55 protein-coding genes, 3 pseudogenes, 1 riboswitch and 1 other annotated feature (1 of these 60 only partly in view) are annotated in these 57,671 nt (G+C 31.9%); of the genes and pseudogenes, 6 read left to right on the forward strand and 52 right to left on the reverse strand.

Annotated features, from left to right (window positions below; translation table 11 throughout):
* From cbiQ to aroD, 17 genes are all read right to left on the reverse strand, one after another.
* Window positions 1-84, reverse strand: partial view of a cobalt ECF transporter T component CbiQ gene (cbiQ, locus tag CLAU_RS04030; RefSeq protein WP_023161997.1) — the start only. 696 nt of this gene lie to the left of the window's left edge; the window shows 84 of its 780 coding nt (coding positions 1-84); its start codon is at window positions 82-84; its stop codon lies off the left edge, out of view.
* Window positions 85-331: 247 nt separating this feature from the next.
* Window positions 332-506, reverse strand: a riboswitch (cobalamin riboswitch).
* Window positions 507-683: 177 nt separating this feature from the next.
* Window positions 684-2,195, reverse strand: coding sequence for a cell wall-binding repeat-containing protein (locus CLAU_RS19915; RefSeq protein WP_013239499.1), 1,512 nt, complete (start codon window positions 2,193-2,195; stop codon window positions 684-686).
* Between the two features lie 115 nt (window positions 2,196-2,310).
* Window positions 2,311-2,601, reverse strand: coding sequence for a DUF503 domain-containing protein (locus CLAU_RS04040; RefSeq protein WP_013239500.1), 291 nt, complete (start codon window positions 2,599-2,601; stop codon window positions 2,311-2,313).
* Window positions 2,602-2,732: 131 nt separating this feature from the next.
* Window positions 2,733-2,999 (reverse strand): hypothetical protein, encoded by a 267-nt coding sequence (locus CLAU_RS04045; RefSeq protein ID WP_013239501.1) that lies wholly within the window; start codon window positions 2,997-2,999, stop codon window positions 2,733-2,735.
* Window positions 3,000-3,034: 35 nt separating this feature from the next.
* A complete protein-coding gene (locus CLAU_RS04050; protein ID WP_013239502.1) occupies window positions 3,035-3,448 on the reverse strand; it encodes a cytochrome b5 domain-containing protein in 414 nt (137 codons plus the stop codon).
* Window positions 3,449-3,913: a hydrogenase maturation protease gene (locus tag CLAU_RS04055; RefSeq protein ID WP_013239503.1), complete on the reverse strand. Its 465-nt coding sequence runs from the start codon at window positions 3,911-3,913 to the stop codon at window positions 3,449-3,451.
* On the reverse strand, window positions 3,910-5,295 hold the full coding sequence (locus CLAU_RS04060; protein WP_013239504.1) for a nickel-dependent hydrogenase large subunit: 1,386 nt from the start codon (window positions 5,293-5,295) through the stop codon (window positions 3,910-3,912). The genes CLAU_RS04055 and CLAU_RS04060 overlap by 4 nt, the downstream gene beginning before the upstream one ends.
* A 13-nt stretch (window positions 5,296-5,308) precedes the next feature.
* A complete protein-coding gene (locus tag CLAU_RS04065; RefSeq protein WP_013239505.1) occupies window positions 5,309-6,190 on the reverse strand; it encodes a hydrogenase small subunit in 882 nt (293 codons plus the stop codon).
* Window positions 6,191-6,350: 160 nt separating this feature from the next.
* Window positions 6,351-7,268 carry an alpha/beta hydrolase gene (locus CLAU_RS04070; protein ID WP_013239506.1) on the reverse strand — a complete coding sequence of 306 codons (918 nt, stop codon included), beginning with the start codon at window positions 7,266-7,268 and terminating at the stop codon, window positions 6,351-6,353.
* A gap of 169 nt (window positions 7,269-7,437) precedes the next feature.
* The gene (locus CLAU_RS04075; RefSeq protein ID WP_013239507.1) at window positions 7,438-8,409 is read right to left on the reverse strand and encodes an alpha/beta hydrolase; all 972 of its coding nucleotides are present in this window, start codon (window positions 8,407-8,409) and stop codon (window positions 7,438-7,440) included.
* 315 nt (window positions 8,410-8,724) lie between these two features.
* Window positions 8,725-10,035 (reverse strand): MFS transporter, encoded by a 1,311-nt coding sequence (locus CLAU_RS04080; protein WP_013239508.1) that lies wholly within the window; start codon window positions 10,033-10,035, stop codon window positions 8,725-8,727.
* A 341-nt stretch (window positions 10,036-10,376) separates the two neighbouring features.
* Entirely contained in the window at window positions 10,377-11,576 is a 1,200-nt protein-coding gene (locus CLAU_RS04085; protein WP_013239509.1) for an MFS transporter, read from the reverse strand.
* A 244-nt stretch (window positions 11,577-11,820) separates the two neighbouring features.
* A complete protein-coding gene (locus CLAU_RS04090; RefSeq protein WP_013239510.1) occupies window positions 11,821-13,743 on the reverse strand; it encodes an oxidoreductase in 1,923 nt (640 codons plus the stop codon).
* A gap of 42 nt (window positions 13,744-13,785) precedes the next feature.
* A complete protein-coding gene (locus CLAU_RS04095; RefSeq protein ID WP_013239511.1) occupies window positions 13,786-14,658 on the reverse strand; it encodes a sugar phosphate isomerase/epimerase family protein in 873 nt (290 codons plus the stop codon).
* A 61-nt stretch (window positions 14,659-14,719) separates the two neighbouring features.
* Window positions 14,720-16,717, reverse strand: a complete 1,998-nt coding sequence (locus tag CLAU_RS04100) for an oxidoreductase (protein WP_013239512.1) — start codon at window positions 16,715-16,717, stop codon at window positions 14,720-14,722.
* 217 nt (window positions 16,718-16,934) lie between these two features.
* Entirely contained in the window at window positions 16,935-17,810 is an 876-nt protein-coding gene (locus CLAU_RS04105) for a shikimate dehydrogenase (protein ID WP_013239513.1), read from the reverse strand.
* 46 nt (window positions 17,811-17,856) lie between these two features.
* Window positions 17,857-18,624, reverse strand: coding sequence for a type I 3-dehydroquinate dehydratase (aroD, locus tag CLAU_RS04110; RefSeq protein WP_013239514.1), 768 nt, complete (start codon window positions 18,622-18,624; stop codon window positions 17,857-17,859).
* A gap of 288 nt (window positions 18,625-18,912) precedes the next feature.
* Here aroD and CLAU_RS04115 point away from each other — a divergent pair, with 288 nt between their 5' ends.
* Window positions 18,913-19,824 carry a LysR family transcriptional regulator gene (locus CLAU_RS04115; protein WP_013239515.1) on the forward strand — a complete coding sequence of 304 codons (912 nt, stop codon included), beginning with the start codon at window positions 18,913-18,915 and terminating at the stop codon, window positions 19,822-19,824.
* 15 nt (window positions 19,825-19,839) lie between these two features.
* Here CLAU_RS04115 and CLAU_RS04120 read toward each other — a convergent pair whose 3' ends face one another.
* From CLAU_RS04120 to CLAU_RS04175, 12 genes are all read right to left on the reverse strand, one after another.
* Window positions 19,840-20,187, reverse strand: a complete 348-nt coding sequence (locus CLAU_RS04120; protein ID WP_029169982.1) for a DUF192 domain-containing protein — start codon at window positions 20,185-20,187, stop codon at window positions 19,840-19,842.
* A 4-nt stretch (window positions 20,188-20,191) separates the two neighbouring features.
* The gene (locus CLAU_RS04125; RefSeq protein WP_013239517.1) at window positions 20,192-21,112 is read right to left on the reverse strand and encodes a type II secretion system F family protein; all 921 of its coding nucleotides are present in this window, start codon (window positions 21,110-21,112) and stop codon (window positions 20,192-20,194) included.
* A 16-nt stretch (window positions 21,113-21,128) separates the two neighbouring features.
* Window positions 21,129-22,091 (reverse strand): type II secretion system F family protein, encoded by a 963-nt coding sequence (locus CLAU_RS04130; protein ID WP_013239518.1) that lies wholly within the window; start codon window positions 22,089-22,091, stop codon window positions 21,129-21,131.
* Between the two features lie 49 nt (window positions 22,092-22,140).
* Entirely contained in the window at window positions 22,141-23,469 is a 1,329-nt protein-coding gene (locus CLAU_RS04135) for a TadA family conjugal transfer-associated ATPase (protein WP_013239519.1), read from the reverse strand.
* Between the two features lie 73 nt (window positions 23,470-23,542).
* Entirely contained in the window at window positions 23,543-24,700 is a 1,158-nt protein-coding gene (locus tag CLAU_RS04140) for a CpaE/TadZ family protein (RefSeq protein WP_013239520.1), read from the reverse strand.
* Window positions 24,701-24,712: 12 nt separating this feature from the next.
* Window positions 24,713-25,678 (reverse strand): Flp pilus assembly protein CpaB, encoded by a 966-nt coding sequence (gene cpaB / locus CLAU_RS04145; protein WP_013239521.1) that lies wholly within the window; start codon window positions 25,676-25,678, stop codon window positions 24,713-24,715.
* Between the two features lie 35 nt (window positions 25,679-25,713).
* Window positions 25,714-26,607: a pilus assembly protein TadG-related protein gene (locus CLAU_RS04150; RefSeq protein WP_013239522.1), complete on the reverse strand. Its 894-nt coding sequence runs from the start codon at window positions 26,605-26,607 to the stop codon at window positions 25,714-25,716.
* A gap of 12 nt (window positions 26,608-26,619) precedes the next feature.
* The gene (locus CLAU_RS04155; RefSeq protein WP_013239523.1) at window positions 26,620-27,039 is read right to left on the reverse strand and encodes a TadE/TadG family type IV pilus assembly protein; all 420 of its coding nucleotides are present in this window, start codon (window positions 27,037-27,039) and stop codon (window positions 26,620-26,622) included.
* A gap of 65 nt (window positions 27,040-27,104) precedes the next feature.
* Window positions 27,105-27,281, reverse strand: coding sequence for a Flp family type IVb pilin (locus CLAU_RS04160; protein ID WP_013239524.1), 177 nt, complete (start codon window positions 27,279-27,281; stop codon window positions 27,105-27,107).
* 141 nt (window positions 27,282-27,422) lie between these two features.
* Window positions 27,423-28,097, reverse strand: coding sequence for a response regulator (locus CLAU_RS04165; RefSeq protein WP_013239525.1), 675 nt, complete (start codon window positions 28,095-28,097; stop codon window positions 27,423-27,425).
* Complete coding sequence (locus CLAU_RS04170; RefSeq protein ID WP_242825680.1) at window positions 28,078-29,262, reverse strand: sensor histidine kinase; 1,185 nt, start codon at window positions 29,260-29,262, stop codon at window positions 28,078-28,080. The genes CLAU_RS04165 and CLAU_RS04170 overlap by 20 nt, the downstream gene beginning before the upstream one ends.
* 40 nt (window positions 29,263-29,302) lie before the next feature.
* Complete coding sequence (locus tag CLAU_RS04175) at window positions 29,303-29,899, reverse strand: prepilin peptidase (RefSeq protein ID WP_013239527.1); 597 nt, start codon at window positions 29,897-29,899, stop codon at window positions 29,303-29,305.
* Between the two features lie 164 nt (window positions 29,900-30,063).
* On the opposite strand from CLAU_RS04175, the gene CLAU_RS04180 reads away from it, so the two are divergent.
* The 3 genes and pseudogenes from CLAU_RS04180 to CLAU_RS04190 all read left to right on the forward strand — a co-directional run.
* Window positions 30,064-30,516, forward strand: coding sequence for a hypothetical protein (locus CLAU_RS04180; protein ID WP_013239528.1), 453 nt, complete (start codon window positions 30,064-30,066; stop codon window positions 30,514-30,516).
* 27 nt (window positions 30,517-30,543) lie between these two features.
* Window positions 30,544-30,972 carry a ferritin family protein gene (locus tag CLAU_RS04185; RefSeq protein ID WP_013239529.1) on the forward strand — a complete coding sequence of 143 codons (429 nt, stop codon included), beginning with the start codon at window positions 30,544-30,546 and terminating at the stop codon, window positions 30,970-30,972.
* 382 nt (window positions 30,973-31,354) lie between these two features.
* Window positions 31,355-31,759 (forward strand): annotated as a pseudogene (locus tag CLAU_RS04190) (transposase); the annotation flags it as partial.
* A 255-nt stretch (window positions 31,760-32,014) separates the two neighbouring features.
* Here the strand turns inward: CLAU_RS04190 and CLAU_RS21065 are convergent.
* From CLAU_RS21065 to CLAU_RS04210, 4 genes and pseudogenes are all read right to left on the reverse strand, one after another.
* Window positions 32,015-32,332: pseudogene (locus CLAU_RS21065) on the reverse strand (DUF1847 domain-containing protein).
* Window positions 32,333-32,599: 267 nt separating this feature from the next.
* Window positions 32,600-33,334: an amino acid ABC transporter ATP-binding protein gene (locus CLAU_RS04200; protein WP_013239532.1), complete on the reverse strand. Its 735-nt coding sequence runs from the start codon at window positions 33,332-33,334 to the stop codon at window positions 32,600-32,602.
* Between the two features lie 25 nt (window positions 33,335-33,359).
* Entirely contained in the window at window positions 33,360-34,025 is a 666-nt protein-coding gene (locus CLAU_RS04205; RefSeq protein ID WP_013239533.1) for an amino acid ABC transporter permease, read from the reverse strand.
* 71 nt (window positions 34,026-34,096) lie between these two features.
* A complete protein-coding gene (locus tag CLAU_RS04210; protein ID WP_013239534.1) occupies window positions 34,097-34,963 on the reverse strand; it encodes a transporter substrate-binding domain-containing protein in 867 nt (288 codons plus the stop codon).
* A gap of 523 nt (window positions 34,964-35,486) precedes the next feature.
* Here CLAU_RS04210 and CLAU_RS04215 point away from each other — a divergent pair.
* Window positions 35,487-35,648 carry a hypothetical protein gene (locus CLAU_RS04215; protein WP_156496164.1) on the forward strand — a complete coding sequence of 54 codons (162 nt, stop codon included), beginning with the start codon at window positions 35,487-35,489 and terminating at the stop codon, window positions 35,646-35,648.
* 150 nt (window positions 35,649-35,798) lie between these two features.
* Here CLAU_RS04215 and CLAU_RS21070 read toward each other — a convergent pair.
* From CLAU_RS21070 to CLAU_RS04240, 5 genes and pseudogenes are all read right to left on the reverse strand, one after another.
* Window positions 35,799-35,979 (reverse strand): annotated as a pseudogene (locus CLAU_RS21070) (IS1380 family transposase); the annotation flags it as partial.
* Window positions 35,980-36,470: 491 nt separating this feature from the next.
* Window positions 36,471-36,986 (reverse strand): tryptophan transporter, encoded by a 516-nt coding sequence (locus CLAU_RS04225; protein WP_013239538.1) that lies wholly within the window; start codon window positions 36,984-36,986, stop codon window positions 36,471-36,473.
* A 197-nt stretch (window positions 36,987-37,183) separates the two neighbouring features.
* Window positions 37,184-37,427, reverse strand: a binding site (T-box leader).
* A gap of 59 nt (window positions 37,428-37,486) precedes the next feature.
* Window positions 37,487-37,921: a CBS domain-containing protein gene (locus CLAU_RS04230; RefSeq protein WP_013239539.1), complete on the reverse strand. Its 435-nt coding sequence runs from the start codon at window positions 37,919-37,921 to the stop codon at window positions 37,487-37,489.
* 136 nt (window positions 37,922-38,057) lie between these two features.
* Window positions 38,058-38,237: a hypothetical protein gene (locus CLAU_RS04235; protein ID WP_013239540.1), complete on the reverse strand. Its 180-nt coding sequence runs from the start codon at window positions 38,235-38,237 to the stop codon at window positions 38,058-38,060.
* Between the two features lie 221 nt (window positions 38,238-38,458).
* Window positions 38,459-38,854 (reverse strand): HNH endonuclease, encoded by a 396-nt coding sequence (locus CLAU_RS04240; protein WP_013239541.1) that lies wholly within the window; start codon window positions 38,852-38,854, stop codon window positions 38,459-38,461.
* A 209-nt stretch (window positions 38,855-39,063) separates the two neighbouring features.
* Between CLAU_RS04240 and cls the strand changes: the two genes are divergently transcribed.
* Window positions 39,064-40,494: a cardiolipin synthase gene (gene cls / locus CLAU_RS04245; RefSeq protein WP_013239542.1), complete on the forward strand. Its 1,431-nt coding sequence runs from the start codon at window positions 39,064-39,066 to the stop codon at window positions 40,492-40,494.
* An 81-nt stretch (window positions 40,495-40,575) separates the two neighbouring features.
* Here cls and CLAU_RS04250 read toward each other — a convergent pair whose 3' ends face one another.
* The 14 genes from CLAU_RS04250 to aroF form a co-directional block, all read right to left on the reverse strand.
* Window positions 40,576-42,576 carry a fructose-bisphosphatase class III gene (locus CLAU_RS04250; RefSeq protein WP_013239543.1) on the reverse strand — a complete coding sequence of 667 codons (2,001 nt, stop codon included), beginning with the start codon at window positions 42,574-42,576 and terminating at the stop codon, window positions 40,576-40,578.
* A 144-nt stretch (window positions 42,577-42,720) separates the two neighbouring features.
* A complete protein-coding gene (locus tag CLAU_RS04255) occupies window positions 42,721-44,235 on the reverse strand; it encodes a phosphohexomutase domain-containing protein (RefSeq protein ID WP_013239544.1) in 1,515 nt (504 codons plus the stop codon).
* 722 nt (window positions 44,236-44,957) lie between these two features.
* Entirely contained in the window at window positions 44,958-47,123 is a 2,166-nt protein-coding gene (locus CLAU_RS04260; protein WP_013239545.1) for a heavy metal translocating P-type ATPase, read from the reverse strand.
* A gap of 209 nt (window positions 47,124-47,332) precedes the next feature.
* Window positions 47,333-48,091 carry a YncE family protein gene (locus tag CLAU_RS04265; protein WP_013239546.1) on the reverse strand — a complete coding sequence of 253 codons (759 nt, stop codon included), beginning with the start codon at window positions 48,089-48,091 and terminating at the stop codon, window positions 47,333-47,335.
* Window positions 48,092-48,395: 304 nt separating this feature from the next.
* On the reverse strand, window positions 48,396-49,058 hold the full coding sequence (locus CLAU_RS04270; RefSeq protein ID WP_013239547.1) for a L,D-transpeptidase family protein: 663 nt from the start codon (window positions 49,056-49,058) through the stop codon (window positions 48,396-48,398).
* Between the two features lie 50 nt (window positions 49,059-49,108).
* Entirely contained in the window at window positions 49,109-49,558 is a 450-nt protein-coding gene (locus CLAU_RS04275; protein WP_023162005.1) for a hypothetical protein, read from the reverse strand.
* A 182-nt stretch (window positions 49,559-49,740) separates the two neighbouring features.
* Entirely contained in the window at window positions 49,741-50,250 is a 510-nt protein-coding gene (locus tag CLAU_RS04280; RefSeq protein ID WP_013239549.1) for a shikimate kinase, read from the reverse strand.
* 14 nt (window positions 50,251-50,264) lie between these two features.
* Window positions 50,265-51,080 (reverse strand): shikimate dehydrogenase, encoded by an 816-nt coding sequence (aroE, locus tag CLAU_RS04285; protein WP_013239550.1) that lies wholly within the window; start codon window positions 51,078-51,080, stop codon window positions 50,265-50,267.
* 27 nt (window positions 51,081-51,107) lie between these two features.
* Window positions 51,108-52,244, reverse strand: coding sequence for a prephenate dehydratase (gene pheA, locus CLAU_RS04290; RefSeq protein WP_013239551.1), 1,137 nt, complete (start codon window positions 52,242-52,244; stop codon window positions 51,108-51,110).
* Between the two features lie 21 nt (window positions 52,245-52,265).
* Entirely contained in the window at window positions 52,266-53,348 is a 1,083-nt protein-coding gene (aroC, locus tag CLAU_RS04295) for a chorismate synthase (protein WP_013239552.1), read from the reverse strand.
* A complete protein-coding gene (aroA, locus tag CLAU_RS04300) occupies window positions 53,326-54,606 on the reverse strand; it encodes a 3-phosphoshikimate 1-carboxyvinyltransferase (RefSeq protein ID WP_013239553.1) in 1,281 nt (426 codons plus the stop codon). The genes aroC and aroA overlap by 23 nt, the downstream gene beginning before the upstream one ends.
* A gap of 18 nt (window positions 54,607-54,624) precedes the next feature.
* The gene (gene aroB / locus CLAU_RS04305; RefSeq protein ID WP_013239554.1) at window positions 54,625-55,716 is read right to left on the reverse strand and encodes a 3-dehydroquinate synthase; all 1,092 of its coding nucleotides are present in this window, start codon (window positions 55,714-55,716) and stop codon (window positions 54,625-54,627) included.
* Between the two features lie 14 nt (window positions 55,717-55,730).
* The gene (locus tag CLAU_RS04310) at window positions 55,731-56,597 is read right to left on the reverse strand and encodes a prephenate dehydrogenase (protein WP_013239555.1); all 867 of its coding nucleotides are present in this window, start codon (window positions 56,595-56,597) and stop codon (window positions 55,731-55,733) included.
* A gap of 26 nt (window positions 56,598-56,623) precedes the next feature.
* Window positions 56,624-57,658, reverse strand: a complete 1,035-nt coding sequence (gene aroF / locus CLAU_RS04315; protein ID WP_023162006.1) for a 3-deoxy-7-phosphoheptulonate synthase — start codon at window positions 57,656-57,658, stop codon at window positions 56,624-56,626.
* Window positions 57,659-57,671: the final 13 nt, after the last annotated feature.

Below are 57,671 nucleotides of genomic sequence, written 5' to 3' on the forward strand. Positions count from 1 at the left end.
AAACAAAACCGTTTTGACTCTCCCATCTAAACAATGTAAAAAACTATTTTTATCATACATTTTTCTAAATGAAGCTAGTTCCATAATTTTATTCTTCCCCTTTGATTTTAATTTGCTGAACATCTTTCCCCAGTAATATCCAACTATCAATTCTGCACAAAATTAGTCACAAAAGCACCTACTTATTCATCACCTTACATGACGTCCAATTTTTAATAATCTTTTCGTAAACGATTTTACCCTTCCTAGAAACCTAGGAAGGGTAAATTATAATAACTGAAATAATATACTATAACAAAGGTCACCCCCCTATCACTCGTAGAGTTTAATGGTTCCTAAAACAACATAGGCAGGTCTTCTGACTTAAGATCATCATCCCTATAGCCTTCCCAGTTTCCCAGTGACATATAATAAGGACTCCTCTTTTCACAGCGGCGGGACCGTGCAGACTTTCCATCTGGCTTCCCTTTTCAGCATAATAATGCACCTATATCTTTTTTATATTTTTTTGTCAATAGTTGCTTTTCTAATTATGATATATAACTATTTAAGGCAATTTTCTCACAATATTTCTTTCATGTCAAGCATGCGACTTAATTAGTTGCAATTGGTGATTTGGAAATTAATTATTGTAAAAACTATCCGAAGTATAAGTCGATTTTTTACTTAGAAACACCATGAACCTAGTTTTCATACATAAAATAAGCAATAGCATCTTTTAATGATGTAGCAAAATCTACATTTCTCTTATGATAAGCATTTCCTCCATACTCATTTCCTTGATTATCACATATATAAGCATAATCATAACTTTTTGGATCACACCACTTCATAAAAGTATAGGTATGGCTTGGACCATTCGTTGTAAAACATATATCTCCAGGTCGAAGTTGTGCTAAATCCTCGCACTTAGTCCACCCTCTTTGTAAAAGTTGTGATGTAAATTGTACAGTATTACATACCCACTCTGGCAAATCAGTAAGCCCTGATCTTCTCAAAGCTTCACTTTGAAAATATACACAGTTATTGCTTGTGTCACCACCGTGAAGTTCAATAGCTCTACTTAAAACTGATTGTCTATGATCTTCATCACTAAGATAATTATAAAGATTTTTCTGCAATTCAGAATGGGAAGCAGAAGTATCTGTTGGTGTAGTTGGCTCAGATGATGGGTCAGCTGGTGCTGGCTGCGGCTGCGGTTGTGGCTCAGGTGATGGTTGAGGCTTATCTGACGTTTTGCCATTTGTCAAAGTTGCCACTATGTCTCCAGTTATCCCAGCTTCACCACCAAATACATATAACTTACTAAAGCTTTTATTTTCTATAAAACATTGTGTTACAGGAGCTGTACTGCTTCCTACCAAAACTATTGGATTTGAATTTAATGCAGCAAAAGCTGATCCGCTTAGTGCATCTGCAAAGTCTTCTGAATAAGCCAGACAAATCGAACTAAAATCAAATTTATCAGAAAAAGCATTTATTATATTTATATTTCTTTCATATTTATCGCTGCCAGAAATCCTCTTAACATTTGGGAACTTAGATGACACAGCATCACTTATTATGTCTTGTCCACCTAATACATAAGTTACCGGTATATTTTTATTTTCTACCAATTGACTTACTGAATCTGGTACTGAATCCTTTGGTACTAATATAATTGGCATTTGCAATTTTGCAGCTATAGAAGCTATAGAAAGTGCATCAGTATAATCACTATCTGTAGTTAAGATTATTCCATTAGATGTCCCTATTTGATTTGCCACTGATACGGAGGTCTCAGTTCTGTTAAGTCCAGAAAATCTTTCAGTTGATATATTCATCCCATGAAGCTCATCCTCAACTTCATTGCTTATAACTCCAGTACCTCCTACAATAAAAACTTGTTTAACACTTAATCTCTTTATTTGCTCAATTGTAGTATTCTCTAATCTATCACTGCCATTTAAAAGTATTGGTGCATTATATTTTTTAGCTAAAGTTGCCGCACTTAAGGCATCTGGAAAGTTATATCCATTCACAATAACTGCATAGTTGGAACTCTTCCAACCCTGATTTACTATTTGTGAACAGGTTCCATATCTATCTTGTCCACCTAATCTTATAGATTCCGGTGAAGCAGCACTAGCTCTCACTCCAAAAAATATAAATACAAACATAAAAACAGAAAGTAAACTAATTAATTTTTTTCTCATATGTACACCCCTTATTATTTAAGTAATTGACTTTCACACCTATTTTATCCTGTAGCTGTATCTTAAAGTTATCACAATTGTAAAATAGTTGTAACTTTTTTATTTAAACACTGCTTTACATACCTTCAACATCTTCTTTTTGAATATCTATTATTTCCGCGTCAGTATTGTTTTCTACAAAAGTTATGATATTTTCCATTGTCGAATCTACTTGTGCAGAAGTTCCACATATTCCTGCAGCTCCTATAACTATCATTTGATGAACATCCTGTTCATCAACTTCTGCCACAGATACGTTAAACTTATTTTTTAACTTTTGAACTATGCTTTTTACTACCATTCTTTTTTCTTTCAATGAATGAACCCAGGACGCTCTCAAGGTAATTTTCATAAGCAATATTTTCATATGTTTCACCATCTTTTCATTATAAGTATAATTTGCTTTATGTTTTCCTGTCAACTTTTGATTATAAAAATAGTTTTACGGTAGCACAAATAACCTCTTCAATTATGCCATCCAAATTGCTAATATCATTTCTACTTTTCATCTTCATATTGGTAACCTTCTATATTTTTAATTATTGCCATTTGATTAGGCAAATTTTCAATTTCAATTTTAACTTCTGTTGATTCATCAGTTATGTCTTCATTATAGTTTCTCAAATAATCATAAAGATTATTTTCATTAACATGACTGTAACTATTTACAGCTATAACTACTTTACCTATCTTTAAAATCTTATTTGAACTGCAGCATTCACTTAAAGTCCTAGATATTTTACTCAATAAAATCATATCATGCATTTATTATTTACCCCTTTTTCAAAACTAATTTGTTATTAAATTTTTAACTCTCCCACTTTAGGTAGACCATTTAATATCTTTGTTTCTCCACTGTGACATGCCTTAAATTGTAAAGTTAAATCTTTTCCAGCATACAGACTAAAATGCGTCCCTCCACCCCATACAGGAGACAAACTCACATCATACACTATTCCATTTACAGCAACATACGCCGGAGAGCCACCAGCACCATTGTATTTTGAAAGTTCTTCCAAAGTAAATTGTTTTTCCTGTCTTACTATATCTTTGTTCATTGTATTCATTAGTTTTTCTAATTCCCCTATTTGAATATTCATGAGATGTCTATAATGGCTTTTTATAAAAGGACATACAGCAAACATACTATTTCTTTTATAAAAAGTAATTTTTCTCCTAATTATCTTCAGCCTTTTCATTAAATAAAAATCCAACTATTTTTCCTCCCATGCTCTATCATTCAATCTCAGAAAAATATTTTTCAATACATCTTTTGAAATAGACTTAAGCTTATTCTGTAAATTATGGCTAAGTCCCAATTTAAAGCTTATACTAGCTGCTTCAATTTCAATAATAAATCCAGTTAAGGATTTGTAATAAACTCCTATCAAATCTATGAAACTATAGCTATGCTGAGTATAATATTTCTTTTTACACTTATAATCTTGTAAGCTGGCAACTGTTATCGTACCTGGAACTTTTCCATTATAAGAAGCATCTATTATAAATATAAAATCACCATCTTTTACTTGGGAAATGCAATATTCCACATCTGTCTCTCCACTTATAGATTCAACATTGTTATGCGTAAGCTCCTCCTTTATATTTTCCAGTATTCTAATTCCAATGCCATCATCCTCCATCAATATGTTTCCTAGAGCAATAACTTTTGCTTTCATACTATAACCTGTACATCCACTGGTTCATATTTATCACTTACAAGATGCGTTGCACAGGAAACACAAGGATCAAAAGATCTCATAATTCTCCCAACTTCTATAGGCTGCTTTATATCTTTTATTTTCGTTCCAACTAAAGATTTTTCTCCAATTCCAAGCGCACCTGATTGATTTCTTGGCCCCATATTCCACACTGTAGGAGTTATAATATTGTAATGCTTTATAAATTTATCTTCTATACTTATCCAGTGTCCCAAGGATCCTCTAGTTGTGTCAATTAATCCTGCACCAAATGCTTTATCTGGTATTTGATATATTCTTTGTTCTGCTGGAATAAGCTTAATTCTATCTGCAAGTCCTTGCATAATTTCTAAAATCTTTTTTGTTTCAAGTACTCTGGCAACATTTCTGTCCATACATGAACTTCCACCAGTATACTCACCTGAAAGTATCAATCTTGCTAGAGGTCCTACTTCCATAGAATATCCATTATAGGTTGGCGATTTTATAAAGCTGTAACCTGTTTCTTTAGATAAATTTATCGTTTCATCATCGCTTGTATACCAGGTGTGGAGTATGTTTTCCGTAATTTTATTACTATTGAAATTATACTTTCGTCCATTTATTAATACAGAAGGTCCTACATAACTTATCTCAGGATCAGCATACTTGTCAAAAATTCCATAAGTCATAAAGTTTCCATAAGCTCCTCCCATTTTAAAATAATCAGCATAGTATTTTGAAATTATGTTCATGTCCTCTAACATAACACTACTTACAAATTTATTAATTTGAGAAATAATAGATTTAACTTTTGTGAGTTTATATGGATCTATATTTATGGTAACTCCTCCAACAAAAATTCCATGATTATGGGGGGCTTTTCCTCCAAGGATAGCCAACCCTTCATGGGCTAACCTGCTGTATTTAATACTTTCAATATAATCTTCACTTATCTTTTTATTTAGGTTATAAGGCAATCTATAATCTTCATATTGATTTGAAGAAAGAGGATTTATATCGGGCATCTTCACATAACTTGGTATGGTCAAATTATAAAAATGTCTTATATGATTTTGTATAAATTCAAAACCATGTATTAAATTACGCATATACGAATCATTTACACTAATTTTTATCTTCAAAGCATCTTCAAGAGCTGTAGCAGCCGCCACGGCATGAGCTGTTGAACATATTCCACAAATTCTTTCTGTAAAATATACTGCATCCAGCGGCTCTCTGTTCTTTAACATTTTTTCAAATCCTCTAAAAAGCAATCCACTAGTTTCAGCATCTACTATAATATTTTTTTCTACTTGCACTTTAGTTTCCAAAAAACCGCTTATTCTCGTAATTGGATCAATTGTAATTTTCTTTTTCATAGCACCCTCCTCACTAATACCTTACAAATGGTTCCATACCATCTGGAAATCTAGAATTTGCACATCCTATACAGTTGGTATTGTCTTCAACAGGCCAGTTCACGTACCCATTCCACTTTCTCCTAGGACAATCTGTTTTAGTTACAGGCCCCCTGCATCCAAGTTTAAACATGCATCCATTTTCTCCAAATTTTTTTGCAAAAATTCTGTTATCAAAAAATCCTCTTCTTGTACAACTATCATGAATGGTAATTCCATAAAAAAGAAGAGGTCTTCCTTCTTTATCCAATTGTGGTTTTCCAAAAGCAACCAAGTGTGCTAAAGTTCCAACTACCCAATCCGGGTGGCATGGACAGCCTGGAAGTCTTATGACTTCACGATTTAGTATTTCTTTAACACTTTTGCTTTCTGAAGGGTTTGGCCTGGCGGCAGAAATTCCACCATAGGATGCACAAGTTCCTACACAGAGAACATGCTTTGCTTTTTCTCCTGCCATTTTTACAGCTTCAAGTGCAGTAACAGGGTTTCCTTCATAATTGGCAACAATATTATAAAAACCGTTCTGGGCAGTAGATACTGCTCCATCTACTAATAGTATAAATTCAGTATTCAATGTATCTAAGAATTGTTTAAAGGCATACTCCCCTTCTGAAGTCATTAGAGTATTGTTGTATTTTAAATTAATGAGTTTTTCCAAAATATAATCGAGTCCAGGATTTTCACTATTTAAAAAAGAAATGATATTTCCTGAACATCCTGTTACTTCAAGCCATATAGCATTTAATTTTTTCGTCTTTCTCCTTTCAATTAAATCTATAGCTTCACTAGTAAAAGCCTTTGAACTGCGTTCCTTATCTACGATTAAAGGACATATAACCTTGCTTCGAGCATTCATTTACCTATCACACTACCTTTTAATTTTCTATATTATTTATATAGTTAAAAAGCAATGGATATAACTTGTATTTACACAAAAAAGATAAAACTACCTTATTTTTTAAAGTAGTTTTATCTTTTAAATCATTTCTAAATATACTTTTCTTAAGCTTGTATACTTATAGCATATTAAATTCACGTCTAAGGGAATTATACATACCTTCCCTTATCCACAATGTCAAATTAGCAGGTACCATATCAAAACCATGACAAACACGTGGCAGGCTATATAATTCTGTAGGTACTGCAAACTCCATCAATCTTCTAGCATAATCTATCCCTTCATCACGAAGTGGATCATATTCCAATGTAACAACAAATGTAGCTGGCAAACCAGATAAATCTCTTGCTAAAGCAGGAACTGCATAATATGGAGGTTGAGTTCCATTAAATCCATGATCACCAAGATATAATTTCCATACATCAGATAAACCATTACCTTTAACCATAGGTACATCATCAAACATTTGCGCAGCTGACATTGTATTAGCTAAATAATCAACAGTAGGAAAATTTAAAATTTGCATACAAACTTTAGGACCATTATGATCACGCAAATACAAGCATAATCCTGCTGCAATTGCGCCACCTGCACTCGTTCCAAATACTGCAATTCTTTCAGGATCTATACCAAATTCATCTGGATGGTCATGTGCATAAGTTAATGCAGCAAGACAATCCTTGAGTTGTGCAGGATAAGGATGTTTAGGCGCCAATCTGTAGTCTACGGAAATAACAGTGCAGGGAACATTTTTTACAAAACTTATATCACGTACATTGTCATTGTCAATATTTCCAGCTACAAATCCTCCTCCACGTATGCCTAAAATCAATGGAGCCTTAGAACTTCCCTTTTTTCTATAAACCCTTATTGACACATCAGGTTCACCATCTATGCCAGGAACTTTTGAATCATATATTTCAATATCATCTGGTATATCACAATGCTTAAATGGTTCAATCAATTTATTTGCCTCTTTTACATCAGATGGAAGATTTTCTAGCACCTCATATCCAGGATGTAATTTTACTTTCATTATATGTCACTCCTTAAATAATAACTTTCCAATATTTATCCGATCGCTACCATTGCTAATACCCACATCTTCTTCAAAGTGGGGAATAAACACTGCTATGCGCCTGGATAAGTTCTTCTAAGGTTCAGATGGAGAAAAAGTATTCCTTATAAGCAAACTCCACCTGAACCTAAGAATCACTTGATTTAATCATTGGTATCTTAGGAATTGGACCATATGTCCTATCTTTAACTCCCATAATATATTTATCCATAAACCTAAGAACTTTGTACATATTTTCATCAGTTCTAAAGGCATTATCACCATGACCAGCCCCTTCAAGCAAATCAATGTGTACATTTTCATCTCCACAAATCTTTATATACTTATTAAAGAACTCTATTGCTTGAAGATATGGTACTACTTTATCAGATGTACCCTGTTGAATTAACATTGGGGGCATATTCTTTCTCATCTGATAAATTGGAGATGCTGAAATATATTTATCTTTGTTTTCTTCCATGCTGCATCCCATTAGACGATCTGCAACACCATCATCTTGACACTTATAGGTTTCTCCTTCTCTAACAAGCTGTCTTTTATGATTTTCTGTATTAACAAAATCAAAAACTCCAAACCATGTTGCTACAGCTTGTACATCACTAGAATATTCTGAATTACCCATTGATAAATCTTCATACTCAGGGCGTCCATTTGTGACCCCCAGCATCGCAGCAAGATGACCTCCTGCTGAACTGCCTAACACTGCAATCTTATCTGTTTTTATATTATACTTAGCAGCATTTGCTCTTAAAAACCTTACAGCTGCCTTACAATCATATATTTGTGAAGGCCACTTTGCATCACCACTTAATCTGTAATTAATAGTTGCAACAGCATATCCTTCAAAAGCTAACTGAATTGCTGACCTTGTATGCACATTTCTCTTATCTCCAAAGAACCATGCACCTCCATGAATATTAATAACTACTGGAAATGGCCCTTCTCCTTCATTTGGAATAATTATATCCATTTTCTGATGTTTACTTTCATTGGCATATGGAATATCTAAGTAAGTTTTTTTAAAAACCTTTTCTACATCTAACATTATTAATGCCTCATTTGATACTTCCACGCCAATTCCATCATTATTATTCAACATAACAATCTCCTCCTAATTGTAGTAATATTTTTATTGTATACTTATCGCAGCAAATAAACAGAGTTCTTTGTTTCAGGTGGAGTTTTTTCTCCATCTGAAACTTAGAAATCGTTATCCAGGGGCGTAGCAACCGTTATCCCCCACTTTATAAGAAAAGCAGATATCCCAAATCTTTGATTTGGTGATAGTCGCTTTCGCTGTGTGCGATGGGGGTATTACGGATGGTAGCCATCGGATAAATATTACAAAATATAATCGTCGCTTAATAATTAAAGCTTGGCAACAAATTACAAACGTTATCATTAAGCTTTATACTTATTTAGATTCTGAAGAACCTGCTACCATATTTTTCGGTAGCATTAGGGTAGACAACCCTCCTATTACAAGCATAGCTGTTAAAAAGTACATTCCAGCACTTGATGATCCAGTTAGTGTAATAAAATAACCTACTGCATATGGTCCAACAAATGAACCTAACCCCATAGCAGCAGCCATCAAACCTCTTGTTGGTCCATCAAGCTCTTTTACCAATACAAGAGATGGTATTGAATAGTAACTCGGCATATGCCCCTGTACAAATATACTGACAAGACATAATAATCCAATTTTAATTACTGGGTTTAGTCCTAATGGCAAACTCGCTATTACCAAAAATACAGCAAACATAATAAGTGGTAAACCTGTAGTAAGTCTCCTGCTCTTTATCTTAGTTGCAAGATAAGTCCACAGCCAAAGCCCAATTACCGTAAATATGTTTGGTACTATGGATATAAAACCTACATTTAAAATATTGGTTTTTGTAATAGCTTTAATCATAGTAGGCATCCAAATTGTATATCCAAATTGGCCAATATTTACAGTAAAACCTACAATACATAAACACCATACATATTTGTTACGCAGTAGAAGCCCTAAAGGCAACTTTTCACTTTTTACTTCAACATCCCCTGCTACTTTTTTAGCCTCTTCACGTTCTTGCTGTATAGTTGTTTCTATGTAATCTCTTTCTTCTTTACTCAACCATTTTGCCTGTTCAGGTCTGTCAAATATAAGAAATTGCCATAAAACAAAACCTACTAAACTTAATACACCAAGTATGATAAATAAATTTCTCCATCCATAAAATTGTATGAGAGCTCCTCCAATAGGTCCCATAGAAACTGCTGCTATTGAAATAGCTGTAAAATAAGTTGAATTTGCCCTATTTCGTTCCCCATGTTTATCTGGAAACCAAAATGTAAATATAGTAGTTATTGCTGGAGAGAATGCACCTTCAAAAAATCCAATAATAAATCTAACTACCACTAGCTGCCATCCATTTTGAACGAATGCAGTAAGTATAGTAAATACACTCCATCCAACAATACAAAATGAAACAAATTTTTTAACTTTTCCTTTTTGAGCCATCTGCCCCGCTGGTACAGAAAGAAACAATATGCCGATTGAAAATACCCCTGCTACTAAACCTGCCATTGTAGAATTTAACGCAAGCCCTTTCTGAAGACCTCCTGGCAACGCTATGCTTATAATATTTCGGTCTATAAAATAGAAAAAAGTTGTAATAAAACATACTGGCATAATATACAGCCATCTTGCTCCAGGTATTTTTTTTGTTGAAGTTTCCATTGATATATTCCTCCTTTATAAAAAATTATTTAATTTAACTATTGATTTAACATAATTTTAAAATTAATATACAGTCTGTACCAATAACCATAATACTCACTTAACATCCAAACATTTAAAAAACCATGTAAACCACCTTTCTTTAGTTGTTTTTCTCTAAACTATTAGTGTCATATTATCGCATTGTTATTCCTCCATCCTTCATTAAATTTATTTAAATTAATTTTAACTTTCGCAATTAAAGTTTTAAAAATTTTCAAACAATTATTTTTTTAAATAAATGTGATTTAATTTCATGTATTATAATAACTGTAATTGAACTTATTTATTAGACTCTATTCCTATTGTTCTATTGCATATTTTGCATATTGCCTATTTACAAATACTGAAAGTAAGACTCCTATAATAGTGATTACAGCATTGAATAATACAACATATTTTGGCCCATTTGCGCCACCTGATTTTGTTATAACACTTGCAATATTTAAAATAACATAGTTTGCTATACTAGATGCAATCATGACTATAGAAGTAATCTTACCTTTATTTGCTGGGAACATTGCATTTGCTGTAGATGTGACCAACTGAAGCACTCCACCTGCTGCTGTAAATCCAATTACAAATCCACCTATTAAACAAATAGTTGGTGTCTGTATAAAATATATAATTATAAGCATAATTGTAGAAATTAAAGGATATAGAACAAGTACCCTAACTGGTTTAAGAAATCCTTTTACAAGAGCTGCTGTTATTAATACAGCAAGCATTGATCCTACTGCATAGTATGATTGAATTTGTCCCAGGTTAGCAAGTCCATATAACTTTCCTAATTCTTGGTTGCAATTTAACCATAACTGGAATGTAGAAGTGCATGTAAAACCTATACAAATTAATGCAATACTAGTCACTGTAAATTTCATCCTTTTTTCTTTAGGTTTACCCTTGGCATTATTATTCATTGGTGGGAAAGGCATAGTTGCAATCAAAATACCATCTATAACAAGTAAAATAGCCGTTACAATAAAGATTGTTTTATACGACATATGGCTTGCTGAAACAAAACCTATCCCAAATGGAAGCAAAAGTTGTCCTAATGATATAGAAAACTTTGTAAACATATTGGCAGCATCACCTGAATCTACAAAAATCTCCAAACATGATGGAGTGATACATGTATCCAAAAACGAGTTAGCTGCACCACCGATTAGTGCAAATATATACGCAACATACATATTTGGTGCTATTATAATACCTACAAAATATGCGATATAAAAAACTATACCAATTAATCCAGAGACCCTTCTTCCAAGCTTGTCCGAAACAGGTCCAGCAAAAGGATATCCAATAAGACGTCCTAATCCAAGTGCGGCAATAACAGCAAGTACTACACTTACATCAAAAGTACCATTAGCTAATGTTTTCGCACCCCATACACCCGCAAAGTTTTGCTTGTACTGTCCTAAAATTGATACTCCAATACCATGTATAAAATAGGCTAAATATAATGCCAAAGCCGTCGGATAATATTTTTTATTATTCATTTACTTTCTCCTTTCATTCTCTCAAGGAAAGGTTATTTCTTAATGTATTCATCTATTTAATGCATATAAATCTATCATCTTGGTAATTTTTACTTTATTGTTAATTTCTTAACCTTTTACCTCTAATAGTTAGGTTGGACACAAAATCCAACCCAACTTAAAGCCTTTACGAAAAAATTTAAGTGCATATATTAAAAAACTATTTAAAATATAAGCCTCCTAAAACTGCTTCAACCTTCTGTTATCATATTTTAAGTGCTACATCTAATGCTTCTCTTGTTGCATCTATTGCTCTACGTGCTCTTGTTGCATCACCAACAACATAAGTTTCTTTTATAACTTTTTTAACTTCTTCACTTAATGGATCATAGTTACGTGATCCCATAGCAAGAACAACAGAGTCAAATCCTTCTAACTTGTATTCATTATTATCTGCTAGTGTGTATGAAACTCCACCTTTAAAAAACTTTGCAACTTTAGCTCCAGTAACAGTCCTAATTTTGTATTTATCAAAGTCCTTCATCAAAAATTTACGGTGCTCTGAAATTACATCAGCTCCAACTTCATCACGAAGCTCAATAACAGTAACATCGTGGCCTAATTCAGCTAAGAAATCAGCAACTTCACATCCAACCATTCCACCACCTACAACAAGAACATTTTTGCCACAGGAATCTTTTCCGTCAAGAAGGTTAACTGCATGAATTAATCCAGATTCATTAATTCCTGGTATAGGTAATATAAGTGGTGTTGCTCCGGTAGCTAGAACTACTGCATCCGGTTTCTCTTCAGTTATAAGTTCAGGAGTTACTTTTGTATTTAAACGAACTTTTACACCATACTTTTTACATTTAGTAATATAACTGCGTATTAAATTTGTAATATCGCCTTTTCCTGGAGGATAAGCTGCTAAACGCATTTGTCCTCCAAGTGTGTCAGTTGCTTCAAATAATGTTACATCATGTCCTCTATTAGCAGATATCCATGCTGCAAGCATACCGCCAACTCCACCGCCCACAACTACTACTTTTTTACTAGTATCTGCTTTCTTAAGTTCAGCTTCTCTTCCAAGCAGCGGATTAACAAGACAAGTTATTGGCTTTCCTTGATACATGTTACAAACACATCCTTGAAGGCAAGCAATACATGGACTTAATTCATCCAAACGTCCAGCTGCAGCTTTATTAGGTGTTTCTGGATCAGCTAGACTCTGACGTCCAAATGCTACCAAATCACATCTTCCTTCACGAACTAATAATTCTGCATAATATGGTTCTGTAAAACGTCCTACAGCAATAACAGGAATATTTACCGCTTTTTTAATTTCTGTAACTAATTCGGCATTAAATCCTCCATGTACAAGCGTAGGTGCCCACATATACTCATCATGAAGATGTATCGCACGTGAAACATTTATAGCATCTGCTCCACATTCCTCTAAATAAGCAGCAACTGCTGCACTGTCGTGAACATCTAACCCTCCATCCATCTCATCTGAACTGTTTATACGACAAATAATTGCCATAGAATGTCCAACTTTTTTAAGTATATTTTCAATAATAAGACGGGATAACCTCATTCTATTTTGAAAACATCCGCCAAACTCATCCACACGCTTATTTGTTCTTGGAGAAATAAAACTGCTAACCAAATAGCCGTGTGCACAGTGTACTTCAACTGCATCAGCTCCTGCTTTTTTTGCACGTACTGCTGCATCTCCATATATCTCTATTAATTCATAAATTTCTTTGTTTGTCATAGCTATAGGTATATCACGACCTACTGCTGCTGGAATTGCAGAGGCAGCTTTTAAAGGATACCCAGCAGCTTTTGCATTTCCTTCAGCTCCAGCATGTTGAAGTTGAATAGATATCTTTGCACCAGCCTCATGACATGCATCTATAACACGTTTAAAGCTTTCTATAGTACTATCATCATATAAGCAGGGTTTACGAATTCCCCCCTTAGCTTTCTTATCAACAACAGTAGCCTCAAAAGTAATTAATCCAAAACCGCCGCAAGCACGAGCACTATAATATGCCAAAGACTTATCACTCATAGACCCATCTGTATTTGCAAAATTATTTCCCATAGGCGAAACTACAAAACGATTTGGAACTGTTATAGGACCAATTTTTATTGGTGTAAACATAGATTTAAATATCATAAGATAAATCATCCTTTCACTTTTTAAGATTGATTGCACTTACTATTTTGTCTTTGGAGAAAGCTCCGGCCAAGCTTTGTCAAGCACTTTTTTAGCATTGTCATATGTAAATTTAGCTGCCTCAGCAACACCTTTTGATAAAATAGCATCGCTTATTACTTCAACACCAATACATACAGGTTTGATTCCCTTTTCTTTGATCATACGAACAAAGCCTTCTGTTGCATTAATTCCAGTACCTGGTGCAAGTCTGTCATGCATTGATTCATCTCTTAATATGGATTTTGCATAAGGTCTTTCATAAACATCATTAATCTGTATAGATACAATCTTATCAGCTGGAATACCTTCTAATAATTCAATATCATTTTCTTGATTTGCTCTTACCCAATGCCATGTATCCAAGATAAGTTTGGCATTATCACAACCAGCGCCTTTAACTACTTCCCAACCTTTTTTGATATCTGGAATACCACTGTATGGCATAGGCTCAACACCAATAATATATTTGCCTGCTCTTTGACATAATTCTCTTAACTTCTGTGCGGTATGTTCTACACTATAAGTTTCCATTAAACCAATGTTTATATGTTGAACACCAAATAATTCACACATATGGAAACATATTTGCTCTTTGTATTTTTGCTCATAAGAACGATTATCTTCAGCCCAAAGTGTAATATATTCAACTTCAGTAACCTTCATATCATATTTTTTGAGAATACACAAAATATCAGAATCAAATAAACCTTCGTTTAACGCATCCACATATGTTTCGGCACGAAGACCTATTCCGTCATAACCCGCTTCTTTTGCAGCTTTAACTCTTTCTTCAAATTTACATTGATCACCTAATGTCCATGAACTTACTGTGATGGGTGGCTTGCAAGTACTTTTCTTGCATTCATTAGTCATGATACATTCCTCTTTCCATCAAAAATTTTGTTATTAAATATGCTCAATTATCATAAAACCTTTACAGTACACCTATTTTTTCTAATGCGAGAATAACATCTCTTCCTTCTCTAACGCCATCAATTATTTTTCTTGCTCTAACACTATCACCTATATTTACTACTTCAACATTCTTCTCTCCAAAGTACTCTTGAATTTCTTTTAATCCTTCAATTTGTGATCTCATTCCAAGACATACGAAACCATAATCAAAATTCATTGTTACTTCTTTTTCATCTTTTTTAACCTTGAAGTTATCTTCATTTACTTCCACAAGAGCTGTACTTGTATTTACATCAACATCATATTTTTTCAGCATTTCCTTTACAGCTGATTTTGATACTACATCTAAATCTTTGCCAAGCATAGGAAGCATTTCAACTATTGAAGTCTTTGCTTTTCTTTCTGAGAAAAATTCTATAACATCTAAGCCTACAGCTCCACCACCTATAACAACCACTTTTTTACCTGTAAGATCCATTTTTTCAAATTCACTAATTTTACTAAATACACCAAAAATTGAATCTACTTTTCCTCCTTCTTTACCTATATTTTCTTCAAGCCCTTTTATTGGAGGAAGTAATGGTTTTGATCCAGTTGCATTTACTATTAAATCCGGATTAAGATTTTCTATTTTCTTAATATCAGCTTTGGTATTTGTAAATATTGTTAGGTTATTTAAGTTTTCAGCTCTTTTTATTAGATAACTAGGAAAATAACCTATTCTGTACTTAGCTGGGAATTTTGATATTTCTCTTGCAAGTCCACCTACATATGATTTCTTTTCAAATAAAAATGTGCTGCACCCTAATTCTGCTGCTGTGCAAGCTGCCTCAAGTCCAGCAGTTCCACCACCTATAACAACTACATTCGTCTGTTTTGTAACTTTTCTTTTTTTATAAGTATCCTCATATATAATGTCCGGATTAACTGTACATCTTATTGGCTTGTTTAAACCTATTCTATGTCCTGCACATCCAACATTACATGATATACACTTTCTAAGCATGTCTTCTTGTCCATTTTTAACTTTTGATACCCATTTAGGTTCAGCAATTAATCCACGACCTATTGCTATTAAATCTGCTTCTCCATCAGCTAGTATTTTTTCAGCTACTTTTGGATCTCTTATGTTCCCTACTGTTATTGTTGGTTTATGGAACTTATCTCTTACAGCTTTAGACATATATGAACGCCATCCATCTTTAAGATCTGCCTTGTCTATCTGATATTGTATTGAATCATTTAAAGCTGCAGATACATCAAATATATCAGCTTCATCATTTAAGTATTCTAATATTTTTAATGTATCTTCTAGAGTATTACCACCCTCTAAAAATTCATCTGCACTAAATCTCAATAATATTGGAAATTTAGGACCTACTGCTTTTCTCACACTATCAATTACCATTCTTCCAAATCTTGTCCTATTTTCAACGCTCCCTCCAAATTCATCGGTACGTTTATTATAGAGAGGAGATAAAAATTGACTTATCAAATATGAATGACCTGCATGTATTTCTACCGCATCAAATCCAGCTATTTGAACTCTCTTTGCTGCATCACCATACTTTTGGACTATATCTAATATTTCATCTTTTTCAAGTGGTCTTGGAACAGCTCCTCCAGTTTTAGAAGGTATATTTGAAGAAGAAACCGGCTGACAACCTATTCTAGATGGAACTGCTGATGCACCTGAATGGTTGATTTGTACTGCAGCATTTGCACCGTATCTGTGTAATCTTTCAGTTAATTTATACAGTCCAGGCATATAACTATCCTGATCTATTCTAAGTTGTGTTGTTCCATTTGAACCTAGTGGGAAATCAACAGCTACATTCTCTATAATTATTAATCCTGTTTCACCCTTAGCTCTTTGCTCATAATATTTAATATGTTCTTCATTGATTTCTCCATCTTCTGCTGCATAATTTGTACCCATTGGCGGCATAACTATTCTATTTTTTAATATCATATTTTTCACTTTTAGTGAACTAAAAATATTTTTATATTTTGTCATTTTCTATTCCTCCATTTTCCTATATTCTACCTTGCTTTTAGCAAATATGATAAAAGTATATGCTAAAAAAAATCTGATGCTTTCAAGTGCACACAAAAAAACATATTCAGTTAAAATACAGAATTTTCCGAAACTTATCTTTAAAAAACAACATAGCAAGGGTAAGGAGCTTAAAGCTCAATACCTCTCGCAAAAATACTAAAATACAATTTCTATTTTAATATTCAATGTCTAATACTTTCTTCATGTGTTCAATAGGCATATCTTTTCCCGTCCACAATTTGAAAGCTGCTGCTCCCTGGAACAACATCATTCCTAGTCCATTCATTGTCTTCTTACATCCCACTTCTTTTGCCATTTTTAGAAGTACTGTTTCTCTTGGTGCATAAACAGTATCTGTTACAATTAAATCTGGCCTCAAAAAGCTTTTATCTGGAATATATGTCTTACCCTCTAAAGGTTTCATTCCTACTCCTGTTGCATTAGCAAACAAGTAGCTATCTGCTATTTCTTCCTTTAATTTATCAAGATCAGCCAAATCATATAATTTAGCTTTGCATTTAGTTCTTTCATTTATATCTTTTACTGTCTTCTTTGCTCTTTCAAAAAATTTGTCCTTATTATTGAATATTGATATCTCTGCTACTCCATCTAGTGCTGCTTGTACTTCAATTGCTGTAGCAGCTCCACCAGCACCTACTATTGTCATTTTCTTTCCTATTACATCTATATCATTATCCTTTAATGATTGCATATATCCAATACCATCTGTAACATGTCCAGTTAAAACACCATTATCATTTACAATTGTATTTACTGACCCACAAAGTTCTGCTGCCTCTGACAATTTATCTAGATATTTATGTACTACTGTTTTATTAGGCATTGATACATTTGCTCCTCGTACTTTCATTGCTCTAAAACCCTTTATTGTATCTTCAAGTTCTTCATTTCCAACTTCAAATGCAAGATAAGCATAGTCAAGTCCTAATTTTGCAAATGCCTCATTGTGCATTGCTGGTGAACTTGAATGTCTTATGGGATATGCAATCAATCCTATAAGTTCTGTATGTCCTGTAATTCTTTCTGTCATAATAACCTCTCCCATTCACATTATATTTATTTTTACTTATATTCTACTATTTAGTTGCTGTTATAAGTTTAAGTAATTTATCTAATTCATTTGCTTGTAATTGCCCTGGTGCTGATGCTGCTTTAGCTGAACCAAAAGTAAGTGCTGAGCCAAAAGTTTCACCTGCTAAACGGCTTATAACTCCAAGAGGTCCCATTGACATAGTAATAACTGGAGTTTGGTCGTGATCACGCCTCATTTCATTAGTTGCACTTAAAAGCTCAAGTACATCATCAGGAGTTGAAGGCATAACTGCTATCTTGGGTATATCTGCTCCTAGCTGCTGCATCTTACACAATCTAGATACTATTTCTCGTTTTGATGGAGTCTTATGAAAATCATGATTTGACATAATTACTTTTACTCCATTTTCATGTGCCGTATCAACAATTTCTTTTACTATTTTGCTATTACTAATAAATAATTCAACATCAATTAAATCTGCATTCTTAGTCGCCGCAATTGCCTTATTGAGCTCAACATAATATTCTGGCGTAATTTCTTTTTCTCCACCTTCCTTTGCAGTTCTAAAAGTTACCAATAGTGGAATGTCACCTAATTGAACTCTAATCTTAGTTAAAATTTCTTTTACCTTCTCAATGTCTTCTACATCCTTGTAGTAATCAATTCTCCATTCCACAAGATCAAGGTTAATTGTCTTTAAGTATTTTACATCATCCTCTAACTCTTCATTAGTTCTTCCCATAAAAGGTACTGCAATTTTAGGAATTCCTTCTCCTAATTTTACATTTTTAACTTTTACTATACTTTTCATATTTTCATTCCTTCCGATTTTATAGTAATCGTTATCGTAACTCATAAAAAAATTAAACGTCAATCTTTTTTATTTTTTAACTAAATTTATAATTTAATAAAAGTAATTTTTTAATTCACAAAAATCGTATTATTTTTAACAACATAATAGTTATTTTTTTAACATTTCTTAGTTACATTATAATTCATTATCTTCCATAATTCTAATACATCTTTTTATGATTATTGATAGTTTTTTTCTATGAATTATGGTATATTATTTTTAATGTATATTGGAGGTAGCCATAATATGAATTTAAATCAATTATACTATTTTAGAACTGTTGCAAAACTTGAACACTTTAGAAAAGCAGCATCTGAACTAAATATTTCTCAGCCAAGTTTAAGTAATTCAATGGCAAATTTAGAATCAGAACTTGGTCTTTGTTTATTTGAAAAGCAAGGTAGAAATGTCACACTGACAAAATATGGTCGTATATTTCTAAAAGATGTAGAAAGAATACTTAATGAATTGGAAAATGCCAAAAAAAAGATGCAGCAATTAGCCAGCGGTGATACAGGTCATGTTGACATTGCATATATTTCTCCACTAGCACATCATTACATTCCAAATACAGTACGTAACTTTTTAGATTTAGAAGATAACAAAAATGTTACTTTTACATTCAACCAAGGATTTACAAATGAACTTATTAAAGGTTTAAAAAGTGATAAATATGACTTGATTTTTTCATCTTATGTAGAAGAGGAACCAGATATAACTTTTGTTCCAATTATTGAACAAGAGCTATTTGTTATAGTTCCACTAAACCACCCACTTGGTAAACTTAATAATATTGATCTTGTTGATATCAAATCTTATCCTTTAGTGGGATATGACAGAGATTCTGGTCTTGGAAAATTTATTTCTAACTTACTGAGGAGCATAAACATAAAACCTAAAATAATTTGTGAAGCTGCAGATGAATATGCAATTACTGCACTAGTTTCTGCAGGCTTTGGCATATCTATCATAGCAGAAGCACCTGCATTAAAACATGCAAAAATAAAAAAATTAAAAATTACTAATCCCAAATACTCTAGGAAAATTTACCTTGCTTATAAGAAAAATAGAATTTTTCCTCCTGCTGTTCATAACTTTATTTCATACATAAAAAAGAAAAGTATCATTGAAGGCATGAAGCTTTATTCTGAATCGTAAAAAAATTGCATTCTTTTACTTTATGTAAATTTTTTTACGAATCTCTATTAACTTTCCTTCTTCAACATTTTTAAATGTTCCAGTGCTTCCTTCTATAACCATTTTAGCTTTTCCCTGGGGCATTATAATCTTCCCTGGTTTCAGGTCTTCTACTTTTTTTATCACTTTCATGTCCTCACTTACAAACAAAACATCAATAGAGAATTTCATAAAGAATGTATGAATGCTGTTACAAGGCTTAATCAAAATTCCCTCATGATGTGGTTTTTTCCGAAACATAAACCCTAAAAATCTTTTAACAAAACTATCCGCTATAAATATTTCAGCTATAACCTTTGACTCATACACTAAAATCTTGACCACATTATCACCTCTTAGCAAATATAGTAATCATCCTTATAACAGCAGGACCTAATATAATTATAAATATGGTAGGAAAAATAAAAAAGATTAATGGAAAAAGCATTTTAATAGGAGCCTTCATGGCCTTTTCTCTAGACACCTGTCTCCTATGTTCTCTCAAATTTGCAGATTCAATTCTGAGCACTTTGCTTAAACTTACTCCCAATTCATCTGCCTGGATTAAGGAACTAATAAACATGGAAAGTTCCTTTACATCACAACGTTCACTCATATTCTTAAGGGCGGCTTTTCGCTCTATTCCCATAGTAATTTCTTTAAGACTCTTTGCAAATTCGTCACAAAGTTCTCCCCTTATATTACTTATAACTCTAGCTATAGCACCATCAAAGGACAAACCTGCCTCAACACTAACTGTAATTAAATCTAAAGTATAAGGTAAGTCCTTTAAAATTTTGTTTTTTCTATTTTGAATTCTTCTTGATAGATAAAAATTAAAGAAGACATTAATAGTTATCACTACAAGTATTGTAAAAACAATAACTTTCATTATATTAAAATCAACCATTAGCACCAGTACTCCTAGAATTGTAGAAAAAATCAAGATAATCATGCTCTTTTTAAGTATCCATTTTTGAACAGTGCTATTTTTTAAAACTCCTGCTCTTTCTAACTTTTTGTTAAGCATTACAATTTTTTGATGAGGCGTTATTCTAAGCAAAACCTTACTAAAGTTTTCATAAAAGGGCATTATCATTCTTTCTGAAAAAGTCTTATTCTCAATTTCTTCTTCTTTCAACTTATCCAGCTCATTAAGCTCTGTAAATCTCTTTTTAATTTTTATTTTGTCACTGTTTATAGCTGTTAGTATTCCATAGAAAAGAAAGAAAATTGATAAAAAGAAGATAAAAAATGCAAAATAAAGCATGTACCTCTCTCCTTTCTCACATATCTATATTAATAATTTTTCTTATTATTAATAATCCAAGAAACTCACTTAAGACAGCAGCCGCTACCATAATTAAGCCAATAGAAGTTGTAAATAGCAAAAGTATATACTCCTTGTTAAAAAGATAAATCGTTACTCCTAAAAAAATAGGTATAAGCATTAAAATAATGCCTGATAATCTTCCCTGAGCTGTCAGTGTTTTTAGCTCACTTTTTATCTTTTGTCTTTCCCTTATAGTTTCCGATATATTATCAAGTACTTCAGATAAATTTCCTCCTATATCTTTCTGTATTAAAATAACATTCACTATAAGTCTGAGATCTTCTGATTCAACTCTACTAAGCAAATTTTTTAAAGCATCTTCTTCAGAAATCCCAAGACTCATCTCTTTGAGTAATTTCTTAAATTCCTTTGAAAAAGGATCACTGGTTTCTTCTGATACTACAGCTATAGCTTGTAAGAAAGAATATCCTGCTTTTAAGGAGTTTGAAATTATAGTTATACCCTCATTTAATTCACTGTCAAAGTGCTTTATTCTATCTTTTTTCCTCTTTCTTATTATAAATTGGGGAACGTTCCATATTAGAATGTAAATTAAAATGATAATAAAATAATTTTTAAAAACTGCAAATGCAAGAAAAGCAAAAGCAGAGGAAAATAGTATTTTTATAACTAGAAGTTCCTCTACAGTAATAGATAAATCTGCCTTCATAAGTTCAATCTCAAGCTTTTTATCTTTCTTTTTATTTAACCAGATCTTAGGAATTAAAGTTGATAGAGTTTTTAATATGCTTATCCTGTCCTTCTTATTATCTTTATACTTTTGGGAAATAGCATAATCTTCATCAAAATATTTAAGCTTACGAATAGGCTTATCTTTACTAAATAAGGCAATTAATACAGTGCTTATAAAAAGCCACACCATTAAAAATATCGCTGTTACTATAACATATATCATAAGCCCTCCTCCTTGATTTTGCTTTAGGCATTTGAAAGAAAATAAGAAGTTATCTCAAAATATCTGGTGGTACATTTATACCTTTCTCCTTAAGCTTCTGTACAAATTTGGGCATAATACCTGTAGAAACAAATTCTCCTCTTACTTTTCCCCTATTATCAACGCCCTTTTGCTCAAACTTAAATATATCCTGAAGTATAATTACATCCCCCTCCATGCCTTGAACCTCCGTTATATAAGTGATTTTTCTACTTCCATCCATGAGCCTTGATTGCTGAACTATTATATCAATAGCAGAAGCCACCTGATCTCTGATAGCCTTAATTGGAAGATTCATTCCCGACATAAGCACCATGGTTTCAATTCTAGATAACATATCTCTTGGTGAATTAGCATGACCTGTTGTAAGAGATCCATCATGGCCAGTATTCATAGCTTGCAGCATATCCAAAGCTTCTCCAGAACGAACCTCACCTACAATAATTCTGTCAGGACGCATTCTTAAACTATTTCTAACTAAATCCCTTATAGTAATTTCCCCTTTTCCTTCTACATTTGCCGGTCTCGTCTCAAGCCTCACCACATGCTCCTGAGAAAGCTGAAGCTCTGCTGCATCCTCAATAGTCACTATGCGTTCATTCTCAGGTATAAATGATGAAAGAACATTTAACGTAGTAGTTTTACCACTTCCTGTACCACCTGAAACAACTATATTTAATCTTCCTTCTACACAATATTTTATAAGTTTTGCCATGCTTTGAGTCATTGTTCCAAAGCTAACCAAATCCTCTACTTTAAATGGATCTTCTGCAAATTTTCTAATAGTGATAGAGGGACCATCAATGGCTAAGGGAGATATTATAGCATTTACTCTAGAGCCATTAGGGAGCCTAGCATCTACCATAGGTGAACTTTCATCTATTCTCCTTCCAATTGGTGCTACAATTTTTTTTATAACATGAAGTACGTGATTATCATCTTTAAACTTGGCATCTGTAAGCACCAGCTTTCCGTTTTTTTCAATATATACATGCTCTGGACCATTAACCATAATTTCAGTAACGCTATTATCTGAAAGCAATCCTGTAATCGGACCAAATCCTATAATTTCATTTAACAGCTCTTCTTTTATTTTTTTCTTATGATTATTGGTCATATTTAGTGATTCCATTTCAATATGCTTGGTGACAATATAATCAATTTTTTGCTTTAGTTCCTGATTATGTTCAGAAATTTCATCAAAATCTATATCAAGTTCTTCGATTACCCTATTTTGAATTTTCATCTTCAATTCATAATAAGGATCTATTTCTTCCCTAACAGATTTATTGGCTTTTTTATCTACATTTATTTCTTCCAGTCTTTTCATAAGAGACATAGTAATTCCTCCTACTTAAGTCTTAAAAAAATAACAAGTCAAATATTCTTCCCATAGTGACTTGTTATTTCTTTCAAAATGCCTTAATCAAGCTCTTACACATTTCATCCAGTGCCTTTCCTACTTTTAATTTATAGTATTTGTCATCATGACATAAAGGAATCCCTTTATTTACTGAAACAATAACAGTCTTTTCTTCATCTGGTATAAATGCAAAGACACCATCCTTAAAAGCCTCCTCCACTTCTTTTTTGTTTATTCCATACTTTACATTAAATCTATTTATAACAAGCTTAACTTTGTCTTTATCATATCCAACGGATTCCATAACTTTAAGACCCAATTTAGTATTCTTAAGAGCCATAATCTCCATAGTTGACACCATAAGTATTTTTTGTGCCATATCTAAAATATAAAGGGTACTATCATTAAAATTAATACCTGTGTCTACAACAATTACGTCGTATTCCTTTCTTACATCCTTCATTATTTTCTCAATAGTTTCTTTTGTTATATATTCCGCTGCTTCTGGTTTTTGAGGAGCAAAGAATATATCAAGATTATTATTATATTTATATAAATAAGGTTTTATATTTTCATAAGAATCTATTTGTCCATCCTCCACTGCATCTAGAATAGTCTTTTCATTATACTTATTAACCAACATGGATATATCCCCAAACTGCAAATCCATGTCCATAAGGAGTACTTTTTTATCGGATTCCTTACTTAAAACAATAGCTGTATTAACCGCTAAAACTGATTTTCCCACACCACCTTTAGAACTAAAGAAAGCTATAGTTTTTGCATCTTTCACTTTTTCTGCACTTCCTGTAAGCTTTACCTGTCGTTCCCTGCACTTTTCATAAGTTGTTGTTATAGTCTCAATTAAGGTGTTATAGTTAAAAGGTTTTATTATATATTCTTTAGCACCATGAAACATTGCCTTTTTTAAATACTCACTTTCAGCCTGAACAGACATAATGATTACCATTACAGAAGGGTACTCCGTGGTTATTTTTTCAGTAGCTTCTAAGCCATTTAAAACAGGCATATTAATATCCATCAAAACCACATCAGGCTTTACCTTTGGTATAATTTTGAATACTTCTTCACCATTATCCGCTTCTCCTACAACTTCAATATTTTCTTTATCTAACTTCAATATTTTTTTTATTACATTTCTAGTTTCTTCAATATCATCTGCAATTAGCACTTTGATCTTATTCATTGTTTCATCCCCCTACTGCCCGAGTATTGGAATTTTAATTGTCTCACCAGTTAATATTAAATTCTCATCCTGTATATTATTTGCTTCTTTTATAGCTGTATATTTATCTTCATTTTCATAAACTTTCCTACTAATACTTTTTAAAGTATCCCCAGGTTCCACTGTATAACTTTTATAATTTTCACTACTTGTAATATTTAAATTATTTTCTTTATTGAAGGTCTTTTCATCCGTATTAACAGACATATCTTCCCATGTAGTTCCATTTGTTTGTGTAGTTATTTCATCTTTTAATGGTCTAAGAGCTAGCTTGATGCTTCCTATACTTTGAGCAAGTACTACCTTTTCCAAATCTGATACTTTAACTGATAGGGTTACTAAAAAATTTGTTGGTGCTTTTCCATTATCACTGCTTTTATTACTATTACTTTCTTTATTGTCTCTGCTTATCTGTTTATCTACTGCTAATACCTGAATGTTCTGTAATACAATTTTTGCTTCATCTGGTCTAACTACTTTTATTCCATCTCTTTTTTCAGATGTATACACAATGATATCCACATAATCTTTTGGTTTTAACAATCCTGAAACTCCTGAATCACCTGTGACACTAATGGAAATTGCTCTATAATCATTATCTATTTTTAAGTTAAGTTCATCTCCACCTTTCTCCAAAAGTTTATCAATATGAAACCCTTCATTTTTTGAAATTGTTTCAGTTGTATATTTTCCAGCAATTTTCGAAGAATCCTTAATATAGTTATCAAAAATAGGATTGTAAGGCACCTGTATCTTTTTTATCATTTTCTTATCTATAAGGGTTCCTGGAGATATTGTCTCAGCTGCTACTAAAATCGTTGTTTTTTTAGCTGCTTCACTTGACGATTTCAAAGATTGTAAATATGCAAAAGCAGCCACTGCAGCTATTAGTGCTAAAATAAAAGATATCAATATCAATTTTTGTCCTCTGCCTTTCATCACTATCCTCCTTCATCCCATATTAGTAATTCTATTTATTTTGATAATTTTGCACCATATAACCCTGTGTCATTTAAATTTGTATCAACCGGACAATTTAAAACAAATCTAACAAACCTTCCTTTAACTTCTATTTTCCCTGAATTATTAGTTACATTCTCTACATAAAACGCTGCAAATCCTACTACTAATACTGACTTTTGTCCACTTACAGCTAAAGAATCTACTAAGGGCATTATCCACAGCCTTATGGAATCTCTAGGAAAGTTATCAAAAGTGCTGTGTTCAGAGTTGATATAATTTTTTATATCATTACAAGCTCCTGCCATATTACCCGGTTCAGTATCTATATAATCGCCTACTGATATTGTTCCACTGTAACCATACAGTGCATTTGCTCTAAAAACACTTCCACCAGACCCACCAAGCGAAACTGCACCATAATTTCCTGAATATCCATCTCCTGCATCTTCTTTAAGTGTTACTAAGTCCCCATACGAAAATTTATATACTTCTACAGCAAAAGGCCTTATCCCACCTGTTACTGATTTTGCAGGTGCAACCACAGCCTTTGTCTTAGCCTTTATATTGCTGCTGTTTATTCCTATTATTTGAGCAAACAGGTGTTTTACATTTTTAACTTCTTCTATTTGAATGCTCTTATGATCTGCACCAACAGTTATTAGAGCTAGACTTGGATCTACATTATTTTTTTGAAGATAATCTACAGCTGCAGTCCTTGCCCTCACCTCATTATCAGGTAATTCAAGTGCAGCTGCTAAGGCCCCTGAGTCGATTGCATTTGTTAACTTTGTCTTTTCAATATAAATCATACCTATATCAAGTACGTAAGCAGTAAAGCCAAGCAATGCGGTAATGAGTAAACAGGAAATAATGGCAACATTTCCTCTATCATTTAACTTTCTCATTTATATCTCTCCTCACTCAACCCTCATAGTTGTCTGCCCATTTAATACTATTACATTATTAAAAAGACTACTTATAATTGGAACAGTGAGATTATATTTATAAGTTACTTTTACAATAAGGCTATCTCCGGATCTTCTGCTACTTTCACTAGGAGTTATAGTTACTGTTAAATTCTTAGGATCTAAATTAGGAGAAGTAGTTACAATTAAATATTGAATTTCCTGATCAGTGCTGCCTATAATTCCTGCCCTTGCACCTTCTCTCGATGCATTTTCAATAGTAATGTAGGAATTTATCACCATTCCAAATTGAACTATTCCCATTACAATTAATAGAAGGATTGGAAGGATTATTGCAAATTCAACTAAAGCCTGCCCCTTTTCATTCTTTAAGTTTTTCAATATAACCACTTCCTTTTGATTAGTTTTCAAAATACTCTAACCACCTTTTTGTGATTAGAGTATTTTGGAAAAACCTCAGCAGAACTTTTTCTATTTTATTGAAGGGCATTTATTATATCCTGAAATTTTGCAGAAATCGCTGGTCCAAGTAGTACCAATACGGCAATAACTACTATTGCTACAAGTCCTATTATTAGTGCATACTCAACCATACCTTGTCCTTTTTCTTCTTTTAACTTATTTAAGGCATATCCTTTAAATTTTTGCAGCATATTATTCATCCCCTTTAAATTTATTTTTCTATTGATTTTATTATAAATCTACCATTTTTAACTTGGCAGATTTCAAAAGTCACATATCATAGGTAAAAAAGTCAGAAAAAAATAGAGACCAAAGTCCCTATTTTTATACGATTAAGTTTCATATTTACTTCTATAATATTCATCAATATTATTTTCTATTGCAACAATTGCGGCGTGAACCCTATCGTCTACATTTATCTTCTTAAAAAGATTTGTAGCATAATTTTTAACTGTCTTTTCAGAAATATATAATTGTTTTCCAATTTCTTTGTTGCTATATCCTTTTGAAATTTTACTAAGCACTTCAATTTCCCTTTTTGAGAGATTATCTAAAATATTAGATGCTTTCTTTGCCTTAATCTTTATATCAGAAAAAAGTGTGGAAACCAAAGACTTATCAATGTATTTTTCACCCTTATATACTCTTCTAATTGCTTCTGCAATATCTGTTCCAGCTGAATCCTTAAGCATGTAGCCATCTGCTCCAATACTTATAGCCGTATTAAGGGTCTTTCTATCATCTTCAACAGTTAACATTATAACCTTAATTTTATTGTCCTTATCCTTTATGCTTTTAAGAACCTGAATGCCATCCATAATAGGCATATGGCAATCCAATACAATAACATCTAACTCATGATATTTTAAAAATTCCAGAGCCTTCTCTCCATTTTCCGCCTCACATACAATATCCATATCACTTTCAAAACTTATAATTCTTTTTAAACCATGCCTTATTATATCATGATCATCAGCAATTAATATTCTAATCACCTTGTTCTTCATCCTTTATCACCTCTCGATTAATAGGAAGCTTAACAGTATAAGTTGTGCCTACTTTCTCAGAGGATTTGATTTCAATTTCTCCCTGAAGTTGCTTTACTCTATCTAAAATTCCAATAAGCCCATAGGAAGCTCCTTTGGTCTTTACCCTCTTTAAAGTCTCTTCTACATTAAAGCCAACACCATCATCATTTATTATTAACATTAAATACTTTGTACCAAAATCCATTCTTACATTTGCATGCTTTGCTTTAGAATGTTTTCTGATATTATTAAATATTTCTTGAACAATTCTATATACTGCTACTTGAATAATAGGTTCTATTTCCATTTTGATTGGCTTCATTTTTATCTTTACATCAATATTTGACTCTTTGAAAATAGCATTTGCTGTTTGATCTATAGTTTGGCTTAAACCTAAATCATCCAAAGACATAGGCCTTAAATCAAAAATAATACTTCGAACTTCTTTTAATGCCACCTTAACACTTTCCTTTAAATCTTCTAACTCCTTAAGTCCCTCTTCCAAATTCTTTTCAATAACCATCTTGCATATATCTACTTTCATAACTGCATTAGCCATATGTTGAGCTGGCCCATCATGAATATCCCTTGCAATTCTTTTTCTTTCACTTTCCTGAGCTTCTAAAATTTTTATACCAATAAACATCTCAGAATTCTTGTCTGATCCTTCTAAAGCAGAAAGAACATCCCCTTCTAAATAACCCATAGCAATACTTATTTGATTAATTATCCTTTCACCATTTTCAATATTATCCATTATCTTTTTTATGGTTATTTCCAGGCTATCTCTTTCTTTTCTCAATGACTTTTCTTCATTTATTTTCGTATAAAACTTAATTCTCATATCAGATGCTGCTTCATAAGCTTTCTTAATATCATCTTCAGTATACTTATTAAAGTTTGCAGATACATGAGCCAATCTTCTTCTAGCAGCCTTATCCTGTTCTTCCAATTCGTCAACTTCATCTATAACACTAGCAATATCTTTTTTAACTTTATCTAGTTTAAGCTTTAAATCTTCGTGATCTTTTCTTATATAATCAACAATACTGAGCACTTGCCCTCTACTTGAACTTATCTCATCTATTACATTTTTGATTATTTTATTAATAGCGTTAACATCCAAGTTTATATTATTCATCATATTCTCCCTTCATTTAAAGTACAACCAAACCAAATTAAATTCACATGAAAACTAATAGTGAAATAAAACTTCCTAGTGATAAAAATGGACCAAAGGGAATATAATCTTTAGTTCCTTTTACTTTAAATAATATTAAAATAATTCCAACTATCGAAGATAGGACAAAGGCTAAAAAAATTGCCCACAAGGTTTTCTTTAATCCTAAAAAAGATCCAATAGCAAACATAAGCTTTATATCTCCACCACCCATAACATTAGGAACAAGGGATAATAAAAACATTGTTCCTCCTCCAAATATCATTCCAAGTATTGTATCTATAAATGAACTCCTAATGAAAAAAGGAAGCATTATTCCCATAATCAAAGTTATAATCACCATAAAATCAGGTATAATTCTATAGTTAAGATCAATAAAAGAAATTATAATTAAAATTAATATCATCACTATTGCCTTAGCGAGTATAATAGTAAACCCTAATCGTAAAAATGAAACTTCAAAGCATAGACTACAAATAATAGGTATAAAAATACTCCCGGTTTTTTTATCGTTTTTAACAATATTATATGAGATACTTTCTATTACAGTATTTAATAACATTCCTATAATGAAACCTATAGCAAAAATTAATATGTACATACTTCCCTCTTAAATAAAATTATTATTTTCTTTATTATTTGCATTGGAGGAAATATTATTATAAGTTATATTTTAACTTGAGTTTTTTGGAAAATTTAAGTTAACCTCTTTACAACTAATAATAAATATTATATAATTATTATTATAAAGGGAGATGATATAATATGGAAACTGATATAGATTTTAATTCCTTAATAACATCCATGGAAACCTGTTGTTTAGGGAAGGAAAACTGCGGAGGTAAGTGCGATACTTCCAATTGCATTATAGGATATTGTAAAAAAAATCTACTTGCTTGTCTTAAATCTAATGAACAATTTCTAGAAAATGAAATAGAAAACATTCCTTTATTTGATACAAAAGTTTTTGATGAATCCTCTGTAATAGATACTGTTGGCTTTATACTAAATCAATGTAAAAATTGTAACGCATATCATGATGAAGATTGCATAATAAATATTTTAAGAAGTGCCTGCGAAGTAATTTTATTTGGAAACCCAAAAGATTATAATGGCAGTGTGCTCCTATACTTAAATGATATAAAATTAGACAATTCAAAAGTAGCAGATAAAATACAGGAATCTTATTTATCTCATAAAAATATAACAAAAAATTAATTATTAAAAAAAAGGAAGGGTATTAATATGGAAGATGTAAAATTATCTTATGAAACAACTTTAGGAGATACTAAGGGAACTAATTTAGAAAGGTCTGTAAAACAAACTTTTAATGGTGAAACCAAGGAAGCAGGATTATATACTGCCATAGCACGCCAGGCCCAAAGGCAGGGATATGGCGATATTGCCGAAATACTAAAAGTCCTTGCAAAAGAAGAAGTAGAGCACGCTGCAACTTGTGCAGAATTGAACAATATGATAACAAATGATTGCTTTGAAGATATAAAACAAATGCTAGAAGGAGAAATTTTTGCAAACAATGCAAAACATGAGGATGCTCTAAAAGCAGAAGAACAAAAAATAGATGCAGCAAAAGAATTTTTCAATTCAGCTTCAAAAGATGAAGGACGCCATGCACGAATACTGGAAGGAATATTAAAAAAATATAACAAATAATATTAAATTAATAGTTACCTAAGTTTTGTACAAACAAAACTTTAGTATTTTCCATATTGTAGTTTCCAAAAAATAAATAGTAGGATAATACCACGCCTTAAAGTATAATTTTCTTTGCAGAGAAAAATTAAGAAAGGCAGGTATTATCCTATGAATAATTTTACCTTTACTCAAGACAATTGTAAAGAAGAAACTACTTCCACTTGGCTAATTACAGTAATGCAGTTTGGTTTAAAAATCAACTTATTTAGCGTGAGTTCGATGAGTTAAATGGAAATATTTAAGGTATAAAAAACCCCACCAAAATGTTTTATTATTGTAAGTGATAAAACAAACAAAACTAAAACAAAGGGATGGGATTTTATGCAAAATTTCAATAAAAGGTGAAATTTTATCATTCTACTTAACCCCTGGAAATGTAGATGATAGAAATTTAGATGTTATAAAAAACCTAACAAAGGATTTATTTGGAAAATTACTTGGAGATAGAGGCTATTTATCGCAGAAAATTTCAGATATTCTATATCCAAAAGGTATACACTTGATAACAAAATTGAGAAAAAATATGAAAAATAAACTAATGTTAATGGAAGATAAAATTCTTCTTAGGAAAAGAGCAGTAATTGAAACAATAAATGACCATTTGAAAAATATATGTCAAATAGAACACAGCAGACACAGGAGTGTCAGCAATTTTATGGTTAATACAGTTTCAGGTTTAATAGCATACAGCTTTCTTCCTAAGAAACCATCCCTAAAATTAGACAAATACGTTGCTATAGCTTAATTTAAGCCATCTGGAATAATATGATAATGTTATCCATAAATAGCATCAAATTTTCGAACTCACGTTAAGTTAATAAACATCCATCTTATCAACGCTATGGCTTCCCTTGTTAGATACAACTCTATCATATTCTTGCCACATGTTCCCTCTAGCAAGAATACGTTCAAGAGTACCATATCCAAACATCAGCTTCCTTCAGATTCTGCCTCACGGCAGACACCCTTGCCCTCAGCCAGGTATATAGCTGCAAGCGGGTTATGTCCTGGTTACACGATCTTTAACTGCAAGGACAGTTGCAGGTTTCTCCATGTATTTAAGCATCAGAGTATCGTGCCCCACACAAAGCCCAAGCAATATGTTAAACTCAGTTTCCTGCTCGTTCATAAGAAGTGCCTATCCTATGGGGTTGCACTTGCTTTCCCTTGCACAGCCTGACACCGTTTCATCATCCCTTATCCCCATAAAGCTCTTTGGAACATCACCATTCTTACATATTATTGAAATCACCTCAAAGCCATTATGAGTCAATATCCTGTCAACTTCCTTGGTTTCACTGTAAAGACCAATACACAATATAAGACCTATTCTCTAGTAACCAGCCTTATTCATGAACAGCATTATCTCCTCCATGCGAGTAAAAGACGTCCATAGTCCTCCGCCTCTACAAGTGCAGCATTATATAGGGTATTTTATGGTTCTCCTCATCCTTGTATAGCTCTTTTTGCTTTCCTCTGTATCTCCCCATTTTTGCTCGGACAGTCCTCCATGGTCTTCATCATATCATGCATTTTACATCCATGAAGGATACATTCTGCACAACCTATGCATAATATCCTCCTCCTATACTGAAATAGACCCCACGAACCTCTGTATTCTTGGGTTGCTGCTATTAAATATCTCTTCGGGAGTTCCTTCCTGAACAATAAATCCATTTTCCATAAACACTATACGGTCTGACACCTCTCTGGCAAACCTCATCTCATGGGTTACAATTAAAAGCGTCATTGTATGTGTTGAGGCCAGGGATCTTATAACCTCCAGCACCTCATTTACCAGCTCCGGATCAAGGGAGGAGGTAGGCTCATCAAACAGCATAACCTCAGGTTTTACTGCCATGGCACGTCCTATTCCTACACGCTGCTGCTGTCCTCCTGACATATGTGACGGATACACATTCCTTTTATCTTTAAGCCCCACAGAGGTCAGAATCTCCATAGCCTTAGCCTCTGCTTCCTTTACATTCATACCCTGGCATTTTATCATTGGCTCCATTATATTCTGAAGGGCAGTTTTGTTCTTAAACAGATTATAGTTCTGGAATACCATTGCGGTCTTCCTTCTTAAGGCATAAACGTCCTTATGCTTATGATGCCATCCACTAAGTGTCACGTCTCCTATAGTAATAGTACCATCTGTAGGTTTTTCAAGGTAGTTGATACACCGCAGCAGTGTAGATTTTCCTGTTCCAGATGGTCCAATAATAGCTACTACCTGTCCTTTTTCAACAGTTAAATCGATTCCCTTTAATACCTCTAGAGAATCAAATTTTTTCTTTAAACCTTTAATCTTTAACATAATATTACCTCATTTTTCTATTCTGTTAATAGGCTTTATTCATGTGCCTCTCCAGCCTGGACTGAAGATAGGATATGGAAGAAAGTATTATCCAGTATATAATCAGCACTGCCATATATCCCTCCAGATAACGGAAGGATACATTAGCCTCATTTTTGCAATAAGCTATCATGTCCTTCAAGCCCACAATAAAGCAAAGAGAGGTAGATTTGAATAGATTTGCAAAGCTGTTCATCATGCCTGGTATAGCCACTCTTACTGCCTGTGGAATAATAATACGATATACAGTCTGCCAAGAGCTAAGCCCTATAGATATGCCAGCCTCAAACTGACCCTTATCGACTGATGTTATAGCTCCTCTTATATCCTCACTCATATAGGCTGCAAAGCTCAAAGAAAGCACTATTATTGTCGCCCAGAAGCTGGGCATATTCTTTACTAGTTTTGATACCTGTGCAATACCATAATAAAAAACAAACAGCTGTGCAATAAATGGAGTGCTCCTAAAAAAGGATACGAACACAGTGGAAAGCTGCTTAAGCATAGGTATGTTATAATAGCGAAAGGCCGCAATTACAAAGCCTAGTATAACTGAAAAAAACAGCGATGCTCCTGCCACCTCAACAGTTATAGGCAATCCCCTAAGAATAACGGGAAACATAGAAAAAAAATATTCAATATTAAAGTCCATGGCATGTCTCCTTAATTGAAAAGTTATATTACAGCAGGTGTCTCTCAAATAGGGGCATCTGACAAATATACTTATTTATTCTTATTGTAGTATTCCTTTGCAGCATTAGTCTGCATAACATCATATTTAAACCACTTCTCACACAATTTTTTGTGGGTTCCATCTTTAATCATGTCATTTAAGGCTCCGTTTACCAGCTTGAGCAGCTTAGTACCACGTTCCGTACGTGCAAATGGATAACCATTTACCTCAGTATAGATAGGATGTGCTGTATCAACAGCCTTTAAATTCCAGTTAGGATTTTTTTGTATCAGGTAAGGTATCAGCAGATATGCATAAGGCATTGCATCTATACGTCCAGACACAACCTCCTGTGGAATTGTAGAAAAAGATTCATATGTAGTTTTCTTTACCTTGTTGTTAGGATCAAGTTTAGTGACAAACTCGTTCATTGCACTTCCATCAGCAAGACCTATAGTCTTTCCTGCCATGTCCTTCCAGCTGGTTATGTTGGTATTATCGCCTTTTACCATAAGGCAGTAAGGGCTGAAGAAGTATGGGGTTGTAAAGTCATATTTCTCCTTACGGGCAGGTGTTATACTTATCTGTTTCGCTACCGTATCCACATGCCCTGTTCCCAAATCTCCAAAGGCGGAAGCTACATCCTCCTGTACAAATTTTACCTTGTAGCCTATACGTTTAGCAATTTCATTCCACATGTCTATCTCAAAGCCTGACCAGGTCTTTGATGATTCATTATACACTGTAAAGCCAAGATAATCTCCAGAGGTAGCAACATTAATAGTCTTGTCCTCCTTTTTATTTTCTGATGCGGTATTTTTTTCCCCTGTGCTGCTACATCCAGCTAGCATTGCTATCATGGTTACAACACAAAGAAGTAATGTAACAATTTTTTTCATAAGATGCCTCCATTTCATTAATTTAATAATTCCCAATATTCTCCCTAATTAATACTATTTTATATATAATAAATTAAAATGTAAAATAGTAATTTCGAATTTATCCAGCATGAACTATAATCAAATTCTATAAATTGCATTATTATCTTTTATAAGCTATTGTACATATAATTAAGCATGCTTATATAGAAAATGAGACAATGAACAGGGAAATAGTATTTGTAGATCGTAGGAATACAGACTGCAATAAGTGGGATAATCTAGAGGCAACGTTTGGAGAAGCGAATCTGCAAGGCATGTGGATAGCAGATATGGACTTTAAGGTTACCAGATGCATAACAAAAAGGCCTTAGAGAAATATCTGAAGTTGGGAGTGTTTGGATACTATAAGGTTCCAGTCTCCTATCAGAAAGTCTTTATGAAATGGGAGCAAAAATATCATAATTATAAGGTAAACCAAGAGTGGCTGCGTTTTTCCCCAGGAGTAGTGCCTGCCATAAACTAGTTTGTACAGATTATGCCAAGGCCACAGGATGGCATAATGGTACAGACTTCGATTTATTATCATCCTTTTATGGACGCTGTAAAAAACAATGGGAGAAAGCTTGTGTGCAGCGGTCTGGTAAACACAAACAGTGTATACACCATAGATTTTGATAAATTTGAAAAAGAAATTACAGGCAATAAGGTGATATTATGGTAAAACAAAGTAGTAAAAAAATCAATAAGTTTTGGCTTGGTAATGTTAGTGAAAAAATTGCAGGTGCTTTAGAAAGTGTAATTCAGCAGGTTGATATAGAATTTCCAAAAGATAAAAGCAGGTGGTTGTCCCAATACAAATATAGGAAGAGAAAAAGGACATCAAAGCATTATAGCATTTATTGCCATATTTCTTGGGGTGTATCCTTTCATATCTCCTTCTTGATTACCTTCAACATTTTCTACAGTACTATCTATATCAATAGTAATTGTTTTTAACTTGCTTGCTTTTAATATTTTTTGAAAATCGAAAAATTTATGTTTCTTAACATTTGCACTCCAATTTTAATTCTATCAAGTTAAATTAAGTCGTTAGATCCTTTGGCTTTCTCGGCAGCTTCAGTTAAAATATTAGAGATACTTCCTGCAGATATATGAATATCAAATATATTTTCAAGATGTGCTTGAATATCTTCAATGCTTCCATTGCATTCAACATCACAACTTACTATAATTCTTCTAATTGTTTTTTTATCTATATTAATTGATGCGTAATTATCTTTATTTATAGCATTATAATAATGTATGGTATGTTCAACCTCCTTTAAAACTTTTAGTTTTATTTAGAGGTTGAGCTTTTTTTATGTTTTTTCTACTATGAAATCCATTGGGTATTTGTTAGATAATAGATTTCATAGTAGAACTAATTTGTTTGAAGTTAATGTAAAATTACTTTTCTTCTTCAATTGGTTAATTTTCTGTTTTTTCATCCATATTATTATAAATAAAAATGTCCATCATATTTGAACTACGCCCTTAATCTAGTTTATACTTGTCTTATAGCTCCTCTTTTTAAAGCTACATTTATTATATTAAATAAAATTGCTCCTGCTATGGTATTTATAACTGCAGCAGGTAAAACTACAGATAAGAACAATGCTGTAAAACTTGTCTTTAATCCTACTGTAAGCAATACTACCATTAAGAATGTGGAACCACTTATAATTGTACCTACAGCAGTAACTAATAAAATAGTTATTTGATTGTTTATCCTATCTCTAAGAGGTTTTATAAGCACAAACATTATGTTTATAGTTACAAATTTGTCTATTACATTTGCAAATTGCCCCCCAGGGAAAGTAGTAGTTGCAGCTGCAAGAATACCTGCTACAATACCTGCACAGAGACAAGTTTTATATTCTTTGTTAAACATAAGTATTATAAAAAGCATTGCAAGAGAAAGATCAGGTTTCATTCCAAGTATAAGTGGTGGTGCAATCTGATGCAGCACTGCACCTATAGCAAGTAGTATAGAATTTATAATCATCTTTTTTAAGTTCATATTTACACTCTCCTTAAATCTAAATTTGAATATTCCCTATAATCTGAATATTCTTTAAATTAAAAATACAACTGATATTATTACAATTATCTATAAATAAATTTTTCCTACTTTTCTTTCACAACATAGCATACACCACCTATACTTCTTTCTAACAAACTTTATTTTTTAATAAAATAAAAAAACTCCATCCTAAAAACTAGGACGGAGATATCCGCGGTACCACCTAAATTATACTTTAAAAAAGTATCTCTTTTTCAGACACTAACATGTCCTATCCATTATAACGTATGGAATACGTTAACCACTACTCTTCGCTCTGCGAATTTCAATTTACTCCTCTTAGGTCCATTCACAACACACAATAGTATTGAGATCCCACCATTCTCAACTCTCTGTAACTTTAATAATATTGCTACTATTCCTCGTCAAAGGATTTATTTTTAAATTAAGTATATGTTATCACTTATTCTTCTTCATGTCAATAAGTATTTTCACTTTTATTTAGCACCATAAGCTGGGTTAGCATTTTCATTAAATATTTGTCTGTAACAATAGTTTATTATATCACTTCTTTTTATGATCCCTATAAATATGTCCTTATCATCTATTACAGGTACAAAATTTTGATTTACCGCAAGTGATACCAAGTCTTCCATGTTAGAATTAATTTTCACTGGTTTATTATGCATACGCCTAGAAATTTGTTTCAACAATACTTTACTGGTATTTTTAAAATTCAAATCTGGAGTATTTTTTAGTTTCCACAACAAATCACCTTCTGTCAGAGTTCCCACATACTTACCGCAGCTATCAATTAGTGGAATTGCTGTATATCTATGCCTTTCCATTCTTTCCAGTGCCTGTCTCATAGTTGAATTTGGAGTTTCACAAACAACTTCCTCTTTAGGTGTTAGAAAAAATGCTATATTCATATGTCCTTCTACTCCTTAATACTTTTATTTTAAATATACTATTTAAATTTGAAATTACACAATCCTAGAATCAAAGAACTTAGTTACAAGGTCAATTATTAATCTTAAGAAGAAATAATAATTGACCCTCACAATACTACCTTGAACATTCAGCCTCTACTTGAAGCAACTTTTTAAGTACTTCCTCTATATCATCTTCTAATTTTTCATCAATTTCAACATTATCGTTCTTTACAGCTTCTATAGTAAGTTTTAGCCCCTTAGTTATATTACTTATTTCCTCCAACGTTAACAGCATAAGTATATTCTCTTTCATGTTAATAACCCCCTTATCTAACTTAATCTTTTTTAGAAAGCGACTTACATCCATTATCCCTTTTAATATATTTCGTAAAACTTAAGTTAATATAAAGCGTTTATCGAGAGATAATTTTTATTAAAAAATCTATATTTATAATAAATGACAAGTTTTTATACTTACTCACTTATCTCTAGATATTTAACAGTATGAAACATCTATTTCAAAAGGCTGTGTTATTAAAAGTTTCCTATAAAATCATAATATTCTTGAAGCATGTATTCTGTGTATTTCTTTTTTCCCATTAATCTATATATAACATCAAAACTTCTGTATCCTTCTTTATATAATTTATATTCTTTTAGAAGTTTTTTTAACATTCCTTTATTTATTTGTAGGAGATTGACTAATTCATCCAACGTATAAAACTCTTTGTAAAGCAACTTTTCAAGCTTTTGCTGCATTTCCACTTTATACAACAAGTCCAATTTTCTATTCTTGTGAGGTCCACTCTTTCCTCTATGATGTTCTGAACAAAGATATTTAAAGTTCAAAGGGAAATCCACTCCTCCCTGAGATCTATAAACTATATGATGCTTATCCGCTGGTTTACCACATATTTGGCATTTTAACAATTTATTCCCTCCTAATTATATTATAGTGGATTTTTATTATATTTTATATTATTATTATAGCACAGGTTTTATCGTATTACACTTATAAAAAATTATAAAAATGTTATAAGTTTCATATAAAAAGTGTATATTATCTACCTATAAAAATCAAACTATTACTATAGATAATTTACCAATTAACATAGAATTTAATAGGGAGCCATCTTTTTATGCGAAATATTTTTTACTCGATTTTTGTAATAAATGCCATATTGTCCATAGCTGTTATAATGTTGGAAAGAAAAAATCCCGAAAAAACAATTGCATGGCTGTTAATTTTTATAGTTATGCCTCCTTTTGGTTTAATAGCTTACATATTTTTGGGACGAAATTGGAAAAAGCATAAACTTAACAATGAAACAAATGTAAATATAAAAGAATTAATATCTGAAGCTATTAAAAATATAAAAGATACTACTTATGCCCCTTTAATAGAACTTCTTTCTAAAAACAGTGAATCGCCATTATTTACAAACAATTCTATAAAGATCTTCAAAAGCGGAGTTGAAAAATTCAAATATCTTAAAAGGGAATTGCTAAATGCAAAACATCATATTCATATGGAATATTACATAATAAAAAGTGATGAAATTGGAAATGAAATAAAAGATATATTGATAAAAAAATGTTTAAGTGGTGTAGACGTACGTCTCATACTGGATAGAGTAGGTTGTATAGGCCTTGATAAAAAGTATATAAGTGATTTGAAAAGTGCTGGAGTTAACGTGGTCCAATATTCTTACTTTCTAGCACCAATTTTGAAGTACATAAACACCCAGATAAACTATAGAAATCACAGAAAAATAGTAGTTATTGATGGAAAAGTAGGTTTTGTAGGTGGAATAAATATAGGAAATGAATATATAGGAAAGAGTAAATACGGGTATTGGAGAGATACTCATATAATGGTAAAAGGTGATTTTGTTTTGGGACTTCAGGCAGTCTTCGTAGATGACTTTGTTACAATAAAATCTGCTAACAAAGAATATTTCTTTTATGACGGAAACTTCAAGGAAATTTTTCCTGAAATTTCATCAGGCAGAAACAGCAATAAAATAATGCAGCTTGTAAAGAGTGGTCCAGATTCTGAATTTCCTGCTATTGAACAAGCCATTTTAAAGATGATTAGCATGGCAAAGGATCATATTTACATTACAACTCCTTACTTCATACCTACTGAAAGTATATTAAATGCACTTAAAATAGCCTCTTTAAGCGGTATAGACGTACGTATACTATTTCCTGGAAGATATGATCATATATTAGTGTACTATGCTTCAAGAACCTATCTAGCAGATTTAGCTAAAAGTGATGTTAAGGTTTATTTCTATAACAAAAATTGTTTCATTCACTCTAAAACCACATCTATAGATGGTAAAATATGTACCATAGGTACTGCTAATATGGATATAAGAAGCTATCAATTAAATTATGAAATAAATGCTATGATATATGATGAGGATACCACAATGGAACTTGAAGATTTGTTTTTTCATGATCTTAAAAACAGTAAGATAGCTAGTTCTAAATACTTTGATAATTTATCTCTTTTTACTAAATCTTTTGAAGCTTTTTGCAAAATATTTTCTTCATTGTTATAGCCTAAAATTTAAAAACATATATACTCATCAAAAGGGCTGATACACTAATTAATTAGCGTAACAAAGCCCTTATTGACAATTTCACTCAATTTGATTGTTATCTTCTTTAATTAATCCCTTCCTATATGCTATTAAAAGCTTTTCCAAATCAGCTATCTGTTTTGTCAGATCTTTTCCTATGTCTGTATCTTCTACCCTTTTTCTTTTAGTTACATGTTCCAAAATCACCGTAGAAGATAAAATATCTTTGTCCTCTTCTATAGCATTTTTTATAGCACCAAACGGTTCGTGAGAAGTGAGCAGCAATCCATAAGAATTATATATTAGAGTATACCCTGCTATTCCGGTTTCAGGCTGATATGCTTTGCAAAATCCTCCATCTATTACAAGTAATCTTCCGTTTGCCTTTATAGGACTTTCCCCTTCCTTAGTTTTTACTGGAATATGACCATTTATAATGTGAGAACTTTCAGGTGGCAAATTAAATTCTGCCAGTATATTCTTGCACACATTCTCATCATCCCTATATTGGTAATAATAATTCTTCTTTTCATAGTGTGCTATCTTATCATCAATAAAATATCTTTCAAAAGTTGTCATTCTAACTTTTCCAAACACAGGTGAATCCTCTCCACACCACATATACCACATCATATCCATACCATATTTTTTACTATTAGTATTATTTTTAAAGAAAAAAGCATCTCTCGCTAAACGGTCATACCTATCTAAAAGTTCTCTGCCGCTGTAGCTTATTTTTCCTATTTTCACTTCTCTAAAACTACCATCTTTATTCAATGGAATACACCCGTGGTATAAAAGATTTGAATTATATACCAAGTATATACTCCCTTTACCATATAAGAATTTAATATGTCTTTGAAGTTTCTCACTGTTTACAAAAGAACTAGTCAACTTTTCAATTAACTCTTGTTCCCTATCTGTAAGTTTATATGGGTCATTCCAATCTATAGTAGGAAACTTGCTATCATTTAACTTATAATTATGACCATATATATCTATTTCCCATTTTTCTATATCTATTTTATCAAGTAGAAGTCTATCATCCATCTTAAATTCAGGATGCCTTTTTATTATTTCTGCCTCTAATTTAAATTGCATTATAGCTATAGCCTTGTGCATTTTTGCCAGTAAATTAAGTTCATTTTTACTTATATCCTTGTTTAAAGTCTTAGGAATAAAATTCTTACAAGGATCATCTTTATAGAATTCAAGGGCAAAAGTAGCAAGCGGAAGTAAGTTTATTCCATATCCATCTTCAATAGTATGCAAATTAGCATATCTAAGTGATATTCTGAGCACATTAGCTATACAAGCTTCGCAGCCAGCTGCCGCTCCCATCCAGAGCATATCATGATTTCCCCATTGAATATCCACAGAATGATGTTTCATAAGAGCATCCATTATAATTTCAGCTCCTGGTCCCCTGTCATATATATCCCCAATTATATGAAGTCTGTCTACAACTAACCTCTGTATTACATTTGAAATAGCTATGATGAATTCAGGTGCACGATTTATATCTATTATAGTTTTTATTATACCGTTATAATACGCTTGTTTATCTACCTTATCATCCTGGTCGTGAAGCAGTTCTTCTATTATATATGAAAAATCTGATGGAAGTGCTTTTCTCACTTTAGAGCGAGTATATTTTGAAGATACATTCTTACACAATTCAATTAATTGATATAAACTTATTCTATACCATTCTTCCAAATTGTGTTCTTTTTCCTTAATTAATTCTATTTTTCTCTCAGGGTAATATACAAGGGTTGCCAGTGATGCCTTCTGTTCTTCTCTCAATGAATTTCCAAACACATCATCAATTTTCCTCTTTATTACACCAGATGCATTTCTAAGCATATGGGTAAAGGATTCATATTCTCCATGAATGTCACTTATAAAGTGTTCTGTAGCTTTTGGTAAATTCAATATAGCCTGAAGATTTATAATTTCCGTACTGGCACTAGATATTGTGGGATATTCTCTAGATAATAATTGAAGATATCTTAAATCTTTTTCTATTATATCTAAATTATTCTCATCATAGAAAATCATGGTCATTTTCTCCTTTTTAATATATACAATTTATTTAATTTGTAAAAGCAATAATGATATACTATATAATATATTATAGTATATCATTATTAACATGTATAGTACAAATTGCATATTTAGTATAGCATATAATAACACATTTTCCTATTTAAAACTACTAATATCAAGTTCATTATAGTTTATTAAAAAATTCTTTAAATTATCCATAATCACTTTTATTCCCTCTTTGGAATCCGACTCTATATTCAAACACAATACTGGTTCATGAAGAGAAATCCTAAGAAGGAACCATCCATCTCCATTAAGTTTATTACAATTTACCCTAACTCCTTCATAATTATTAGGTGCTTCATTCCATCCATTGATTTTTTCTACATATTTCTTTAAATCACCCAGTATTCTATATCCATAGTCTTTAAAACTACTGTTTAAAATATCAAATCTAAACTCTAAACTTTCAGGTGAAATTTTTAAACTTTTTATTAAGTCCTCTATACTTTTACCTTGTTTATGAAGTTTAGCCATTTTTACTAGTATTTTAGATATCAAATAAGCTCCATCATCTAAAAAGTAATTTTCTTTAAGTGCTGCATGTCCTGAAGTTTCAATAGCCAAGTAGCATTTTTCACCCTGCTCATTTAGCCTTATTCCCTCATTTATTACGTTTCTATAACCTCTTTTGAATCTATGATGTTTTCCACCTAAATTTTCAATAAATTCACTTAATCCATTTGAAGTTACAGAATCAGTTACTATAGTACTGCCTGGATGCTCTTCTAAAATTATAGAAGATATTAAAGCTATTAGGGAATTCCTATTTATCTCCATGCCTCCAGCATCTACAATAGCTGCCCTATCTACATCTGCATCAAATACTATGCCAAGATCTGCTTTATTTTCAAGTACTGCCTTTCTAATAGAATCCATGGCTTCTTTTGCTTCAGGATTAGGAATATGATTTGGAAATCTTCCATCTGGATTAATAAACTGACTTCCTTCAACTTCTGCACCTAACTTTTTTAAAACTTTACTTGCAAAAAATCCCCCTGCTCCATTGCCTGCATCCACAATAATCTTAAACTTGGAAAGAGGCATTTCGTAATCTTCATTTGAATTTATACCTTTCCTAATTTTTTCAACTAATAAATTTGAATATGTGTCAATGAAGTCAACTTTAGAAATTTCTCCTTTATACGAAGGGTATTTTAAGTCTTTCTCCACTGCACTATCTAATATGTATTTTATATCCTCTTTTTCACATCCACCATTTTCAGTGAAAAACTTTAATCCATTGTGATAATAAGGCAAATGGCTTGCAGTTATCATAATAGATCCATCGCATTTATAATTTCCCAGTACAGTAGTCATAAACATAGCTGGGGTAGTACAAAGTCCGCAGTCATATACGCTGCACCCCAAATTTACAAGTTCATTTAAAATAACTTCTTTAATTTCAGGTCCTGACAGTCTTGAATCCATGCCTACTGCAATTTTTATTTTTCCTTTTCTTATATTTTTTTTGTCTTTAAGCCATTTTATAAAACCACCTGCTATGGCTTTTACTTCTACAGCAGTCAAATTAACTTTCTTTTCCGGATTTTCAATTGCAATTCCTCTTATATCAGTACCATTTTGCAATTTATGTAATTCTTCTATCATGTTCTTCCCCCTGTTTTTCTAAAGTTTATATGTAAATTCCTAAATAAAATATTTTTCAAGTTAGAAATATCACATATATATCCTAAGTAAAATTTGATCTTATACTCATAAATATACTGAAGTATGTTCCAACTTAGGATCTCCATATTAATTATATAATAAATGTTTTCCTATAGGTACAATTTATATTCATTTTATCCGATTGCTACTATTGCTAACCCCATCTTTTTCAAAATGGGTGATAAGCACTGCTACGCACCTGGATAAGTTCTTCCCCTAAAGGATAACGTATTCTAAGTGCTAAAGACACTAAGAATACTGTTAATAAGGTTCAAGATGGAGAAAAAGTATTCCTTATAAGCAAACTCCACCTGAACCTAAGAATCACTTGATAATTGATCTTACATATGGAAGTAAAAGTATACTAAAATATACATGATGAATGCAAATATTCTAACAAGAAAATAAACTTATGCGTAGAAATATTTTACAATAAACAAGTACATTTAAATATTTTGCATATAAGTCTTAGTGAAAAATTTGTAAAAAAACTTAGGACTTTTGAATTGTCTGAGGTACGAGTTTTCAAAAGTCCTTGGGTTTTTGCAAATTTTCTACTTAGAATTATCAAAATATTTAATCGTACTTGTGGTTGTAAAAATATTCGCAGCATAAGTTTATTTTTCGTTTAGGAATTCTTTTAGTTATGCTTGTTTTAGCATTTAAGCTTTTTCTACTTTCATTGCCCTCATAGAATTTAATACTGCTATAAGAGCTACCCCTACATCCCCAAAAACTGCTTCCCACATATTAGCTATTCCCACAGCTCCTAGAACTAAAATCACCAGTTTTACTCCAAGGGCAAACACTATATTTTGGAATACTATTTTTTTAGTTCTCTTAGCTATTTTAATGGCAGTTACTATTTTTGAAGGTTCATCTGTCATAATAACTACATCTGCAGCTTCAATAGCAGCATCTGAACCAATACCGCCCATAGCGATTCCAACATCTGCTCTTGCAAGCACAGGAGCATCATTTATTCCATCTCCTACAAAAATCATTTTTCTGTTAGAAGACTTTTCAGTAATTATGTCATTTAATTTTTCTACTTTTTGATCTGGAAGAAGCTGTGCATGAACCTCATCCAATCCTAATTTATACCCTATTGCTTCTCCAATTTTTTTGTTGTCTCCCGTGAGCATTACTGTTTTCTTTATTCCTATATCTTTTAACATTCTAATTGTATCTTTAGAATCTTCTTTTACTTCATCGGATATTACTATATAACCCATGTAAATCTTATCCAGTGCAACATGAATTACAGTCCCAATAACTTCTGATATATCATAATTTATTTTTTCTTTTTCCATAAGTCTGGTATTTCCTGCAATAATTTCTCTTCCATCTATTGCTGCTTTAATACCTTCTCCTGAAATCTCAGCATAATCCTTTATTAGATTTCTATCTATATCTTGATTGTACTGTTTCACTATAGACAAAGCTATAGGATGATTAGAATAAGATTCTACAAAAGCTGCATACTTTAAAACATCTTCATCTGTAAAACCATTAAAAGCTTTTACTTGGGTAACTTTAAATATTCCTTTAGTAAGTGTTCCTGTTTTATCAAAAACTACTGTATCTATGCTATTTAAAGCTTCAAGGTAATTTCCACCTTTTACAAGAATGCCATTTTTAGAAGCTGCTCCTATTCCTCCAAAGAACCCAAGAGGTACTGAAATAACCAGTGCACAAGGACAGGAAACTACTAAAAATACAAGAGCTCTATAAATCCACTTAGAAAAACTTTCTCCTCCCATTAATGGTGGCAATAAAGCTAGTCCTATTGCAAATGCTACAACTGCAGGAGTATAGTATCTAGCAAACTTTGTAATAAAATTTTCTGTAGGAGCTTTTTTACTGCTAGCATTTTCAACTAAATCCAATATTTTAGATACAGTAGATTCTTTAAAGCTTTTAGTTACCTTCAAAGTTAAAACTCCATTTTCATTTATATATCCACCAAGCACTACATCCTCACGTCCTACTTCTTTTGGAAGAGATTCTCCCGTTAATGCAGAAGTATCTACCATAGATTTGCCTTCTATAATTTCTCCATCCAAAGGTATTTTTTCACCTGGTTTTACTAAAATAAGTTCACCTATATTTACATCTTCAGGCTTCATCTTTTTTAATCCTGATTTAGTCTTTACATTTGCAAATTCAGGTTTTATATCCATAAGGTCTGCTATAGATTTTCTTGAATTATTTACTGCCCTATCTTGAAAATATTCACCTATTTTATAAAAAAGCATAACAGCAACTGCCTCAGGAAATTGTCCAATTGTAAAAGCTCCTATACTTGCAATGCACATTAAAAAATTTTCATCAAATAACTGTCCGTGAGAAATATTTTTAACTGCTTTCCAAAGTACATCCTTTCCTATAGCAATATAACTTAAAAGAAAAAGTGTAAGTTCAACTTGAAATGAAAATTTAAATATTATGCCCGTAATATATATCAAAATGCCAACTATTGAGATTATGTCTCCAATTTTTTTACTTTTTTCCTTAGGTTTCTCAACTTTTCTTGATTTCTCATTAACTTCATATATAACTTTTACATCTGGTTCTAACCTTTTAACTATAGATTTTATATTTTCCACAGTATTATTAAACTTTTTTTCATCGTACAACTCGAATTTAAGCTTTTTAGATAAAAAATCCACAGAAGCATTCTTTATTTCAGGTATTTCATTAATTTTGTTTTCTATTTTTGCAGCACAGTGTGCACAATCAAGTCCTTCGAGAATAAATTCCTTTTTAATATACTTATTTTTTGATTTTCTATTATCTTGTAACTTTACTTCCATAGTGTTGTTCATTCTAATCCACCTCCCAGTTATCAGCAACATATGTTCATGTGTTCATATGTTTATGTTTTAAGTATAATTTAATTTGCTCTTCTTGTCAACAAAATTTATCTGATGCCTACCTAGCGTAAACTCCCACTTCATTTAATAATTAACGCAAATAAGGCATATAAAAAATAAACTAGTTATTTTTTATATGCCTAAAATTTTTAAGTGCAAATTTAATTATATATTTTTGTAGGTTTATCATCCAAATCTACTTTTTCAATATTTTCTGTATTGGGATTAACAAGAGCCACAGCCTTTTCCCTGCTCAAAGTTACCATAACATTTCCATTAGCTTTATCTATAGTAACATCAGTAGGATATCTACCTACTCTTATTTTTTTTATACTTTTAAAACTTCTCATATCCACTACACTTAAAGTATCCTCTCCTGTATTTGCCACATAACAGTATCTTCCATCATAAGATATACAAAAGTTCTTAGGTTTCCTCCCTACTGCTATAGATTGAAGTATGGTATAATTCTGAAAATCTATTAAAGATATATCATTGCTCTCTTTGTTTGCTACAAGTGCATATTTCTTATCTGGAGTAAATGAAATTTTTGAAGGATGCTTACCTACCTCTAATTTTTTTAAAAGCTTATCGTCCTTAATCTGATAAAATAACAAGAACCCTGTTCCATCCTCATCTTTGGAATTTGAAGCAACTACTACTAGAATTTTACCATCTGGTGAAATTTGAATGTCCTCTGGTTTACCATCTACATTAATTTTACTTATAATTTGATTTGTAACTGTGTCAATCTTACATATGGTTTTATCGCCTGTGATTACAAAATAATAGGATCTATATTCCTCCAGATCTTTAGCCATAGAACTTGACTTATACTGCATTATTATAAATCCACTGCTTAAAAAAAGTACTACTAAAAACAAAATAAAAAAAACTTTAAACCATTTCTGATGAGTCATAGGCACCACCTCATTATATGTTTTCTCTATTTTATTTTGCACCTTTTTTACCATATATATTCTTATTTATAACATTTTTTCAATTTTTAATATATTCATTTATCTGATGGCTACCTACTGTAACACTCCCACTCCTATCAAAGTGGTAGCTAACAGTAGCTACGCCCCTAGATAATTCATCTAAACTTAGTGGAAAAAACGACTATCACCAAATCAAAGATTTGGGATATCTGCTTGCACACAGCGAAAGCGACTATCACCAAATCAAAGATTTGGGATATCTGCTTTTCCCACTAAGTAAGATTCATTGATATATTTCTACTGTAGTTTTAAGTCCAACATATTCTTTTAATATATCCATATCTTTATTAGATAGGGCAATACATCCATAAGTCCAGTCGTATTTAGAACCACCACCATGTATTCCTATTTCCCCTCCAAGTGAAGTATGCCAAGGTGGCTGTTCTTTATTATTTATAGCCCATTCTATTCTGTCATAATTGATTTTACCTATGACTTTCTTATCTAAAGCTTCTTTAGCATCATCTATATTTGGGTAACTTATTCCAAAAAAATAATCATATTTACTTTTAGGATTTATATAACATATGTAATAGGTTCCTTCTGGAGTTTTTAAATCTCCTTCCTTTTCTTTTTTACCTGAGGGAACTCTTCCAAGTCCAACTTTAAACCTTCCAATCAATTCATTATCTCCATAAAGTTCCATTGCTCTTTTTCCCTTATAAATTTTTATTGAAGTCTTTTCCGGTTTTTGCTTTGGAGCTTCAAAAAACAACTTTCCTTTCTCCGCCTGTACGTCTTTTTCAGTTACATTATTTTTAGCTGAAATATTTTTAAATTCATTTTCCCTAATATATCTTTTTATAGATAACCCAGAAATAGTCGCTATTATAGCTATGCCAAAAATCAGAAATACTAATGGGAAAATTACGTGCTTCTTTTTCATAATCATCACTTACCTTTTGTAGTATTTTTATTATATTTTACATTAATTTATCAATCTATGCCAATTATACTCTTAATCCATTCTATTATATTTTTATTTTTCTTGTCCACTTTTTTATACTGCTCCACTCTTTGATTATATACTTTAAACTTATCATTATAATTTTTCACGTCTGTATTATATTGTTCAAGTTGGGTATTATATGCTATAACTGCATTATTCCACTTACTGGTTTCTCCTTGAGACTTTGTAGAATCTACCTGACTCTTCAATTTTTCTAAACTATTTTGCTCTTTTTGGAGGTTATTTTTTAAATTTTGAATTTCATTTTGGCTTTGCTGAATGCTTAAATACATTTCTTTAGTTGTACTATTACTGGCGGAATACTCCCTGCCAGACCTTATATCTACAAATGCTGCTACACAAACAATTAAAAATATTATAATTATGATAGAAATTTCAAGCAAAATAGATTTCAACTTTAATTTTAGTTTTTCCACAGCTATCCTCTCCTACCTTAAAATAGAAAAATACTATTAAGTATATAATACACCGTACATATTATAATATTACTGGCAAGGCAGAGAATATGCTAAAAAGCTGACGACAAAATCTCTTTGCCTTCAGCTTTTTACTACAAAATCATATATAGATAAACACTAAATATTTATTTTAGTATTCATTAAATGTATCCATTACAAGATTTAACTATATCCTCCACCATTGCTTCAAGATTCAGTATATTATTAACTGAAAAATCACAATATTCTTTATAGATATCATATCTTTCATTATAAATTTTTTCTATTTCATTAATTCCTTTTTTTAAAAGAGGCCTCCCTGATATGTCAACATCAGAAATTATATTTTCCAAAGGTCTATCTATAAAAACTACAATTCCGTTCTTTTTCAAATTTTCTATATTGCATTTCCTTTTTATTACCCCACCTCCTGTAGCTATTATAATATTTTTTTCTACACTTACTTCCTCTACTGCCTTTGATTCTAATTTTCTAAAACATTCTTCACCATTTTTAAAGATATCTGGAATACTGCATCCATTTTCAGATTCTATATAATCATCTAAATCTATACATTTTCTATTTAATCTAGAGGCTAAAAGATTACCTAAAGTAGTTTTCCCTGATCCAGGCATACCTATAAGAACTATGTTTTTAGTCTCTGTCTCCATAATTATATCCCTCCCTATTTGTTGTACTCTATTTTAATTAATTCATCATATATTTCATTTATAGTTTCTATCGATATATTCTTTTTGTGCCAAATTTCTTCTGCTGCTACAGCCTGTGCTACAAGCATATATAGTCCATTTGCAATTTTAAGTCCCATTTCTTTACCCATCTTTAAAAAAAGTGTATACTCAGGATTATATATTAAATCTACAGCTGTATTAAATTTGGACAATATGTTTCTATTTATAGGACAATTATTTAAATTAGGGTACATACCACAGGGAGTACAGTTCACTATTATATCTCCACTCTTTATTTCTCTGAGTTTTTCATAAGAAATAATTTCAAAATCACTTTGCTTAATTTTTTCAGGATGCCTGCTTACATAAGTAATATTTGAGGCACCTTCATCTAAGATGTATCTGACAACAGCTTTAGATGCTCCCCCTGTACCAAGTATCACTGCATTTTTATTTAATACATCTATGTGATTCTTTTTTAAAGTAAGACCAAAACCATAGTAATCTGTATTATATCCTTTTAAACTATTTTTCTTAAATTCTATAGTATTTATAGCACCTATATTCTTTGCTTCTTCTGATATATCATCCATATAGTTCATAACGGCAATTTTATAAGGTATAGTTACATTTATTCCCTTGCATCCTAAAACTTTAAAAGCCTCCATACTTTTACCTAAGTTCTGAGGTTCTATTTCGAATAAATTATATTCTCCATTTATACCTAATTTCTCTAAAACCAATTTGTGTATTACAGCTGAATAACTGTGTGATAACTTTTCCCCTATAAGTCCCTGCAAGTTGCTCATATGAATCGCCTCCTTTTTATTTACTATCTAAAAACAATCTCCTTTGTAATTCCCCAAAAGTTTAAAATATGCGCTTTCTTCTTCTATACCATTTAAAGCATACCTAGTATCTTTATCCATAATATTTCCATTAAAATCAATGTAAAAGAAGTACTGCCAGGATTTATTTATTATAGGCCTTGACTCTATTTTAGTCATATTCAAGTTATTTTCATGGAAATACTTCAAAACATTATAAAGAGTTCCTGGTTCATGCGGCAGAGTAATCAATATACTTATCTTGTCACGTTGTTTATCACTTTCTATATTTTTTCCTATTATTATAAATCTAGTGTAATTATTGCTGTTATAATTTATATTTTTTTCTATTATATCAAGTCCATAAAGTTTTGCTGCATTTTTACTTGCTATAGCAGCTTTACTCTTAACATTTTGCTCACTTATATATTTGGCACTTCTAGCTGTATTAAAATAGGGATTTAGCTTCCAATTCTTGTGTTTCTCCAGAAATTTACTACTTTGCATAAATGCTTGACTATGAGAATAAACTTCTTTTATATCGGAAATAGACGCTCCCTTTACTCCTAATAAATTGTGATTTACTTCAATACATTTTTCTCCAACTATGTAAAAGTCATATTCTCCTATAAGATCATAAACCTGTGGGATGCCACCTGTAGAGGAATTTTCAATAGGAAGAACGCCATACTTTATAGCCCCATTTTTTAGAGCTTCAAATACATCTTTAAAGCTTTCAAAGTTTAATGCTTCTGATTCATTTCCAAAATACTCTAACAGTGCTTCATGACTGAAAGATGCTGGTACTCCTTGAAATCCAATTTTAAATAAATCACTATTTTGCCCTTTAGGCTTAATTTCACTACTTTTAGAAGATTGTTTGAATTCTCTTTTTTGTATGTTCCTGCTTATTTCCATAACATTCTTCAAAAAGATTTTAGTTTCATCTTTTATAGACTTATCTTTAAGATTTTTTAAGTTAACCTTTATTACCTCTTCTTCTCTTGATTTATCAAGTATATCCATAGAATTTTCCATTTTATATTCTGCTACTTTGCGAGATACTTTTGCCCTCTTTTCAAAAAGTTCAATCATTTCTTTATCTATTTTATTTATCTCATCTCTTAAATACTCCAAATCTTCCAAAATATCACCTCCATAAGTAATTTAATCTTCCATTAAATTGAGTAGTGAAAGTGCTGCAGCTGCTTCTATTACTGGTACCGCCCTAGGTACAATGCAGGGATCATGTCTTCCTTTTATCTCTAAAAGTGCATCTTTCCTTTTTTCAATATCTACAGTTTTTTGAGCTTTTGATATAGATGGAGTAGGTTTTATACAAGTTCTAAATATAAGAGGCATTCCATCTGTAATTCCTCCTAAAATTCCTCCATTATTATTAGTGTAAGTTTTTATAACATTATTGTCTGATATAAAATATTCATCATTTGCTTCAGAGCCCTTCATTTTTGATATATCAAAACCTTCTCCAAATTCTACCCCTTTTACTGCGGGTATAGAAAATAAAAGCCCCGAGATAGTACTTTCTACGGACTCAAAGAAAGGATCTCCTATACCTGGTGGCAAATTTATAACTCCAGTTTCTACAATTCCTCCTAAAGAGTCTCCTTCTTCTTTTAGCTTTAAAATATACTGCTGCATTTTTTCGCCACAGTTTTCATCTAAAACTGGAAATTTACTTTCAGAAAGTTTTTCTAAACTACTTTTTTCTATAGAAGTGAATTTAAAGGATTTTGGGTCTTCAATTGTACCTATACTCTTTATATGACTACCTATAAATATGCCTTTTTCTTCTAATATTTTTCTGCATAAAGCCCCTGCAAAAACTATAGGTGCCGTAAGTCTACCTGAAAAGTGTCCACCGCCCCTATAATCATTAAATCCTCTATACTTTATTTTTCCCGTAAAATCAGCATGGCCGGGTCTTAAAAGCGAAGCTGTTTTTTCATAGTCTTTAGAATGAGTATTGCTGTTTTGTATAACTGCACAAAGAGGAGTTCCCGTTGCTCTTCCATTAAAATATCCGCTTAAAATTTCAAATTCATCCTGCTCTTTTCTAGGAGTGGAAAGTTTACTAAAGCCTGGTGCTCTCCTTTTCATCTGCTTTCTTATGTATTCTAAATCAATTTCAGTTCCAGCTTTTAGTCCATCTATTACAATGCCTATGGCTTTTCCGTGAGATTCTCCAAAAATTGATAACTTTATTTTATTCCCCCACATTCCACTCATCTATATTACCTCCCAATCGTCTAAAATCTTGCCAAAAACCAGGATATGATTTTTTAACATATTCAGCTTCTTTCATTATCATAGGATTTACACATTTTGAAGATACAACAGCCAGTGCCATTGCTATTCTGTGATCTCTCCAACTTGTAACTTTTCCTCCCTTGAGCCTTTCCTTACCATTTATAATAAGTCCATCTTCTCTTTCTTTTACATCTGCTCCAATTTTATTTAATTCTGTAGATATAGCCTTGAGTCTATCTGATTCTTTAATTCTAAGTCTAGCTGCATTTGTAATTTCGGTGGTACCACTGCTTACAGATGCCAGTGCCGCAAGTACTGGTACTAAGTCAGGACACTGGGATGCATCTATGTACGTTCCATGAGTTTCAGAAGGATTAACTTTTAAAGTATCACCTTTTTCTTCAATTTCAACTCCCATATCTTTTAATATCCGTATTACAGCCTTATCTCCCTGTAGAGAATTCATATTGAGACTAGAGCATATAATTCCATCTCCAAGCGCTCCTGCAGTCATCCAAAAAGCTGCCTGAGAAAAGTCTCCTTCTATACTACAGTTATTTTTTTTATAAGTCTGCTTTCCATTAATTAGAAATTCCCTATAGTCTTTTTTATCCACATAGACTCCAAACCTTTCCAGCATATCCAGTGTAATATCTACATAAGATTTAGATTCAAGTTCTGTGGTAACTACTATTTTTGAATCCCCATCTAAAAGAGGCAGCGCAAACAAAAGACCGCTTATAAATTGAGAACTTATATTTCCCTTTACTCTATATTCCCCAGGCTTTAACTTTCCATTTATAGTTAAAGGTAATTTACCTTGGAAATTTCTATAAAAAATTTTTTGCTTATCAAATATATCATAGTAAACATCTAAAGGTCTTTCTATTAATTTATCTTCTCCCGTAAAAGTTACTTTTTCTCCTAAAGTAGCAGCTATAGGTATTAAAAATCTAATAGTAGAACCAGATTTAAAGCAGTGTATATTTGAATTTTTCATTCTAATAACAGAATTTCCTGTTACATTTAAAGTATGTTTATCTCTTTTAATATCTACTCCCAAAGCTTCCAAAGCACTACAAGTAGCTTCTATATCTTCTGAAAAATCTACATTTTTTATATTGCTTTCCCCTTGGGCTAAGGCAGAACATATGAGTGCCCTATGACATACACTTTTAGAAGGAGGAACTTGTATTTGCCCTTTAAGTTTAGTAGGCTTTATAGATACATATTTCATAAACTGCTCCTTTTCCATTTATTTGATTAGATTTTCAGGAAATAAAAAATTAGCTGCTTCAGACAATTTAGTATTTCTTATTTTGCTCTTTCCTGCTTCTTCAACCATTATTAAATTAATTTCATTTTTATCTGAAGATTTTTTATCTAGTGCTATGGTGTCTACTAAAACATTTTTATCCACACCCTGTATATAAACCGGAAGCCCATACTTTTTTAAAATATTTACCATATAAGAATAAGTACCCTCTTTAGTAATAGAAAGCTCTTCCGTTCTTCCTGTTATATATGCCATACCAATGGAAACTGCTTCTCCATGACTATATTTACTGTAATTATAATATCTTTCAACGGCATGCCCCAACGTGTGTCCAAAATTCAGTAGCATCCTATTCCCTAAATCTTTTTCGTCTTCTTCTACCAATTGCTTTTTTATGCTGCAGCATTTATATATTATATTTTCTATATTGTTCAAAGCCTCTTCTTTGCTTTTATAGGAATTTAGATCTTCTAAAATAGTTTTATCTTTTATAAAACCATACTTTATAACTTCAGCCATTCCATCACTAAAAAATCTATCACTTAAAGTTTTAAGCACCTCTGGATCTATAAATACAGCATCCGGGTGATAAAAATTCCCCACTAGATTTTTTCCCCAAGGAAGGTCCACAGCTACCTTCCCACCTATACTGCTGTCTACTTGTGCCAAAAGTGATGTTGGTATTTGAACATAACTTATCCCTCTCAAATAAGTAGCTGCTGCAAAGCCTGATAAATCTCCAACTACCCCTCCTCCAAGAGAAACTATTACATCCTTTCTCTTTATCTTCAATTCACACAAATTTTCATATATTTTCTTTAGCATATCCAAACTTTTGCTTTTTTCTCCCGGTTCTATAGATATGACATTTACTTTAAATCCATTATCCAAAAAAGATTGCTTCAATTCTTTCATATATAATCGTTCAACATTTTTATCCGTAATTACAACTAAAGTTCTCCCCTCATAAACTTGCCGTAATTTTTTTCCTATGGAAGTTAAAATTCCTCTTTCCATATAAATTTTATATTGTTTCTTTTTAAGATTTATATTTATAGAAATTGTATTCATCAAAATCACTATCCTTATCCTTTAACTAATTCTTTTCTACTTGAGGATGCTTTTTCAAAAATATTTTTTATGGAATCTACATCTTTAGATATTATAGCTTTTTTTAATAAATTAATACTTTCTTCAAACTTTTCTATTTCTTCCACTAATATATCCGAATTCATAGTAAATAGTTCAGTCCATAGTGAAGTGTTAATTTGGGCTACTCTAGTTGCATCTCTAAAGCTTCCACCTGTAAACGACTTTATGTTTTCTTCATTCTGATCCTGTGAATTCATAAGAGATACAGCTATAACATGAGGAAGTTGACTTGTAAAAGTAATTACTCTATCGTGCCTTTCGGGACTTATACAAGTTACATTGCTGCATCCTATTTTTCTAGCCATTTTACCTATTAAATTAATACCTCTAGAAGTATTTTTAGCTGTAGGTGTTATTATATAATTTGCATCTTTAAAAATATCTTTAGAAGCTCCTGCAATACCTTTAAATTCATTTCCTGCCATAGGATGTCCTGGTACAAACTCCAAGCGCTCTGGCAAGAATGAATTTATTTCACTCACCACACACTGTTTTATACCTGATGTATCCGTTATAATAGCCCCACTTTTTAAATATTTAAAATTGTCCTTTACAAATTTAACTGTATCCTTAGGATAAAGAGCAATTATTATAAGATCAATTTCCTTTAAGAAACTTCCTCCTCTCTCGTAGCCTCTATCTATAATCTCCATATTTAAAGCACTTTCAAGTGTATTTTTATCATTGTCTATTCCAATAACCTGTTCAGTGTTTAGTGGCCTTAGGGCCATGGCATAAGAACCGCCAATAAGCCCCATTCCCACAATTGCTACCTTAAGTTTAAAATCAGAATCATCCAATCCATATTCCCCCTGTCCTAGAATTTTTACACATTTACAGTATCATATGCTTTATGAATTGTTTTTCCTGGAATTTTGCTTATATCGTTCATAAGCTGTTCGAATACTTTTGGTTTTATGGATTGCTGTCCATCACATTTTGCATTAGCAGGATCATTGTGTACTTCTATCATAAGTCCGTCAGCCCCTACTGCCACTGCTGCCTTAGCTAATGGCTCTACCATCCACCAAAGTCCTGCAGCATGACTTGGATCCACTATTACTGGAAGATGACTTAATCTTTTTATGGCAGGAATAGCACTTAAGTCTAAAGTATTTCTTGTATAAGTTTCAAAAGTCCTTATTCCTCTCTCACAAAGTATTACATTTTCATTTCCTTCAGACATTATATATTCTGCGGACATCAAAAGCTCCTGAATAGTAGCAGAAAGTCCTCTTTTTAAAAGAATTGGCTTATTTGTTTTACCTAGCTGTTTTAAAAGCTCGAAGTTTTGCATATTTCTTGCTCCTACCTGTATTACATCCACATCCTCTACAAATTTGTCTATCATATCCGCAGACATAATTTCAGTTACTATAGGAAGCCCTGTTTCCTGCCTTGCTATTTTTAAAAGGTCTAATCCTCTAGTTCTGAGACCTTGAAAGCTGTAAGGCGATGTTCTTGGCTTAAATGCCCCACCTCTTAAAAATTTAGCACCACTTTTTTTTACATCTTGTGCAATTTTTACAATTTGCTCTTCACTTTCAACAGAACACGGTCCTGCTATAACAGCCAGCTCATCCCCACCTATAGAAGCATTTTTTACTTTTATTACAGTGTCATCCGGATGAAATAACCTATTGGACAATTTGTAAGGCTGCTGTACCTTCTCAACATTTTCCACAAATTCATTAGCTCTTATTTTATCTGCATCCACTTTTGTAGTATCTCCAACAAGTCCTAATATAGAACATTCTTTTCCATTTATTACATTCACTGTTACGTCATTCTCACTTTCAATTTTTTGTTTAAGCATGTTTATCTCTTCCTGTGTGGTTTGTGGTCTCATAATAACTATCAATTTCTAGTACCTC

Source organism: Clostridium autoethanogenum DSM 10061 (assembly GCF_001484725.1).
Lineage (GTDB): Bacteria > Bacillota > Clostridia > Clostridiales > Clostridiaceae > Clostridium_B > Clostridium_B ljungdahlii.

What these genes read in the sequence shown, in the direction of transcription:
- CLAU_RS19915 (WP_013239499.1), bottom strand. Translation starts at nt 2,195, where the DNA reads ATGAGAAAAAAATTAATTAGTTTACTTTCTGTTTTTATGTTTGTATTT.
- CLAU_RS04040 (WP_013239500.1), bottom strand. Translation starts at nt 2,601, where the DNA reads ATGAAAATATTGCTTATGAAAATTACCTTGAGAGCGTCCTGGGTTCAT.
- CLAU_RS04045 (WP_013239501.1), bottom strand. Translation starts at nt 2,999, where the DNA reads ATGCATGATATGATTTTATTGAGTAAAATATCTAGGACTTTAAGTGAA.
- CLAU_RS04055 (WP_013239503.1), bottom strand. Translation starts at nt 3,913, where the DNA reads ATGAAAGCAAAAGTTATTGCTCTAGGAAACATATTGATGGAGGATGAT.
- CLAU_RS04060 (WP_013239504.1), bottom strand. Translation starts at nt 5,295, where the DNA reads ATGAAAAAGAAAATTACAATTGATCCAATTACGAGAATAAGCGGTTTT.
- CLAU_RS04065 (WP_013239505.1), bottom strand. Translation starts at nt 6,190, where the DNA reads ATGAATGCTCGAAGCAAGGTTATATGTCCTTTAATCGTAGATAAGGAA.
- CLAU_RS04070 (WP_013239506.1), bottom strand. Translation starts at nt 7,268, where the DNA reads ATGAAAGTAAAATTACATCCTGGATATGAGGTGCTAGAAAATCTTCCA.
- CLAU_RS04075 (WP_013239507.1), bottom strand. Translation starts at nt 8,409, where the DNA reads ATGTTGAATAATAATGATGGAATTGGCGTGGAAGTATCAAATGAGGCA.
- CLAU_RS04080 (WP_013239508.1), bottom strand. Translation starts at nt 10,035, where the DNA reads ATGGAAACTTCAACAAAAAAAATACCTGGAGCAAGATGGCTGTATATT.
- CLAU_RS04085 (WP_013239509.1), bottom strand. Translation starts at nt 11,576, where the DNA reads ATGAATAATAAAAAATATTATCCGACGGCTTTGGCATTATATTTAGCC.
- CLAU_RS04090 (WP_013239510.1), bottom strand. Translation starts at nt 13,743, where the DNA reads ATGATATTTAAATCTATGTTTACACCAATAAAAATTGGTCCTATAACA.
- CLAU_RS04095 (WP_013239511.1), bottom strand. Translation starts at nt 14,658, where the DNA reads ATGACTAATGAATGCAAGAAAAGTACTTGCAAGCCACCCATCACAGTA.
- CLAU_RS04100 (WP_013239512.1), bottom strand. Translation starts at nt 16,717, where the DNA reads ATGACAAAATATAAAAATATTTTTAGTTCACTAAAAGTGAAAAATATG.
- CLAU_RS04105 (WP_013239513.1), bottom strand. Translation starts at nt 17,810, where the DNA reads ATGACAGAAAGAATTACAGGACATACAGAACTTATAGGATTGATTGCA.
- aroD (WP_013239514.1), bottom strand. Translation starts at nt 18,624, where the DNA reads ATGAAAAGTATAGTAAAAGTTAAAAATGTAAAATTAGGAGAAGGAATT.
- CLAU_RS04115 (WP_013239515.1), top strand. Translation starts at nt 18,913, where the DNA reads ATGAATTTAAATCAATTATACTATTTTAGAACTGTTGCAAAACTTGAA.
- CLAU_RS04125 (WP_013239517.1), bottom strand. Translation starts at nt 21,112, where the DNA reads ATGCTTTATTTTGCATTTTTTATCTTCTTTTTATCAATTTTCTTTCTT.
- CLAU_RS04130 (WP_013239518.1), bottom strand. Translation starts at nt 22,091, where the DNA reads ATGATATATGTTATAGTAACAGCGATATTTTTAATGGTGTGGCTTTTT.
- CLAU_RS04135 (WP_013239519.1), bottom strand. Translation starts at nt 23,469, where the DNA reads ATGTCTCTTATGAAAAGACTGGAAGAAATAAATGTAGATAAAAAAGCC.
- CLAU_RS04140 (WP_013239520.1), bottom strand. Translation starts at nt 24,700, where the DNA reads ATGAATAAGATCAAAGTGCTAATTGCAGATGATATTGAAGAAACTAGA.
- cpaB (WP_013239521.1), bottom strand. Translation starts at nt 25,678, where the DNA reads ATGAAAGGCAGAGGACAAAAATTGATATTGATATCTTTTATTTTAGCA.
- CLAU_RS04150 (WP_013239522.1), bottom strand. Translation starts at nt 26,607, where the DNA reads ATGAGAAAGTTAAATGATAGAGGAAATGTTGCCATTATTTCCTGTTTA.
- CLAU_RS04160 (WP_013239524.1), bottom strand. Translation starts at nt 27,281, where the DNA reads ATGCTGCAAAAATTTAAAGGATATGCCTTAAATAAGTTAAAAGAAGAA.
- CLAU_RS04165 (WP_013239525.1), bottom strand. Translation starts at nt 28,097, where the DNA reads ATGAAGAACAAGGTGATTAGAATATTAATTGCTGATGATCATGATATA.
- CLAU_RS04170 (WP_242825680.1), bottom strand. Translation starts at nt 29,262, where the DNA reads ATGATGAATAATATAAACTTGGATGTTAACGCTATTAATAAAATAATC.
- CLAU_RS04175 (WP_013239527.1), bottom strand. Translation starts at nt 29,899, where the DNA reads ATGTACATATTAATTTTTGCTATAGGTTTCATTATAGGAATGTTATTA.
- CLAU_RS04180 (WP_013239528.1), top strand. Translation starts at nt 30,064, where the DNA reads ATGGAAACTGATATAGATTTTAATTCCTTAATAACATCCATGGAAACC.
- CLAU_RS04185 (WP_013239529.1), top strand. Translation starts at nt 30,544, where the DNA reads ATGGAAGATGTAAAATTATCTTATGAAACAACTTTAGGAGATACTAAG.
- CLAU_RS04200 (WP_013239532.1), bottom strand. Translation starts at nt 33,334, where the DNA reads ATGTTAAAGATTAAAGGTTTAAAGAAAAAATTTGATTCTCTAGAGGTA.
- CLAU_RS04205 (WP_013239533.1), bottom strand. Translation starts at nt 34,025, where the DNA reads ATGGACTTTAATATTGAATATTTTTTTTCTATGTTTCCCGTTATTCTT.
- CLAU_RS04210 (WP_013239534.1), bottom strand. Translation starts at nt 34,963, where the DNA reads ATGAAATGGAGGCATCTTATGAAAAAAATTGTTACATTACTTCTTTGT.
- CLAU_RS04215 (WP_156496164.1), top strand. Translation starts at nt 35,487, where the DNA reads ATGGTACAGACTTCGATTTATTATCATCCTTTTATGGACGCTGTAAAA.
- CLAU_RS04225 (WP_013239538.1), bottom strand. Translation starts at nt 36,986, where the DNA reads ATGAACTTAAAAAAGATGATTATAAATTCTATACTACTTGCTATAGGT.
- CLAU_RS04230 (WP_013239539.1), bottom strand. Translation starts at nt 37,921, where the DNA reads ATGAATATAGCATTTTTTCTAACACCTAAAGAGGAAGTTGTTTGTGAA.
- CLAU_RS04235 (WP_013239540.1), bottom strand. Translation starts at nt 38,237, where the DNA reads ATGAAAGAGAATATACTTATGCTGTTAACGTTGGAGGAAATAAGTAAT.
- cls (WP_013239542.1), top strand. Translation starts at nt 39,064, where the DNA reads ATGCGAAATATTTTTTACTCGATTTTTGTAATAAATGCCATATTGTCC.
- CLAU_RS04250 (WP_013239543.1), bottom strand. Translation starts at nt 42,576, where the DNA reads ATGATTTTCTATGATGAGAATAATTTAGATATAATAGAAAAAGATTTA.
- CLAU_RS04255 (WP_013239544.1), bottom strand. Translation starts at nt 44,235, where the DNA reads ATGATAGAAGAATTACATAAATTGCAAAATGGTACTGATATAAGAGGA.
- CLAU_RS04260 (WP_013239545.1), bottom strand. Translation starts at nt 47,123, where the DNA reads ATGAACAACACTATGGAAGTAAAGTTACAAGATAATAGAAAATCAAAA.
- CLAU_RS04265 (WP_013239546.1), bottom strand. Translation starts at nt 48,091, where the DNA reads ATGACTCATCAGAAATGGTTTAAAGTTTTTTTTATTTTGTTTTTAGTA.
- CLAU_RS04270 (WP_013239547.1), bottom strand. Translation starts at nt 49,058, where the DNA reads ATGAAAAAGAAGCACGTAATTTTCCCATTAGTATTTCTGATTTTTGGC.
- CLAU_RS04280 (WP_013239549.1), bottom strand. Translation starts at nt 50,250, where the DNA reads ATGGAGACAGAGACTAAAAACATAGTTCTTATAGGTATGCCTGGATCA.
- aroE (WP_013239550.1), bottom strand. Translation starts at nt 51,080, where the DNA reads ATGAGCAACTTGCAGGGACTTATAGGGGAAAAGTTATCACACAGTTAT.
- aroC (WP_013239552.1), bottom strand. Translation starts at nt 53,348, where the DNA reads ATGAGTGGAATGTGGGGGAATAAAATAAAGTTATCAATTTTTGGAGAA.
- aroA (WP_013239553.1), bottom strand. Translation starts at nt 54,606, where the DNA reads ATGAAATATGTATCTATAAAGCCTACTAAACTTAAAGGGCAAATACAA.
- aroB (WP_013239554.1), bottom strand. Translation starts at nt 55,716, where the DNA reads ATGAATACAATTTCTATAAATATAAATCTTAAAAAGAAACAATATAAA.